A 57,671-nucleotide genomic window follows, 5' to 3' on the forward strand; every position below is an offset into this window, starting at 1 on the left:
TCGAAATACTACCTTTGATTTTCTATCTCTCCAGATGTACGGAGTTTTTTCAGAAATCAAATACTAGTCCTATATACCTAAATAAATTGTAGAGAAAAGCATGTTTAAAACACAACTATCCAAACATAATAAAGATAATCTTAAGGTAAATCATCAACATTTTGAGACTGCACTGAAAAAGTATCGAATTGGACGTGTTAAACCGATAGAATTGGTTTTAAGTAAATATGGAGACTCTTTTACTCATCCCCTATATACAAAAATCGAAAGTCGTCTGTCACATCCAGAATGGTCACATTTACAACAAACAGCCCATGTTCGCGAAAATGCATTGATGGCTGTTCGTCGTGGAGAATTTGGCATAGCTGAACGATTATTTGCAGAAGCACGTACACCCCTTAAAGCTAATTCACTTTCATGTGAAGGTAAGCTGTTACATGAAACTTTTCTAGAACAAGCACAAGCCTATTTAGACTATCGCCGAGGTAATTTCGAACAGGTTTATATCCGCATGTTTAATGCTTTACGAATAGATCTAGTTTTAGAAGAAGAATATGATTACGAGATTATGGTTATTCATCGTATTCAGTTATTACATAATCTCGTGCGTACCGAAGCCTGTCGTGGAGACTTTAGGCGAGCTATGGAGATCGCTTCGACTTTACTAGGTTATTTATCAGGAACATTAGAAGTTTTACCTTTTTCTGGTTCGTGGGGTAGAGAACGCTTGAAATCTCAATCAGAAAAAGTGCTAGCCGCGACATTTTCCCAAATAACTAGCGAAATTGCTCTGATTTTGGCGGGAAAGGAAACTCAAACTATTAACGATCTGTTGGCGATAACTTTGCATCATCTACAGTTATCAGCTAGCAATAAAAATTGTCTTCACCAGAGATCTTATCAATGGTTTCGATTAAAACAAGCGATCGCAAATAATAATCCTGCATCATTTTTGGAAAAGACTTCTTGCTTTCTGGCTTCAGGGCGTGTCGATACACCTTTTCTTTGGTATGCAACTGTTGTGGATTTGGTTAGTTTATGCAAAAAGTTCGATTTTCCTTGTGCAGAATTAATAATTCGAGAAGTTGCACAGGATGTACCAGAATGGAAACTTTTTCCAAAAAGATTGTTAGCCCTGATTGATTTAAAATAACACCAAATAAAAAGCAGCGAATCAAAAAGTTTTTTCCAAAAAAGTAAATATTCATAACTTCTGAATATTTACTTTAGTCGTTTTATACCAGGAATATTAGATATGGATAATTCAATACAATTTAGTGTTGGCTTAGTTGTAGTTTCTTTAATGTTATTAATACTTTTGTGGTTACCAGATATTATTAGTGGTGATTAAGCTGTAATTTATAACTGACTTAAGTTTCTCTTTCTATACTTCATATCTCCTTAAACCGATTATCTGTTTATCCAGATGTCGGTTTAATATTTTTGGTAGTCCAGTAGAAGTAGTGATGTGAGTTGGTGTAGGCTGTTGTGTATAAGTAGAAATAGCCCAAAAATCACTACTCGTTTACTACTACCATATTTTCTTTCCTCAAATTTTGTTATTTTTCTGAAAAGGTATTAACAGAAATTGCAGTAGTTTCTTAACTCACTTTTACAGACATTTAAAGGTCTTTAGGATAATGTCGCCGCAGGTGATACAAATGGCATGGAGTATAGCACCATCATTCATTGCGGAAATATCCCTAAAAGTTTATAGCAGACTAGAAAGTAAGCTTAATGCAAGGTTTCAGTCTGCTATACAATTATATAATGCTTGCTCAAATGAAGCATTTATCTATATAGAGTTAATGCGTAAGTCAGAATAGAGTTAATGCGTAAGTCAGAGCGAAACATATCAACAAGAAAAAAATAAACCCCAGAAAGCAGAAAAAGCAGCACAAAGATTTATTCAAACAAGCCACAGAGTAAAACAGGAGTTTAGGTTATTTATGGAAGAGAGTAACGAATTACGAATTGCCAATGTACATTGGTTGGCACTACCAATGCTTATAAACTTCTCTCTACTCTATCTGGCGTGCTGCAAGTCGAGCAAATAATCCTCCTTGTTCAAGTAGTTCTTCAAAAGTACCCGATTCCACCAAGCGACCAGCTTCAATCACGTATATTCGATCAGCATTGCGAACGGTACTCAAACGATGAGCAATAACTACCCGGGTAGCATTTAATTTATCTAAACTCTCAGTTACTATTGCTTGTGTACGGTTATCGAGGGCGCTGGTAGCTTCATCCATGAGAATAATTTTTGGCTTTAGTACTATTGAGCGAGCAATCAGTAACCTTTGTCGTTGTCCCCCAGAAAGATTTGTACCACCTTCACTAACAACCGTATGCATTCCCATTGGCATTTGCTCAACATCTTCTGCAAATCCAGCCATACGCGCTGCTTCCCAGGCTTCATCTAAAGTTATTAAAGCTCCACTGGTAATGTTGTCAAATATTGAACCAGAATTGATCCGACCATTTTGCAACACTACCCCTAACTGTCGCCTTATAGCTTGAACATCTAACCCCGACAAGTCCTGACCATCGTAATAAACTGTACCGCTTAAAGGTGTCTCAAATCCTAACAGCAATCTAAATATAGTTGATTTCCCACTACCACTAGGACCAACAAAAGCAACAAATTCTCCCGGTTCTATTCTAATGCTGACGTCATCAAGGGTCATTGGTCCATCTTCACGGTAACGGAAAGTGAGGTGGTCCAAGTAAATTCTCCCTGTTAAGCGACCGGGATCTGCACTTGAAGAATCAGCTTCTACGACTCCTTGTACAATTGGTTTGGCTCGTTCCCATAATGGCACAATATCTAAAATGTCAGTTAATGTGTTACTTAAGTCAGTAACACCACCTATAAAAGTTCCAAAAGCTGAATTAAAAGCTAGAAATGTACCCATATTCAACCCATTTCCACTACCTTGAGCAATTTGGATAAACATAATAGCGAACCAATACAGCAGCATCGAACTGACTAAAGGTAGGGCTTCGTTAAATACTGATACGCTGTCATTAATCCTTGCAATACCTGCCGTGAGTTTGACTCGTTTACTATAACTTTTTGCCCAAGCAGCAAATGCACGCTCCTCTGCTGCTGCTACTCTTAATTTTGATACACCGTTGATTAATTCCACTACTAGTCCGCTGATCTGACCATCTGCGGCTTCTACCTTACGATTTTTACGGATAAGCAAAAAGCTTGATGAAACAGTAACTATTACTGCAATAAGGGTTAAGCCAATACCCACTAAAGCTAGTTGTAGGCTGTAAACAAACATTAGTGCCAAATTTAACAGCGAGAAAACTCCACTTAAAAGGCTACGTTGTGTAGCTCCACTGAGCTTACTGCGAATGTTATTAACTGCTAACAAGCGACTTAGCAGATCGCCAGAAGAGAAACTGCGGAAAAAAGCTGGCTTGAGATTAAGCAATCTATCCCAAACAGCCGGTTGTAAGCTTGCATCGGCTGAATTTTCTACCCGCAGAGACAAAATACCTTGAGCAATCTGAAATGCAGATTTTCCGATGGCTGCTGCAAATAGACCCAAACCAATTTGTAATAACTGGGTTCGATTGCCATCAGGAATCGCATCATTAACCAACATTGCAGTTGCTTGGGGGGTAATCATACCCATTAAAGTTCCTAGCACGCCAAGCGCCACAACCCCTATAATCGACTTTGTATTTCCCCAGGTACCAAACTTAAATAGCTCTAGAGCATTACGAACTATTAGAGGGAGAGGTCTATAGAACATTTGCGCTTCCGGTGACAGGGTTTGCGCGATCGCTCTAGTTACTAATCTACGAGTCTGGGTTTCTGGGTCAAATAAAAAATAATGATTTCCCTTGTGCGGCAGCAATGCTACAGGGTTTTTGTCAGTTTGAGTATAAGCCAGTAATGGTCCTTGTTCTTGTTGCCACCAATTTCCTTGCAGCAAAATGCGACGAGTACGAAATCGTGATGCCCGAGCAATTGCTTCTAAAGGGTCGCTAACTCTACCCATATCTTCCGACTGAGCAGGAGGGTTAACATTTATTCCCATCGCTCGACCCACTGCTCCTGCAGCAATCAATAATGCTGTCCCTTCTTGGAAGAAGCCAGATTTTTGAGGATTTAATACATCTGTTAACTGACCTAAAGCTACTTGTGCTACCTGACGATTAAGTTTTCGTCGTTGTTGAAAACGTTGAAAATCCTCCTCTATTTTTTGATCGATTCTTAGATCTAGGTAGTTCAAAAAATAGCGATGTAACTTCATTAAACTGCTGGACAACTGCTCAAAATCATCCAACTCTGAGGTGCGAAAAATTTTTACCTCCAGCAAATCTTCTGCCTCTATCCACATTGGGTAGGCTAACGGAAAAATCCCGGAACTATCTTTTAATTCCAAGTTATCAATACTCATCCATTTAGCGTTATTATCTGCTAAATACACCCAAAGAACTTGATTGGTCGGAGGAGAAAGCATCTGTTGATTTTGTAATGATAAGTAGCGCGACTTATCAGGTTGTACCAAATTCATAGGCAACTGTAGCAAATTGTCATTGATAGCATCTGCCAAATGTTTAATCCAATCTTCTAAAGAAGTTAATGCTCGTGGGTCAGCCTTTGCTACTTCAGCAAAAAAATCGCTGATTGGTAATGGTAAAAATTCGGTTTCTTCGATAGCTACTGCTAAAATACCCCATTCATTAAATAATTGGGTACCAAATAAAACTTCGCCTTCAGCAACGCTAAATAAGTAATGGCGGTTACCTCTTGCTTCTCCATCAGTAACTTTTGTGGCGAATAGAGCTAATGTACCTGATTTGACTAACCATATTTTTTGGGGGTCATCTAATAGTAAAGGTTGATTGCCTTTAAGTTGTTGAGTTAATTTACAGTAATTTAATTCAACCATGAGTTATTAATTTTAAGCTTAACTTTTAAGTTTTATGAAAGCAAAACATCAATAATGATTCTCAAATTTTCTGGATAGAAGCGAATACTTTTAGTAAGGAGAAAATTAAGCTTCTTCACTGCGGATCAAGCGAGCATATCCTCCACCTTGATGACGTAGTTCTTCGTGGGTGCCTCTTTGTATAACTTTGCCACGTTCTAGAACAATAATTTCATCGCAGTCGCGAATGGTACTTAGACGGTGGGCAACGACAATACAGGAACAACCCCGTCGTCTTAGGTTGCGGTCAATGATTAATTCTGTTTCTGCGTCGAGGGCACTTGTAGCTTCATCTAGTACTAGGATTGCTGGATTTCTCACTAGAGCTCTGGCAATCTCTAATCGTTGACGTTGTCCCCCACTCATATTTGCACCACCTTCTGCTAGTTGAGTGTCATAGCCTCCAGGCATATTTAATATAAGGTCATGAATTACTGCATCTTGACAAGCGCGCATTATGTCTTCTTCTGGTACTGTTGGGTCCCAAAGTGTAAGATTCTCTCGGACTGTTCCCGCAAATACAAAGATATCTTGTTCTACCATTGCCAGTGAATTTGCCAGAATTGAACGAGGAATTTGGTTTCTAGGTGTACCATCTAAGAGAATTTTTCCATCCCAAACTGGATAAAGACCGGTAACGAGTTTGGCAACGGTGGACTTCCCAGAACCACTACCTCCAACAAATGCAACTCGTTGACCCGGTCTAATAGTTAAGTTTAAATTTTCGATTAGTGGTGGTTCCAAACTACTATAACCAAAGTTGACATTTTGTAGTTCTACATAACCTTGTAGCTGAAATGAATCTTTTTGAATAATAAAACCTTGATTATCAATCTCTTTGCTAACAGTACGTTCTGACTCTGGATCGAGAGGATTTTCCAGCACGTCGTCAAGTCTGTTTAGATCTGCTTCTAGTTCTTGAAGTGTGCTACCGAAATTTACTAAATTATTAACTGGTGTGAGAAATTCTTGGGTAAGGGTTTGGTAAGCAACTAACATCCCAATACTCAAACCACCACCCATTACCTTGAAACCACCAACGACTAAAATAGAAGTTGTTGCTAATGATGTTAAAAAGACTGGTAAATTTGAAAGAATTTGGCTAGGTAGGCCTAATTCTTGTTGAGCGTTCAACATTTTCGCGTAATAGCCACCAAACTTAGCAAACAAGTCCGACTCCAAACCACTGGCTTTGATTGTTTCTATTGATTGGATACCACCAATGGCAACACCTGCAACTTTTCCAGTTTCTTGAGCAACCCTCATGTTGGCATCAACACGACTGCGTGATAATGTTTGCAGTGCAAAAAAGTTTAAGGCTGCAAAAAAAATAGCCAATAATGTCAATTGCCAATCATAAACGCTCATAATCAGAGCGTAAAAAATTATCATTAAAGAATCAATAATAGTAGTTGCCAAACTTCCTGAAAGTACCTCAGCAACTTTATCGTTGAGTTCATTTCGACTGCTGATTTCCCCCGTAAAGCGCTGTGCGTAAAATCCAATAGGTAATCGCAAGGTGTGCCAAAGAAAATTACCAGACATTGCAACCGATAGCTTAACCATTAATCGCCGCAAGTAAACAAACCGCATACGTGCGAGCAATCCTTGGGTTAAAGCTGTAAACAACATTGCCCAAAGCATTGGTCGTAACCATTCTTGACGATTTGCTACAAGAATTTCGTCGACAAACACTTGAGAAAAAGCAGGTACAGCTAACCTTGGTATAGTCAATACAACCCCTGCAATTAAACAAAATATAATTGCAGTTTGGGAGGTTTGAAGACGAGAAGCCAAAGCAGCCATAATACTCTTTTTTCGACCACCTTTTTTAAACTGGGAACCTGGTTCCATGAAGAGAACAACACCCGTATAAGCTTGGTCAAATTCATTCCAAGTGATTTTACGACGACCAGTCGCTGGATCGCTAAGATAAACGTAATCTTGAGCAAAACCTTCTACAACCAAAAAGTGGTTAAAGTTCCAAAAAACAATGTAGGGTGGCTTATAATTTTTCAAGTCTTGCAAAGACTTTTTAAATCCTTTAGCCTCTAAGCCATAAAATCTTGCGGCCTTAAGCACCTTTGAGGCTTTACTACCATCCCGTGAAACACCGCACTCGCTCCGTAGTTCGGCTAAGGGAACAATGCGACCGTAATAAGCCAGTATAATTGCTAATGAAGCAGCACCACATTCCACTGCTTCCATTTGGAGGATAGCAGGAGTACGAACGCGATTCGGTTGATTTTTAAAAAAAGATTTAACAGATTCGAAAGCACTACTAATATTCATAAGAATTATATATTCATGCAATATTAAAGTATGTTTTTGTGAGTTTGGTGCTACTGAAGACCAGTTAAAGAACGGAAGATAGGAATTACATAAGAAATAGGAGCAACTTCTCCAATTTGCACCCGTACTTGTGCGGTGGTACCAGGTGATATATTTAATTCAGGTCCTTCAGAAGAAGACCATTGAAAACGACTAGGGTTGCTGGAATCCCTCTCCAGTTCTGCAAAAATTTGTACAGCAGAACCACCACTATTAGAAAGGGTTTGGGCAATATTGTTAGCAATATTTTCATTTCCTATGACTGCTGTCATGTCTTGATTTGTAACGGGAAACGGAGTTACTTCTTTTACTTTGCCAAGTATTCCACCATAACGCTCGCGTTTAACTGTACTGGGAGTAACTTGTACATTCATCCCGCGTTTAACTTGTTTACCATCTTTGTCAGCAAAATACATAACGCTCATCAGTTTAGCGTTGGGATCAACAATTTCGATGGATGCAAGACGTGAACCAGGAGCAATTGCTTGACCCGAAGCAATGGGAACTTCTAAAACTCGACCATCGTATCCGCTAACAATTTTGCTTTTCTTTTTGAGTTCTAAACGCAGTTGTTCTATTTTTTGTCTAGTTTCTTTAACTTGGTTTTTTCTTTGAATACTTTTTTCTAATTGTTGTTGATTTAATTGAGCTTGTTGGACGTCAAGCTGGTCAATTTGAGTATTAATTTGTCGAATAGAGTTGAGATTTTGTAAGTTTTGAGATTCTGCATCAGTTTCTTGACGATCGTTCTCTTTAATTTGAGCTTTTAACTCAGCGATTTTAGTAAGATTTTCGTCCAATTGTTGCTCTGCTTGCAATAATATATCTTCACTAATTGCTTTTTCTTTTCTGAGAGCTTGACGAATCTCGATGCGTCGCTTGAGTTTGGGTGTTAATTTTCTCGCTTGTTTTAAAGTCAATTGGAGACTTGAACGTCTTTGAGCTATAGATTCAAGACTTTTCTCTCGTAGGATAGGTCTGAATTTTTGAGTAGCTTCCAAGTTGTTCATTAAATCTTGTCGCTGTTTCAGTAAGTTATTACGTTGTAAAACAAGTTTTTGTTTATCCAGTTCGGCAGTTTGTTTATTTTGAGTAAGCAGTTCACTCAGCTTAAACTCTTCTTGACGTAGTTGTTGTCTGATTCGTGGTACGTCAATTGTGCCGATAACATCTCCTTTTTTAATTCTATCTCCCGGCTTAATATTCAACGTTAAAATTCGACCTTCATTTATGACTTTAAAAGGTACTACATTCCGGGGTCGAATTAGTACAGCTTGACCATTAACATTCATCGGGATACGACCAACAACACTCCAGATAGAAGCAGAAGTAACTAAAAATCCCATTGTCGTTAGTGGTAGCCAGGCTTTGGGACTAACCACTTGCATCATTTGGTCAAGTTTCTCTGGAGAAGATAAGCGTTCGAGTGATTCCTGACGAAAAAGTTGTTTGCTTTGAGATACCATGACTATTAATTATGTATTTTTATGTTTTAACTAAGATAAAACTTTTAAGCGTTTGAGCATCCAGTCAAATCTTGCACCTCCTGTAAAAAGGTTATCCATTAAGTTCACATCAATTTCATCGTCATATTGCAAGTTTTCTGATAGTCTGTGCCCTACTCCGTAAGAACTTCTACCGTATCCAAGACGATTAATTAAGCTTTGTAACCTAACAGAAATTAGTATTGAAATTAGTCGGTAAAAACGAGCGCCAATCGCCGAATTTTGCTGAAGTTTTACAAATAATAGTTGTTTTTTAATTACTAAAACTTTGGAAGTTTCGAGGGCTGTAAACGTATAATTTGGTAACCGATTGTCAACAAGGGTCGTTTCGCCAATAATCTCGCTAACAGAAGATGTGGCTATTTCATATCCTGGTGACTCTTCTTCAGGAGAGGTTTCTAATAATGAAAAAACATTAGTAAGGGTTCGCGTATTTTCTTCTTTAAAATATACAGACATACTCCCTTGTATTAATATGTATATATTTTCCACTGCTCTACCCGCACGAATTAAAACAGTACCAGGAGATATAGTCTCTAAGTAACTGTGTTCGATAATCCAATCTACATCACTGTCGCTGAGTTCCCCGAAAAGCATCGGACCATCTTGCAGTGCTGGAATTTTGACGTTACGACGACTTGTAAATTTTTTAACCAAGCGTTCAAAGCGCTCTAAAAGTAAAATGGCAATTGCTTGGTAAAAGCGAGAAGCAAAACCAATATCTTGCCGTAGTTTTGCTCGTAAGTCACGACTAGATATGGATAAAACAACAGAATCTTCTATAGCTTTAACCGTAGTTGCTGAGGGGCTAAAATTTAGCAAAGAAGCCTCACCTAAAACCTCGCCAGCAAAAAAACGCCCTATTTCTTCTTCTAACTCGTCGTTACTTTCCAGAGTAGCGAAAACTCCAGCTAAAGTACTGTTAGGATTCCTATTGATAATAGCGCTAAAAGTACCTTCTAAAACTATGTATAAACATTCAGCTTGGTGTCGCTGATGGATGAGTATATCATCAGGACTAAGTCTTTGTTTCCGACTATTAGAGATTATCCAATTAATATCACTATCATTTAATTTTTTCAGTAGAGTTTCTATCATATGCCTTTCTTTTTAAGATATTGTTTTGATAGACTTCGAGCAAAACCCTCATCATAGAAGGGTGTGGGTGATTTGTGAACTTGCTAATTCTTCTAGTGTTAATTTTGATAATGTTAATAGCATAGAAAGTTCGTTGGCTAATGTTCTTGACTGAGCAAAAAACTGTTTATCAAAATTCTCCAAATTTTTTGCTGCACATACGACTAAAGTTTGAAGAATTTTGAACGCACCTTCACTGAGTGGAGGTTCTCCCCGGTAATTTTGTAATCTACCTCCTTCGCGATAATTGGGGAATGATTCTAAACCAATGAAATGGAGAAACCAGTCAGAACGATAGCTACCAATAGCAGCTACAATACCTCGATAATCAGCTATTAATTCATCTAATAAGTTATTACGCATAGATCCAAAAAAGCGGCGAGTAAAGTAATGGGTGCATTCATGCTCTAAGCGAATTTTTAAAGACATTTGCTGCCATTGCATTTTGGTTAATCCTAATTTGTTCGCTGGTACATTGCTGTAGGGACCAGTGCTAAGAATAATAAATTTATCTTGATATAATTCTTTGCGTGGGATCAAACGTTTAAATTCATTCGACCACTCCGATTCAGAGTCATTATTTTGTTGTGCTTTCCATTGTTTTTGATATTGGTAAATACGATTCCAGTTATTGTAGCCACTAACAATACAAGCCCCCATTGAGTCAGGTACCGGTTGCGGTTCATTCTGTTTGGTAATTGCTTGCACTAAAGTTACAAAATCTTGACGGTTTCCAGCAATTATTACGGGAATAAAGCCTGCAAGGGTTTCGTGTATTTTTATTTGTAATTTTTCTGGTTCTTTAAAAACTATATTTACAACGTTTTTACTAATACTCGCAAATCCTCCTTGACGAGTTGCAGCACGATATTCTTCTGTTTTGCTAATACCCGATAGTATGGGAAATTGTAATTGTACAAAAGTATTTTTTAAGACTTCGTGTGACCCTATTTCTTCAGCCTCTATCACATATTTTTCCCAAGCTGCAATATGAGCTTCTGGTACTGGAGGAAAAGTTTGGGGAAGTTTACATTTATGACTTTCAAAAATATTTTCGTTGTAATTCAATAGTTCTGTAACTTCTGAATCACTTGCACCAAATTCAGCTAAAATACGAGCGCGTAATTGTTGCCTATTCATAAATCTATAATGCTGTATATTATTTAATTTATCTACGATTGGAATCATCTTTTCGACGATTTCCTAAACGATATTCTTCTAATCTTTCAAGAGCCATTACTAAGCTAACTTTCATTCTTGTAAAAGCTTCTACAAGAATACCAACTTCATTGTTCGATGCACTTTTGAACTCAGCATCCATATTACCTATACTCACAGCTTCTGCAACTTCAACAACCTCCCTAACAGGGTTAACAACATATCTTTTTAGCCAAAAATTAGCTGCAAAAATAGTAATTGCAAAAATAAGGGCTATGCTTCCTAATACCCATAACAATGCTTGAATAGCCTTTCGCATAACAATATTAGCTGGAATATAAACTATTTGAGTTCCTAAAACTTCATTTAATTTCCAGCCAAAACCATTATTAGCCCCATATAAGCGAATCATTTCTTCTGGAGCTTCAGCAGGAATACTATGGCATTTAAGACAGCTAGAGTCTTTAATAATTATAGGAGAAGCAGTATAAAAAAATTTTTCTCCAGATTTAAGAAAAGTAAAATCTTCAATCTGTGGAATATCTGGTTTGAGAGTAAAATGCTTAATTATTTTCCTTTCAAATTCATTTGCCTTATCCTCAGGATTAGTGGGATTGAGCATTGCTTCTTTATATTTATATTCTGCATAGGATGAATGGTTTTGATGTAGAATTTTAAAAATACTTTTTGCGTTATAAGAAGGAATTACTTGAGGTACAAATTCATTAGCTTTTATACGTTCTTGAAGTTGAGAAGCAAGTTCATTGTTTGTATAATCACGAGCAGAACTCAAAATATCCATAACTACATTTGCAGTCGAAGCAACTTCATGTTGTGCTTTTGAATTTAAAACACGAGCTAAAGTTATACCACTCAAACTAATTCCAACAACAAAAATTAGCAACATCAATAAAGTGAAACTTTTAGATAAAGTGGTTTTTTTACCAGTTACTATTCGTGTATAAGGCATAAATTAATTAAACTTAGCTGTGAATGAATTTTTTTATGAAATAATATGTTTAACTATTCCATCTATGGCTTGAGAAATTGGATGATTTGGATAGGTTAGGCAAAATATACTGCTACTACCAAGTCGCAAGATATCTTTTGATTCAGGAATTATCCCTGCGACTGGAGCTTCATAAGTTGATTCAACTTTCTTTTTCAAATCGTTAAAGTCGTAATCAGTTAAGACTTTATTAATCGTAAGTAATAGTAGTGGTGTTTTTAGCCTGCGAGCAACATCAACTGTGACTGCAGTACCTTGAAAATCTTGTTGATCTGGTCGAAGTATTAACATAACAATATCTGAAGTTGTAAGTGAAATCAGGGTTTCTTGGGTCAGACCAGGATGGGTGTCTACAAATAAATAGTCAAGCTTGATGTCTTTAATTAAGTCTTTAAAACCTTCTAGCAGCAGTTCAACATCAAACCTTTCGCGTAATACACGGGAAATATCGTTCAATTTTGTGCTACAAGGAACCAAATAAATACTGCCGTGATTGTTTACTTTCTCTTGAAGAACAGATGTAACATCGTAAACTGCATCGCGGATAGGACATTGACCCCAGAGATAGTTATTCAGGGTGTGTTTTATAGTGTTGTCATTTAAACCGAAGAGAATATGAATCCCAGGTGACTGAATATCCGTATCTATGACACCAACTCGATATCCTTTACGAGCAACTATTGCAGCTATATTTGCTGTTAAATTCGACTTACCTGTACCACCTCTGTATGAATGAATAGAAATTATTCTAGGCATAATTTAAACAACCTCTTCAATATTTGTAGTTAATTTTGTGTCCCTAGGATTTAAATAATTTTGAAAGTTATTGTCTATTTATCAGCAATCCTGAGTGAATTATTTGAGTTTGAACCAGCTTAAAGTCAAGTAGACCTACTGTACTACTAACTAGCTTCTTTGTCATTGAGAAATTTGTAATTATAAAGTGAACTTCCAATTAAATTATTTGGTATGTGACAAATTAAATTGAAAATATTTTCATATAAATATCCACATTTATCCTCATAATATTTCTCAATTTCTAAGTGAAGATTTTTTAGATTTTTTCCTAAATCACTTTGGTTTTTAAATATAGTAATTAGTTTTTCTATTACTGTTTTAGTTATAAGATTAATATGAGCTTTTTTGGTTGAACAATGAATTTCAATTTTCAACAAAACGTGGGTTTTGAGTAAATCTAATTCCCCTGTTACAACTTCTTCACAAACTCTATCAATTAACGAGTTTATAACATATTCCATAACGATCTGTTTTAATGTAAATTTATTACCCCTATTTTCAACTAAGGAAGATTGAACCAAATATTTCAGTGTCTCCATTACCTTTTGTCGCGGAACTGAGGGATAGATTTCTAATAATAATTGAGCTATGGATACTGGTTCGCGATGAATTGCTAACCAGTATAAAATAGATTTTGCCAAGCTAGATATTCTATAAAAATGCTGTCCTAAAAGGTTACAAATTTCATCAAGTAACAAGGTTTTATATTGAATAAATTCTTTTATATCTCCTTGGAATAATTCTTTAATTGCAACTGCTGCTATTTTGAGCGCTAAAGGATTTCCTGAATACTGCTCTACCAGGTATTCATATCCATCTTCGCCAGAAGAATAGCAACCTTTAAATTGCAATAGCTTTTGTCCTGCTGAAGTACTCAAACCACTTAAATGTATACATTGAACTGATGAATTTTCCCCTTCCATCAGAGCAAGTTCTTTTGGTTTTTCACGACCAGTGATGATCAAGTGACTAGTGTGATGACATTCTCCTAAAAGTTTGAAGAAGTTACCATAATCTTCAAAACCTGGCTTGTAGCAACCTGTATTTTCTCCATTACACAGAATAGTTTCTATATTATCCAATATCAACAAACAACGATGTTTACGTAAAAATTCAAGTAGAAGAGATATTTTCCCATCTACACTTTCAGGTAATTCTACTCTCTCTTTTTTACGAATAGATTGCAGTAAACTGTTTAAAATATCTTCTAAAGAGGGTTCATTTTGTAACGAACGCCAAATGAGAAAATCAAATTGATTCTGCATCCTTTTTGCTAATTTTACGGATAAATGGGTCTTACCAATTCCACCCATTCCCACAATACCGATGATTCGAGAATTATAGGTATTTATCCATTCTTCAAGAGTATTTTGCTCCTTATTACGCCCATAAAATACAGAAACATCAGGAGCTTCTCCCCAATCATGGCAATAATTATTTACCAAGTTTTTATGAACATCTAAAGTTAATGTATCTTGATTGAGTGAACTAGCAAAATTTGTTTGTTTTGAAGTCTCTTGCTGTTCTCTTATATTTGTGTTCGCTGGGTCAGGAGATGAAGAAGAAAAGCGATTTACAATACCTAACTGTCTCTCAATCGCACTTTTAAAAGTGTTCTTTTTAACTTTTTCCCCAAAGACACTAGAAAGAAGTTGCCATAATTTCGGTCCAACATCTTGCTTCAAGTAATTTGGTGAATAGCCATGTGTTTTGGCTATCTGTTCGTAACCTTGACGAGAACCAGAGCAAGTAGATTCAATTATAAGTCTCTGTAAGTCATTCAAATGTACTCCTAGCTTGGTAAAAACTAAGGTATCAGTAAATTGAAGCACTTCTTTTGGATTCATAGAAGAACTTTCTGCCTCTAATATTCTCATATATCGCACCTATGCCTATAGGGTAATTTTGTAGATGAGTTAAACTGACTAACAGAACTTAGACATTTTTTAATTCAAAAAATAGCTTCAAAGCTTTATAAGTCAATACTTTTACATAGAATTGGTTGTTTTATTTATAAATACATCTAGGTTATGGCTAACGCCACACAACGCTAAGAGCGATTTTTAGCACTTTGAAGTTAACCCCTTGTCATGATTGGCTTTAAGGCTGTTTCCCACTCCTTTTTTGTCCGAGTCCCGTTAGCCAGTATTGAGAAAATAAGGTTATAAGTCTAAAAGCTAAAAAGCTTTTCTTGCTTTCTATAAATTAATTATGATTGACTATCCAACTTAATAGTTCAGGGTGAATTCAGTAATATTGACTTAAGTTCAGCCTGATATTACTGAATTTAAATTCAGGTAATTCAAATAAATTCAGGTAAAAATACCGTCTTTTTTACTGCTACAATGCTAACTTTACTAAGTTTTCGACTTATATTTGATCGCAGCAAATCTAAAGGTTTTTGAAATTTTATATCCCCTCAGATATATATTTTTATAGTAAAAGTGATTATATTAATCAATAATTGACTCATTGTTGACAAGTAAACATTTATCTTGAAAAAGTAATTTATTCAATTTTTTTATTTTGCTAATCTGATGATCGGCGAAATAATTAAGATAAATATAGCTAATGTAGTAAGCTCGAACTTCAAAATCCCACCCTCATAGAGGGATATGGTATAAAACATTAATTATGAAAACTTCACTCAATGCCCCCTATCAATATCAAGTCGGAGGAAGTTTACCTCCTGATGCTCATACCTACGTCGTACGCCAAGCAGATAATGAACTCTACAATGCTTTGTTAGCAAGGGAATATTGTTATGTTCTTAATTCCCGACAGATGGGCAAGTCTAGCTTACGGATACAGACTATGCATAAGTTACAATCTCAAGGTATTACTTGTACAGAGATTGAATTGACCGGAATTGGTTTTCGGAAAATTACGCCACAACAATGGTATGGCGGTATCATTCAGGAATTAATCAGTGGTTTTAACTTAAAGGTAAATCGCCGTAGTTGGTTGCGCGAACAAGAAGACTTATCACCTATCCAGCAGTTGGGGAAATTTATTGAAACAGTATTGTTGGTGCAGATTAGTCAAGATATTGTTGTATTCATTGATGAAACTGATAGTGTTCTGAGCTTAAGTTTTCCTACTGATGATTTTTTTGCCTTAATTCGTAATTGCTACGATAAGCGAGCAACTAAACCAGAATATAGAAGACTTACTTTTGCATTGTTAGGTGTTGTCGCACCTAACAATCTGATTCAAGATAAATATTCTACTCCCTTTAATATCGGTCGAGGAATTGAACTCAAGGGTTTTCAATTAAATGAAAGCAGTGTTTTAGCTCAAGGATTGACACACAAAGTTGAAAATCCCCAAGTTATCTTAAAAGAAATTTTGTATTGGACACAAGGACAACCATTTTTGACTCAGAAACTTTGTTCCTTAGTTCAAAACAGTCAAACTGTTATCCCTGCTGGTGCTGAGAAAGAATGGATCAAGCAGTTAGTACAACAAAGAATAGTTACAGATTGGGAATTTCAAGATGAACCAGAACATCTTAGAACAATTCGCGATCGGCTTTGTCACAACAGAGGCGATACCCGTAAAGTTGATGGGATTTTAACACATAGGAATAATTGTTCCAGTGAAAAATTGCTGCAACTATATAGAAAAATACTTACAGAGAAGAAAATCACTGACAAAAAATCTCAAGAGTATGTGAAATTGTGTCTATCTGGTTTAGTTAGTCAAGAGAGGGGAAGCTTAGTCGTTAAAAACCAGATCTATGCAACTATCTTTAATCTTGATTGGGTTAGGGAAAACCTCAAAGCTTCAGAAAAATCCCGACCTACTTCAGTATCACCTTGGACTGCAGTTGCTGCAAGTATGGTAACTGCTAGCTTAGTGGTAGGTATGCGATTTCTGGGTTTATTGCAAGCATGGGAATTAAATGCTTTCGATCATCTAATGCAACTTAGACCCATCGAAGAATCGGATCAAAGGCTTTTATTAGTTACTATCACAGAAGAGGATGTTAAATCCCAACTTAAAGATGACGATAGAGAAGGCTCATTATCTAACCGTTCTTTAGAGCAACTATTGACAAAATTAGAAAACTATGGAGCGAAAGTTATTGGCTTAGATATTTTCCGCGATCGTCCTGTAAAAGGGAACTACCAGGAATTAATTAAAAGAATGCGAAATAGTAATAAATTATTTTCTATTTGCAAATACGGAAGTCCTGGTGTTCCCCCTCCTCCAGAAGTCCCTGGAGAACGTCAAGGATTTAACAACATTTTATTGGATTCCGATGATGTAATTCGTCGCCATTTATTAGCTGTAAATGAAGCATCACCTTGTCAAAGTAAATACGCTTTTAGTTGGCAATTAGCAATGAAGTACTTGAATGATAAGGGGATACAACTTGAATTTACTCCAGATAATTATTTGAAGTTAGGTAATACTGTCTTCAAAGTTTTGGAAACAAATACGGGAGGTTACCACAAGATTGATAACCAGGGTCACCAAGTATTACTTAATTACCGAGCGAATTCAAGAATTGCTGAGAAACTTAACCTACAACAAGTCCTCAATAATCAGTTTGATACCAATTTAGTAAAAAATCGTATAGTCCTTATTGGTACAGTCGCTCAGAGTTTCAATGACCATAATTGGCGCACACCCTATAGTGGTGGGTGGTCGGTCAAAACAATGAGTGGTGTAGAAAATCAGGCGCATATGGTGAGTCATATTCTCAGTGCAGTACTGGATAATCGACCTTTGATTTGGTCTTTATCAGAAGCAGGTGAAATCATCTGGATTTACTCCTGGTCATTTATAGGAGGTTTACTGGTTTGGAGTTTGCGAACGCCACTGAAAATTAGATTTGCTGGGTGTGTGGCTCTAGGGATTTTATATGGTAGCTGTTGGGTGTTGTTGGTAGTAAATGCTGCTTGGTTACCTTTAGTTCCCTCAGCTTTAGTGTTGGTGGGTAGCGTTGCCAGTGTAATGATTTGTAATAACTATTTTAAAAGTTTTTGATGATATTATTACCAGTCTGCTTTGTGACTGCATTAGATAATTGAATATATATAATTGAAATTCATATTGATTAAAAAAACAATTACTAAATCATAATTTTGAATACATTTAGAAAATCAAATATTTTTTATCCAGTCTTATAGATCCATAACATTATTAAGGATTATGGAGAAACCTTAAAAGGTACTGTTGGGCAAGCAAGAGCTAATGTTCGGGGAGTTGCAACCTATACTCTGTTTGGTGAGACAGCGCGGTCTTGGGGGTCTCCCCCATGAGCGACTTGCCGAACCCGTAAGGGTGCAAGTCTGGTGGAGCAAGTGGCGATAGTGAATCGTTAGTACCCATCTATGGTGAATAGCTTGCTGCGTTCAAATATCCCTCGACTTACTTGATAAACCAAGAATTAGCGAGGTTTAAAGAGTCAGGGAAGTGTCAATCCCAACTACTTGACATGATATAAATTCACTGAGTTTTCAAACTACCCCTATTTTTGTATGAAACGCTTGATTAAATTTACATTTATTGCTGTTTTAGGATTTGTTCTTAATTTCAGTATCCAATTCTTTCCTCAAATTACGGCACTACCAGCGACTCCAACTCAGAATTCTCTACTGGCTTCAGTGCAAACAGGCAAAAAATATTATGATGCAGGACAATTTTCTCAAGCTGCAAAGGTATTGCAAAAAGTTGCCAAAGTTTACAAGGCAAGAAGAAATGTACTTGGGGAAGCACAAACCTTGGGCTTCATATCTTTAGTTTATCAGGAGTTAGGACGCACTCAAGAAGCTAAGACAGCAATCAACACAAGTTTATCTTTGTTAGATCAACTAGACATTCAAGGTAAAGATTTTAAGCGGGTTCGTGCTCAGGTTCTCAACAGTCAAGGACGTTTACAGTGGAAGATTGGCGATCCTCAAAAGGCTCTAGAAAGTTTTCAAGTAGCTGAATTGCTTTATACTTCTGCGAGTGACTCTGAAGGCGCGATCGGCAGTCAAATTAATCAAGCTCAAGCTTTACAAACTTTAGGATTTTACCGGCGCAGTTATAACTTATTAAATTCGATACAAGAAAAGCTGCAAGCATTACCAGAATCTCCAGTAAAGGTAGCTGGTTTGCATAATCTCAGTAATATTTTCAGACAAAAGGGAGAATTAGATTCTTCTCAAAAACTTTTAGAAGAAAGTTTAGAAATAATAAGAAAAATAGATGATACCAAGGAATCATCATTACAAAATTCACCACAAAATGAAAGTAAAATTTTGCTTAGTTTAGGCAATACAAATTTAGCCTTGGCAATGAAAGAAAAAGAATTAAAAAATCCACAAGGTGCAGAAAAATATATTCAATCAGCTTTAAGTTTATATCAACAAGCAGCTATAAAAACTAATTTGCCAACTATTGAAGTTCAAGCAAAGTTAAATCAGTTAAGTCTGCTAGTTAAAACGAAGAAAAATGAACTAGCTTGGAGTTTATTACCCGAAATATTTAAATCACTCAAGCAGTTACCTGTGAGTCGCTCTTCAATATATGCATGTGTAAATTTAGCAGAAAATCTAATGAAGCTGGACAATGAGCAAAAAAAATCAATTGATAATTATTTTAATACTTATCAAAGTATTTCTCAAATATTAGATACTGCCATCCATCATGCAAAAAAATTAAATGACCAAAGAGCAGAATCCTATGCTACTGGAACTCTAGGAAGTTTATATGAAAAAAATCATGAATGGTCAAAGGCGAAGAAAATGACTGAGCGTGGGATACTTATTGCTCAAGGGATTAGTGCATGGGATATAGCCTATCAGTGGCAATGGCAAATGGGAAGAATTTTGAAATTTGAACATGCGATTCCCGAAGCAATTAAATATTATACTCAAGCTTTTAATATCATCACAGATTTACGAAGTGATTTGGCTGTTCTGACCCCAGATATTCAGTTTTCTTTTCGTGATAACGTAGAACCAATATATAGAGAATTAGTTAATCTGTTATTAGATTCTCCTGATCCTAAGAAGGAAAATTTAATCAAAGCTCGTGATGTTATTGAAAAACTTCAGTTAGCAGAATTAGATAACTTTTTTGGAGATGCTTGTGCTAAACCGGAGGTAGTAAATATTGATAATTTGGATCCTAATACAGCAGTAATATATCCAATGTTTCTCAAAAATCGCTTAGAGGTGATATTAAAACTACCCGGTGAAGATAACCTCCGTAATTTTACAAATAAAAATATATCTCTAAGTCAAATTGATGAAGTCATCACAGAATTACAAGAACTTGTGAGAATTAGAAGCACCCATCCCAGCAAAATTAAACAATTATCTAAAACAGTTTACGATTGGCTAATTAAACCCTTCGAAACCGAACTCGAAAAGTCTATTGTTCGAGATAAAAGTAAAATCAAAACTTTAGTTTTTGTCTTGGATGGTTCATTACAAAATATTCCTATATCAATACTATTTGATGGAGAAAAGTATCTGATAGAGAGATATGCTGTTGCTGTAACCCCTGGTTTACAATTATTAGCTCCCAAACCTTTATTAAAAAAACAGCTAAATTTATTAGCTGCTGGAGCAAATAACGCTCCGAGCTTTGAACAAAAGGGCTTCTCTCCCTTAAAAAATATTGACGATGAATTATTGGGAATTAGCCGTGAGGTTAATCAGAGTCGAAAGCTGGAAAATCAAGATTTTCTTCAAGAGAAGATCCAAAATCAGCTTGAAAAAGAAAAATTTAATGTCCTCCACATTGCTACCCACGGTCAATTTAGTTCTAACCCCAAGCAAACTTTTATTCTAGACTGGAATAAGCCGATCAAAGTCAAAGATTTTGATACTTTGGTACAGGTAAAAAACCAGAGTATAATAAGTCCGATTGAACTATTAGTTCTGAGTGCTTGTGAAACAGCCACTGGCGACAAACGAGCAGCTTTAGGATTGGCTGGAATTGCAATTCGTGCAGGAGCAAAAAGTACTTTGGGTAGTCTTTGGCAGGTTAATGATGCTTCCACAGCTGAATTTATGGTTAAATTATACAAACAGTTTAAGAATCCCCAAATAACAAAAGCGGAAGCACTACGAAATATTCAGCTTGCTTTTCTCAAAAACTATCCGGATACAGACTACAATCGTCCTTATCATTGGGCAGCTTTTATTTTAGTCGGAAATTGGTTATAGAATTAGATTTTACGTTTCCCAAAATTGGCTCTGAAGCGATTTTTTCTAAGCCAACTTGAGGTTGACTTAATAGTTCAAACCATATTTTATTTAAAGCACTGTTGTGTGGTTTATTTTGCTTTATTTGAGCTATTTCTGTTAACGTTTCATACCAGATGCCATAATTTGCGTAAATCTTCATGCGTTCTAATGATGTTTTAGCATTTTTTAACTTGCTTTGAAAAGCAGAAGATTTTGCAACCCGTTTGACTACTCCTGTTAAAGAAATAGGAATCGACGACTTCTCGGATACCTCTGAAACAGAACATTTGATATCAAAATACCAGCGATATTGTTTCCCTACTGCGATTGAGGCTGTAGATGGGAGATTGATACTGACAATTCCTGGTTTTTCAGGTAGTTCGAAATCTGTCCGATACACTTCCGAATCTTCATTTTGTAAGGTAAATACTGCCTCAGAGACTTCTTCACGTGTATAAGGTACATATATCCAAAAAGTTGGATATTGACTGACAGTTAAGTTTAGATTTCTACTACCGACCAAACGAGTTAGTGGTGGTTTATTGTGTTTGTGTAGACAATCACCTCTACTTCCTGTCCCATCATTAGTTATAGGGGTTCCTCTATTGGGTGGTTCTTTCTGCTTTGAGGCTGCTTCTTTTAATTTACTATTGATTGGATTATTAGATTTCGCCCGTACGAGTGTAGGATAGTTAATTAAAATACCAATGCTTAAGCCAATGAAAAATATACTTTTGATTTGAAGTAGCAGTTCTGGTATTTTTTCAACTGCATCTTCAGTTTCTCCTCTAAGCCTTCGTGTTGTTCCCATCCGCTGCCAAATCCTTTGAAATTTTATAATTTATTGCATTTTTGTGCTACTGGTTATATAACCATAAACTATTAGCTTGAGGTCCAATCGTGAGTGATTTTACCTTAGATGAAGCAATCAAAATAGTAAATAAATTATTATATGTCAACCTCCAAAGATATTTGACAAAAGTTGAGATTATTATTATTGAAGGAGCATGGAACAAAGAAGAGTATGACACAATCGCGGCACAGCATCAATATGCTACAAGCTATATCAGTCAAGATGTAGCTCCAAAACTTTGGAAATCTCTGACAGAGTCTCTAGATGAAAAGGTTAAAAAAAGTAATTTTAAACAAGTTTTAGAAAAATATTGGTCACAACAATCTACTTGTAGAGAAACTTCAAGTTTTATAGAAAGTATTGCTAATAAAAATCAAAATCATACAGTCTCGCAAATAAATCTAGATTTGGATTCTATAAATTCAGATTCAGTAAAACATAACTTAGGAGAAAAACAGCTTTTAGTTGAGAAAAAAACAACAAATTTTACTTCCAAATTGGATATATATGTAGAGCGCCCTCCCATCGAATCAATTTGTTATGAAACAATCAAGCAACCTGGCTCTCTAATCAGGATAAAAGCTCCTAGCTTTATGGGGAAAACATATCTTGTTACAAGAATACTGAATCAGTTGTCACAGGAGAATTATTCCACTGTTAACTTAAGCTTGGAACTAGCAGATATTCGCACTCATTTTACAGATATTAATAAATTTTTGCGTTGGTTTTGTATTAACTTAGGTCGAGAACTGAGATTAGGCAATAAATTAGATGAATACTGGGATGAAGAAGGAATGGGGGCGAAGGTTAGTAGCACCACTTATTTTGAAGAATATTTATTAGCTCAGTCAGAAAATCCTCTGGTTTTATGTTTGGATAATTTAGATTTGCTCTTTCCTCATCCACAAATTTACGAAGACTTTTTTGGCTTATTACGCTCTTGGTATGAAAAAGCAAGAAGTCGTAAAATTTGGAAAAAGTTGCGATTAATTATCGTTCATTCTACAGACGTTTACATCCGGCTCAATATTGAACAATCTCCATTTAATGTTGGTTTACCTATTGAGTTAATGGAGTTTAACCGGGAGCAGGTAATAAATTTTGCTAGACAACATGAAGTTCTACTGGATCTAGATAAGCTAGAAAAACTAATGGAACTTGTAGGAGGTCATCCCTATCTATTGGAGTTAGCCTTCGCTCACCTGAAAATTTATCCAGATATTTCCCTGGAACAAATTTTAACGGAAGCGACTACAGAAGCCGGGATTTATGGTCATCATTTACGAAAACACTGGTTAAACATACAACAAAATCTGGATTTAGCAAAGGCTCTTAAGCAGATTGTTACAGCTCAAAATCCAGTGCAATTGAAAATGATGTTAGCTTATCAGTTGCACAGTATGGGATTAGTCAACATTTCTGGTAATAAGGTGACATTACGATGTAACTTGTATAGAGAGTTTTTTGGGGCATCTTTCTCTGATAGTGATGTATGGAAATGGTAAGTTAACAAATCATAATCTCGATGGCGTTGCTGAGGCGTTGCTGAATATAATATTGTTTACTAATTATTTGTTTGGGGTTGCTGCTTAAAAAAGAAATTTTGAGCAAGGAATTTTATACTCCTCAATATTTGAATCCTATTTTTGCAACATAACTGGTTGAAAAGATACCAAGCGTTTTTCAATTTCGGCGTTAAGAGAAGCAATCTCTTTTTTAGAACGCTTCGCCGCATAATTTCTGAAGATGAGCCAATAGTATAACTAGAGGTTTTAATAAATTCATCATCCTGCGAAATTATGACAATTCAAAGCATTTAAGCCAGAATTTAATGGTTCAGAACTATTAGGAGTTGCCGTTAAGACTACCTCACCATTGGAGTTAAATGTCACACCTTGAGCTTGAACAATTTTTTTGGGTCGTTCTTCCTTGATTTTTACTTCAGATTTATTTACTTTCTGTATTATTTCTGCTGTGGTTTTTTCTTTGAAAGGGATTAGCCGCCAATCTTCCCAACCTGCATCAGTTTCCAGAGTCTCTTTGGGAGATTGAGGTATACCACCACGCCCTGTAATAACAAATTCACTGTTTTGACTGGCTTGACAGAGGTTTTGCTCAATTAGCCGCGACACATCAACAATATCTGTTTGTAATTCTTCCTGTTCTTGAGTAGGGTTTTCTGGTACATCTATTTCAATAGTGCCGCTCAAGTTGGGGTTTTGTTGAGAAACTGCTGTGATATCGTTTGTTGGTAATTCGCCTGGTTCTAAATCCTCTGGACGTAAACTGGAGAGTTGTTTTAAACTTAGTGGAGCGATGCCAAAAATACCAGTAGCGTTGATATTAACTCTTCCACCATTACCCTCAGATGCATTAGCAGTAATGTCACTATTTTGATTTGGAGTAGCAATAATAAAGCCATCGGGAATATTGATTGTGATGTTACCTCCGTTTCCCTTTGTTTCAGTTACACCCGCATTTGTAGAAATCCGGCTACCATTGCTCATCAGCAATAAATCTGCAATGTCGAGTTTAATATTGCCAACCTTCTTGTTAGAATTGGTGTCAGCTTCAATCTTGCCATTGTCAAGTTGTACGGAACTAGCGTTGATATTAATATCACCTGGTGCCCCTGTTCCATCGTTAGTAACTGAAATGGTTGCTCCATTGGAAATTAATAACCTATCGGTGGTAATGAACAGATTTTTTGCATCTCCTGTTGTTCCGGATTCTGCCTTAGTAAACAAGCCAGTGAATCTATCATTTTTGCCTTCACCAATAAGTTGGATGTCTTTAGCATCAATAGTTAAATTACTTGCTTGACTAGCACCAAATGTGCTACCACTCACCTGTGCTCCATCTTTAACTAACAATGTATTAGTGTTTATGGTCAAATCTCCCCCAGTTCCTTTTAAGTCTTCAGAAAATGGTTCAGTATACAATCCACTACGAAAACTACCATCTTTGCTTGTACCAATAAGCTGAATATCTTTAGCATCAATGGTCAAATTACCTCCCTTACTTTCAAGAAATGCTCTAGTACTTACTTTTGCTCCACCTTTAACTAATAATGTATTAGTTTTTATGGTCAAATCTCCTCCATCTGTTTTTGAGTTTTCAGAAAATGGTTCGGCAAACAATCCACTAGGAGAATCACCATCTTTGCTCGTACCAATAAGCTGAATATCTTTGGCATCAATAGTCAAATTACCTCCCTGACTAGCACCAAACGTGTTAGTACTCACCTGTGCTCCATCTTTAACTAATAATGTATTAGTTTTTATGGTCAAGTCTCCTCCACCCCCTTTTGAGTCTTCAGAAAATGGTTCGGCAAACAATCCACTAAGAAAAACACCATCTTTGCTTGTACCAATAAGTTGAATATCTTTGGCATCAATGGTCAAATTACCTCCCTTACTTCCAGCAAATGTGCTAGTACTCACCTTTGCTCCATCTTTAACTACTAATGTATTGGTTTTTATTTTCAAATCTCCCCCATCTCCTTTTGGGTCAAAAACTGGCTCGGTAAACAATCCACTACGAAAATTACCATTTTTGCTTGTACCAATAATTTGAATGTCTTTAGCATCAACTGTCAAATCACCTGCTTGACCAGCACCAAATGTTCTAGTACTTACCTTTGCTCCATCTTGAACTAGCAATGTATTAGTTTTTATTTTCAAATTTCCCCCATCTCCTTTTAAGTCAGAATCTGTTTGAGCGAACAATCCACTAGGAGAGTCACCATCTCCGCTTGTACCAATAAGTTGAATATCTTTAGCATCAATATTCAAATTACCTCCCTTACCCCCACCAAAAATCAAAGTACTCACCTTTGCATCTTTAACTAATAAATTGCCAGTTTTGATGTTAATATCCCCTCCCTGTGCTGTTGCACCAAGTCCTATTGAGTCGCTGATTATACCTCCTCCCTCCAAATCGATCGCTTCAGTTGCATTAATATCAATATTTCCAGCTTTAGTATCAATTGAGTCTAGTTCTTCTTTTATACCTGCCTCCAAAGAACTTTTTTCTATAATTTGAACATTACGGCTATTAATAGCTATTTCCCCACCGCGATTCCCAGCCACATCGACTTGCGAACCATTACTTAAAGAAACATCACTTCTTTCTATCCCCTGAGGAAAATTAAAACTGAGATTACTTCCATCCCGACTCAATCCAACTGTTCCTTCATCCTTGAGCCCTCCTAACTCCACTCTTCCATCAGGAGCATCTACTGTTCCATTGTCAAAGCTGACATCACCACCTATTAACCCCAATGTTTTTCCTGGTTTTACTCGCAAACCAACAACTTCACCTTCACTGTCTGTTACTTGAGATTGATTGCTAATTTTTCCTGAATTGGAAGCATATTGCAATCCCGAAGGAACATTTATACTCAATAAACCTGTTGTTTGTGTCTCAGCAGCACTAAATTCTTTGCCATCAGCAAACTTAAAACTATTAGCTGTGCTCCCCACAAAGGAACCACCAATATCCAACGAAGCATTTTTACCGAATACTATTCCATTGGGATTAATTAAAAATAAGTTTGCATTACCATTTGCTTTTATTAAACCATCAATATTAGAAATTGATTTACCTGTGACTCGACTGATAATGTTACTGACATCAGCACCATTACTGAAGTAAGCTTCTCCACCTGTTGGAACAGAAAATTCTTCAAAGCTGTGAAATAAATTACTTCCTGCTCTTGTTCCTCCTTTAATAATGCTTCTATTACCTTCTAATTTAATCTCAGAGTTCTTCGGTAGAGTTTTGTCCGGAATTATTTGAGCATGAACTGGCGTACTAATTAATGTAAGAAAACTACATGTGAAGAGTTTTCGGAGACGATTTTGTTTGTAATTCATCGTTATATAGAACCCCATTTGGTATCTTTACAAAAGATGTATGATTAGGGAAAAATTTTATATTCAAGGAGTTTAACAGATAAGCAGTGGGAAATTGTTGAATCCCTCTTAGCAAAGAAGAAAAGAACTAGAACCCTAACATGGACTAAGAGAGAAATTTGGCGTTGCAGAATTGAGGGATGAATCTTTAAAATTTATAGTCGCCAGTGTAGCTCCCTAAATTCCCCAATTATGGGGGACGCCGGAGATTTTATTCTCCTCAAATTATGGCTCTCTGACTAAAAATCGACAATCGATCACCAATAAGTTTAATAATTAATTGTGGAAGTATTGAAACTCAACAAACTAACATGATGAAATACTGGCGGGTGTTTTTTGCTTTTGTTTTAGCTTTGGCTGTTTTGTTCCATCCTTTATCAGCAGAAGCTGCAAATAAGCGTGTAGCGGGTAAACGTGCAGTAGTAAATAAAGATTTCTCAAATAAAACTTTAATCGCTTCTGAATTCACCAAGTTGAATTTAGAGAATAGTAATTTTAGTAATTCCGATTTACGGGGTGCTGTTTTCAACGGTTCAACACTAGCAGGAGCAAATCTTCATGGTGCAGATTTGAGTGATGGTATCGCTTACTTAGTAGATTTTAAAGGTGCGGATCTCAGCGATGCAAACTTAACAGAAGCAATGATGTTATATTCCACCTTTGATGATGTAGATATCACAGGTGCTGATTTCACAAATGCTGTTTTAGATGGTTTTCAAATTAAAAAACTCTGCGCGGTTGCAAGTGGAGTTAATTCTAAAACAGGTGTTTCAACTCGCAAGTCTCTGGAATGTGACTAAGTTCGCGGCTAATATTTAACTGTAAGTGGGTTACTTTTAATCGCGAATACAGTTATTACTCTTAATTCTCCACTATGGGGAAGGTAAATCATTCCTTTCCCTTTTATCAGTTACCAATTACCAATTACCGATTACCAATTATCAATTACCAATTATCAATTATTATTTCAAACCTTTACAGGAACGTTCAATTGCATCTCTAATAAAGTTATATGCATCAACAAAAGTTCTAAAGGATTGACGTGAGAAAATTCGTTCTTGAAGTAAGGTATCTGCAGCTTCATTACGAATTTGATCTAATTCAATTAAAAGTAAATCAGGTTTTTCTCCACTATCCAATCGATTTAGTAATTCTTTAAGCTGATTTACATAACTCGAAACAACTTTTCGTTGACGTTCCTCAACAGCTTGCTCGATAGTCTCCCGAGCAGATTTATAAGCTTCACTAAATACCCGGAAACCCGACTGGGATATCTCTTCAATATCAAGGGAATGACTAGCTCTTTGAAATTCCTGATTGAGTTTTTCTTGACGTCCGAATAAGTCCTCTAGGGATCGGGTTATCTCAACAACTGTAGAATAAATTGCTTGATTTTTGGCATTAAGCTTCATTAACTGAACAACGTTTTCAATGTAGCGATCGACTTTTTCATTTGCTTCACATTCTATCCGTCGATCGCGCCACACTTTTATCCTTAACAACCACGAACCAACCAACAAAACAATGGTTAATAACAATCCCAAAAAATCAGCATTTTCTTGAATAAAGGAAGGGTCGTTACGGTCATAATAAATGAGTGCACCTTTATGAATTTGCACATTGCTATTATCTTCTGGTCGTTCGAAGCGATTAACTAAAGGATAAATGGTTTCTGGATCGAAAATTTGGGGGGAACCATAACGCTCTTGAGCGATCGCTTGAATTTCTTTTTTTATCTCCTGACGATACTCACTCAAAATAGTTACTATCTTTTCAACAACCCAGTCAGGTACATCTCTTCTGGACAATAAAGTTCTTTGCACCGCAATTGTTTCTAAGTCCACTTCTGGAGCAGCAGGTGAACCTCGATAAACTCCCTCAGGAATTGTAGAAGGTGAATAAGCAGGATATTTTGTTTGCTGAATAGCATTCACTTGTCCGATCGGTACTAATCTCCAACCAGTAGCGATCAGCTTACGAATTTGCTCGTTACCAAGAACGCGGACGCGAAAGACAGCATCTGCTTTTTCTGGATTGGAATCTATAAAGTTAAAATTAATTTTGTAGTGCTTATTTGCAATGTTTTCAAAAGATTTACGTTGTCCTCCTCCTTGAGGTGTTTCAACTGTTTTACTTCTGAGGGTACCAATCTGAAAATTTTCTATTTGTTGAGGTAAGGGAACTTTTTGAGGATTAACAAGTAAATGAAAATGGTCTTGATAAAGATTAGTTAAAACCCGTGCATCCGAACCAGGATAAATATCAGCTTGAGCAGTTCCTAAGTGGGCTTTGAGATATTTTGTTGATACTCCTGATAAGCATGTAGATTTTGTTGTTAACCTCTCACCTCTAAGGCTTTTAATGTTATCCCCTGTTCCGTCTGTTTCACAAACATCAATTTTGATATTGCTATTTTGTCGAGCAACTCTCGCGATCGCCGAGCTGAGAATATAACTTTCTCCTGTTTTTTTCCCTGCAGTTAAAATAATTTTGTAAGGTAAAAGGTTGCGTTGAACCTCTACAAAACCAACTATAACGATAGAAAGAAAAATAAAGACTCCAAATCCACTCAGAATATATTTTTCTATTCTGTACCGCGTGAAATTTTGCAAGCTTCCTTGAATATTTTTAATAATTGACATACCTGCTGTTGCTGAGTGAAGTATCAATCAATATGCACGCTAATAGTGAATACAATCTAAGAAATTGCATTCCTAAATTTCAAGGTAAAATCTTACAAATTGCGAATGCTTAGTTTATAAAAGGGATCTACGAGTAACAAGGAATGCTAAGGATGTAATCCAATCCCTAATCCCCAATCCCCAATCCCCAATCCCTAATCCCTAATCCCCAATCCCTAATCCCTAATCCCCGATCTCCAATCCCCAACTCAATGCTCAAACAAATCTTTAAACTGTAATAAATCTAAAGTAACTATGGTAGGTAAACATTCAAAACATTTTTGAGCAAGCTCCAATCTTTCCTCTCTTTGCAACCTAGTTATAAGTTTTTGGCGCAGACTAACCAAATAGCGGACATCATTCGCAGCATAACTTAACTGTGCTTCCGATAGATTATCAGCATTACCCCAATCAGAACTTTGGGAACTTTTATCCAATTCAACTTGTTCCAATTCCATTACTAACTCTTTTAGCCCATGACGTGGTGTGTAGGTACGGACTAATTTACTTGCAATCTTGGTGCAAAATACGGGTTGCACCTGAATATTCAAATAATGACGCAATGTTGCAAGATCAAAACGAGCAAAGTGGAATATCTTAACTATATTTGTTGCTTCTAAAAGTTTTTTGAGGTTGGGAGCTGTAGTTTGTCCTTTTGCAATCCGAACTACACTAACTTTTCCTTGTTCGTTGCATAGTTGCACTAAACATAAGCGATCGCGGTGGGGTAAAAGTCCCATTGTTTCCGTATCTACAGCTAAAGCTTCACTCTGTAAATAATTCGATAAAGTCGCTTCATCAAGATCGCGTTCGCAAACCTGAAAGTCCTGCAAATCCATAAATCTGAAAGTAATAAAAATATTATTCTATAGGAATCACGCAAACTAAGTATAAGTAATTAATAGCTGCGCAGAAAAATCTGTGTTAAGTACACTTCACCATCATCATTTACAGCAACACCAATACCGGTAAGGTCATAATTTCCCACTATATTCTTCAAATGTGAAGGACTCTTTATCCAACCATCCATAGCTTCCACTGCGGGATCGTCATACCCTTGGTTAAAGGCAAGATTTTCTGCTGCGCTAGTGTAAGTAAGGGGAATAGCTTTAACTCGCTTTTCAAATCCACTATGACTAAAGGGTACTTTCCACTTAGCCATATTCTGACTATGAATTCTTGCTTGTTGAGATATCTTGTTATCTAACTTCAGTGTTGGTAAACCCTTTGAAGCTCGATATTGATTTATTTTTTGAAAAACTGACTTTTCTAGGACACTTAAGTTGAAATTATTATAGCTGTGTTCCTGCGATGAAAGCGACAAAGACTTATGTTTGTGAGTCCCGATTTGTGTAGAACTATGACTTGGCAAAGGCTCTGATGCTAATCCACTGGCAAATATCACCGAACCTATGGCTAACCCTACAGCAGTTTGTCGAATCATGGAAAATTATGTGAGTAATATTAACAATGAAGGAATGAATATCTAGGATTTTATTTAAGAATTTATATTGCGAATAGTAATTTATGATACAACTATACTGTTAGTATTTAATAGTATGAAAAAATATTTGCACATCTATGTATTCCAGTCAAGACAAGCCTGTTTCCGAACTTTAGGTGTGAAATAATTGAAAAATAAAAGTAAAAAATATATAAAGTTAATTATTTACAACAGCGATATTTCTGAATTAAGACTTAGTAAAAATATTACTTTAATTAGAAATCAAAGAAGATAGTATCTGTGAGAAAAAGGCATATTGGTGAGAAAAATAATTTAGAGTTTAGATTTTATTGGGACAGCTTTTGATAAACAGATTGATCGCGGGTATACCTGGGTGGTTATGATATATAGTCGCGAGAACTTTCGATTTCTTGCCAAACATCTACCCACAAGAAAGCAAACTTATGGCGCAACAATACCGCATTACTCTTTTACCTGGCGATGGGATTGGACCTGAAATCATGACCGTAGCGGTAGAAGTGCTTAAGGTCGTTGGGAAAAAATTCGATCTGCAATTTGAATTCCAAGAAGCATTAATTGGTGGTGCTGCAATTGATGAAGCAGGTGAACCCCTACCAAGTACAACTTTAGATATGTGTCGCAATAGTGATGCTGTTTTACTAGCTGCAATTGGCGGTTACAAATGGGATTCTTTACCTTCTAATCTACGTCCAGAAGCTGGTTTATTAGGTCTGCGAGCTGGCTTAGAACTCTTTGCAAACTTGCGTCCGGCGAAGATTTTGCCCGAATTAATCGATTCTTCCACACTCAAACGAGAAATTGTTGAAGGTGTAGATATCATGGTAGTTCGGGAACTAACTGGTGGAATTTACTTTGGTAAACCCAAAGGTATTTTTTCTAGCGAAACCAATGAAAAACGCGGTATTAACACAATGGTTTATGCCGAATCAGAAATTGAACGTATTGGTAAAGTTGCTTTTGAAGCCGCTCGCAAACGCCAAAGTAGACTATGCTCTGTAGATAAGGCCAATGTTTTAGAAGTTTCCCAGGTATGGCGCAATCGTATAACCGATCTAGCCAATGATTATCCTGATGTAGAACTTTCTCATATGTATGTTGACAATGCTGCGATGCAGCTAGTGCGCGCACCAAAACAATTTGACACTATTGTTACTGGTAATTTATTTGGTGATATTCTTTCTGATGCTGCAGCGATGCTTACAGGAAGTATAGGTATGTTACCTTCTGCAAGCTTGGGTGCTTCAGGACCAGGAGTATTCGAACCCGTTCATGGCTCTGCTCCTGACATTGCAGGACAAGATAAAGCTAATCCCTTAGCTCAAGTTTTAAGTGCTGCAATGATGCTACGTTATGGTTTAAATCAACCACAGGCTGCAGATGCAGTCGAAAATACTGTGTCTTCAATCCTACAACAAGATATGCGTACAGGGGATATAATGTCTCCAGGAATGAAGCTTTTAGGGTGCAGTGCGATGGGTGAAGTGCTGATCGAAACTCTAGAAAAATTATGATGACGTAGCTTAATAATTAAAGCTTCATAATTAAAGCTTTATGTCGAAGCTTTGTTTTGAAGTTTTATTTCGAAAATTTTACAAATAACGTCATGAATTTTGGATAGACTAAGAGAAACTCAAAATACAAAACCCAAACAGTTGTGTATAACTTTCAGCAAAACCAGACTATTTATCCGGAGCAGAACCCCCCATCAACTTTAATCGACGCTGCTCTGATTAAAGCTGCTGGTAATATTTATCACACTCACTGTGAGGTTCATCCAGAAATCACTGGATATGCTTCTGGAGTCGCGATTCACCGCGAGAATCATCGGGGTAAAGTAATTTTTAAAAACCAACCCGTGCTGTTACCAGAAGAACGTTTTATACCTCTTGAGCAAATAGAATCTTGCGTGTATTAGTTGTTTTGGTGATTTGTCATATCAATCTTCTTTTTGGTTATAACAGGTTCCTAAGGTAGAGATTTAGCGGTGCTAGGTCTCTACAATTTTTTGGTGTTTGCAATGGATAATGGGTAATGAGTAATGAGTAATATTAGCGTAGCGGGGCGCGTTAGCGCACAGTAATAAGTAATGAGTAATGAGTAATAAGTAATGAGTAATGAGTAATGAGTAATGAGTCTTCCCAGACTTCCCAGACTTCCCAGACTCCCCAAACTCCCCACACTCCCCACACTCCAAACATCTCGCCAATTTCCATTCGCCAATGTTATAACCCTGTAAATAATACTTTTGGCAGATGGACTAATAAGCGGGAATATGAATGAAATTTTAGTTATAATTCCGGCAAATATAATTATCTTTGCCTTGGGAGCATCCATTGGTAGTTTTATTAATGTTGTAGTTTATCGAATACCTGCTGGACTATCTTTACTTTTTCCACCTTCTCGCTGTCCCAAGTGTTTGAATCAGCTAAAACCCTATGACAATGTTCCCGTAATTGGTTGGATCACCCTAAAAGGACGTTGTCGTTATTGTCGAACGAAGATTTCTGCTCGTTATCCTGTAGTCGAAACTGTTACAGGATTAATGTTTTTACTCGTGTTTTCCATATTTGAATTTTCTCCCTTAACAATTGGTTATTGGATTTTTTGTAGTTGGTTATTAGCTTTGTCACTGATCGATCTTGATACTATGACCCTACCCAATCCTTTAACTACCTCTGGTTTAGTCCTAGGAGTAATATTTCATGTATGTATCGGTTGGTTAACGGGAAACTCTACCGAAATTATTAATCAAATTATGTTCTCAGTTGTAGGAGCAATTTTGGGTTTGTGGTTATTTGATGCGATCGCAAACCTTGGTTCAGCTATTTTAGGTAAAACTGCAATGGGAGCGGGAGATGCAAAGCTAGCAGCAATGATGGGAGCTTGGTTAGGATGGAAATATTTATTGTTAGCTTGCTTTCTTGCTTGTTGTTCGGGAGTCACTATTTATGGTGGGGGGAAGATTTTTTCTGTTTCGTCAACAAAGCAAAAAACAAGTAAAGCTTTTCCATTTGGTCCACACTTAGCAATTGGTGCAACTATTTCTTTAATCGCTGGTGAGGTAATTTTATCAAGCTATTTGCAACTCTTTGTTCGCTGAGGATAATCAAAGCTACCGATACAATAAGTTAGAAAATAAAATATCGAGAGAAGTAAAGAATTAAAAAAATTTGTCACAAGCAATAAAAAATGATTTTTTTGAGAAAAATTACTATATTTCCCATATTAAACCTGCAGTAGAAAATTTTGATATTGTTTATTTAATACTCGTAGCACTTATTTACTTTTTTCACAAAACTAGTAACACTGGATAGACATACAAAAGTATTCATAATTATTCGGTGTTTGTATGAGCCTCTGCATCAACCCACGCTGCTTTGCTCCTGATAACAATCTTAATATGCAGTTTTGTCAGGCTTGCGGTTCGGAATTATTACTAAAAGGACGCTTCCGAGTTGTGCGCGAGTTAGGGGGTGGTGGCTTTGGTAAAACTTACGAACTGATAGATAATACTGGTAAAATCAAGGTACTGAAAGTTTTAATTGATAACGGTCCTAAAGCAGTAGAGTTATTTGAACGAGAAGCAGAAGTACTAAGCCTTTTAGATCATCCAGGTATCCCTAAAGTGGAGAAAGATGGTTACTTTCTTTATGTACCAAGAAATAGCAAGAGAAATTTACACTGCTTGGTAATGGAGAAAATTGAAGGTTTAACTTTGCATAAATATTTAAAGCAGCAGGGGAATAGACCTATCGATCCAGAATTAGCTATCAAATGGTTACGAGAATTAACAATCATTTTGCAGCAGCTACATAACCAACACTTTTTCCATCGCGATATTAAGCCTACTAATATAATGTTGCGGACTGATGGACATTTAACACTGATTGACTTTGGTACAGTTCGACAAGTTACCAGAACTTACGTTGCAAAAAAAGCTGTTGGTGATGTTACTGGTATTATTTCTTCTGGTTATACCCCGTTAGAACAAATTAACGGTCAAGCAGTACAGCAATCAGATTTTTTTGCTCTGGGACGCACATTTATTTATTTATTAACTGGTAAAGATCCCAATAAATTTTATAACCCATATACAAATATATTAGAGTGGCGTGATGTTGTACCTGGTATATCACTTAAGTTTGCAGATCTTCTCGATTGGATGATGGCTGTTTCAGCAGTTAAACGTCCACAAAATACTCAGGTAATTTTGCAGACACTGGGAGAAATTGATGGAGTTTTTCCCCCAGAAGTTAATGTTAAACCCTCAACAAATAGCCTCATACATCAATTTAGTCCAGTAATAGTAAATGTTAAATATGCTAGTTTATTGGAACGCTTTTGGGCATTTACAATTGATTTAATTATTCTATTTTTCATTGGTAATGTTATTGGCGTTCTATCACCCTTTGTTTTATCTTTCATTGGTATTCCTGTCAGAGATGATGACATTCATACTTCCCTATGGATGGGTTCAGTTGGATGGTTTTCTGGAACAATTGGTTTATTAATCGATAATGAACTAGAAAAGACAATTGCCACTATCTTTGGAATCGTTATCAATTGGCTTTATTTTACGTTGTTTGAAAGCTCTACGAAACAAGCTACTCCCGGCAAACAAATCCTAAATATTAATGTCACGAACTCAAGTCAAGAAAAAATTTCTTTACTCCAAGCAAATATTCGATATTTTGCGAACATTATATCTACAGCTACGCTGATGTTAGGATATGTTCTTGCTGCATTCAGCCTTCAAAAACAAGCTTTACATGATAAGATATCTAGTACTTTTATTATAAAAAAAAGATAAGTTTACGATCAAAGAGTTTTTTTATACTTGTTATGTTGTTAATTTAATACTTTAAGTTACTGATTTACTTTTGACACAAAGGTCGTAACACTATAGACACACAAAAAATTAGCAATATCAAGTATCCTTATGAGCATCTGCATTAATCCGCATTGCTCCGAGCGTAATAATCATCGTGACATGCTATTTTGTCGAACCTGTGGTTCGGAATTGTTGTTACAGGGATCCTATCGGGTCAAAACTAAGCTAGGGGGTGGTGGTTTTGGCGAAACCTATGAATTGGCAGACAAAAATGGTAAACGTAAAGTATTAAAAGTCTTAATAGATGAGCGTCCCAAAGCAATAGAGTTATTTAAACGGGAGGCTGAGGTACTAAAGGTTTTAAATCATCCGGGTATTCCCAAAGTTGAAGAAAACGGATATTTTCTCTATCTTCCCCGCAACACTCAAAAACATTTGCACTGTTTGATTATGGAGAAGATTGAGGGCTTGAATTTATCTAAGTATATTCAACAACAGGAAAACAAGCCAATACATCCCAAGTTAGCTCTTACATGGCTAAGAGAATTAACACTTATTTTACAAGAAGTACACAGCCAACACTTTTTTCATCGCGATATTAAACCTTCCAACATTATGTTGCGAGCTGATGGACGTTTGGCGCTAATTGATTTTGGTACGGTGCGAGAAGTAACTAAAACTTATGTTGCAAAAAAGGCTGCTGGAGATATTACAGGAATTATTTCATCTGGTTATACTCCAATAGAACAAATTAATGGTCAAGCGGTACAACAATCAGACTTTTTTGCTTTGGGACGTACATTTATTTATTTATTAACAGGTAAGTCTCCAAGTCAATTATACGAACCATGTACGAACGTATTAGAGTGGCGCTATCTAACGCCTGAAATTTCACCGGAATTTGCAGATATCCTTGATGAAATGATGGCGCATTCTGCATATCAACGCCCGAAAAACACCCAGATAATTTTACAAAAATTGGATGCAATAGATACAGCTTTACCTTCAGCAATAAATGTTAAGCGTTTAACTAAAAAAGCAGTTAAGCAAGAATCTCAAATTAAAAAAGGTATTAGATATGCTAACGCTTGGATGCGGTTTTTAGCTTATTTAACCGATCTAATTATATTATTTTTTATTGGTATATTTTTCGGTGGTTGTGCGGCATATTTAGCATATTCAACAGGATTTATAACTGAGTCGGAGAATTTATTTGATATCGGAGGAATCGTATGGATAAGTTCAGTCTGTGGATTTTTTCCTATTCTTTTTAGTTTAATAACATCTCCTGAGGAAATAGGTACAATAGATATCGTTGCCAGTTTATTTGGAATCATAATTAATTGGCTTTATTTTATTTCATTTGAAATGTCTGCTAAAAAAGCCACTCCGGGAAAGCAATCTTTAGACATTCATATAACTGACTTAAGTCAAAATAAAATTTCATTTGTCCAAGCTAATATTCGGTATTGGACTAAATCATTATCTATATCTTTATTGATGATTGGATTTTTGATAACTGCTTTCACACGAAAAAGACAAGGTTTACATGATATTTTTGCAAAAACTATTATCACAAAAAAATTTAATTAACTCGTTTATTTATTTTGAGAAATATTTAGCTAAAATAGTAAAAATTATTCTCTAAAAAAACAAATAATAATCAATATTCAAGAAGTATATTTTAGATAAAATAACAATATATCTGATAATCATTAATTTGATAATATTGGTGTTAATTAAACAGATTAAATAATTACTGTTAAATCTATAGATACAAAAATTAATACAAATCTAATTAAGTTCATAAAAATTACACTTTTGATAATACTTTCTATTTTGAATAAATCTCGTAAAAAAAAGCAAATCTCAAAATATTTAGTGTAAGAATATATATGTTTAAGAAGTTAAGACGGTCGGTGTAGGAATGAAGGAAAATCATGCGATTGTTATAGGTGGTAGTATAGCTGGAATGCTAGCAGCAAGAGTGCTTGCCGATAGTTTCAGTTCGGTTACAATCCTGGAAACAGACAAATTACCCGACAAACCCGATCGTCGTAACGGGGTCACACAGTCTTTGCAACCACACATTTTATTTGCTAAAGGTTTCAGAATTCTAGATACTTTATTTCCTGGAATTGGCAAAGACCTTGCAGATGTTGGCGCATTACCGATAGACTGGCCAAGAGAATTTCATCTGTTAATGAAGAATGGAGAATGGGGCACAACAGTAGATTCTCCAACTGATATAACTTCCGTCACTTGTTCTCGCCCATTATTAGAATGGACAATTAGACGCAGGTTGGCAAAATTTTCCCAAATAAAGTTTGTAGAAGAATCTCGCGTCACTGGGTTGCTCGCAAATCCTTGTAAAACTCAAATTTGTGGTGTAACAGTTTTACAATCAGTTAATGGAGCTAAACAAGAGCAGCGTTTAATGGCAAAACTAGTAGTAGATGCTAGCGGACGTCATTCTCAAACACCTTCTTGGTTGGAAAGTTTAGGCTTTAACCCCCCAACAGAAACTGTAATCAACCCATTTTTGGGTTATGCAACGCGTCGTTACAAACAACCTGAAAATTTTGCAGATGACTGGAAATTAATCTTAATTTCCCATTCTCCTCCTAATGCAACTCGCTTAGGGTATTTAGCAAAAATCGAGAATGGCGAATGGATTGCAACTTTGGGAGGTTATGGAAAAGATTTCCCTCCTGCAGATGAACCTGGTTTTCTAGATTTTGCTCGCAGTCTACCTTCAGACAAATTTTATCAAGCGATCGCACATGCGGAACCTACATCACCTATTCATGGTTATCGTGACACTGCTAACCGGTTACGTCACTATGAAAAAATAAAAATGCCTAAAGGCTTTGTATGTTTGGGTGATGCAGTTTGCGCTTTGTGTCCAGTTCACGGTCAAGGGATGACAGTTAGTGCATTATCAGCATTGGTATTGCAAAAATGGTTGCAAAATCCAAAATCGAATTTCCAAAAAAGTTTAGCTCAAAGTAACTCGCAACATTGGAATTCTGCAACAAATAAAGATTTGCTTTTTCCCACTACAGTTACAACCATGGGTTACGGTAAACAAACTAAGTTACCAAAAGTACTAAAATGGTATTCTGATAGCTTAGTGAAACTTGCACATTCAGATCCTGATATTCTGTGTTTATTTGTAGAAGTATCTCAGTTGTTGAAATCCCCCTTTGCTTTATATCACCCGAAAATTATGTGGCGCGTACTGAGTCAGGGTTTGGTTTGAGTTGGGGACTGGGGACTAGGGACTAGCGATTGGTGATTTGGTTCAAACTAATGTTATTAGTTATTTTCATTAGTTTTGACATGTTGTAGAGACGTTGCATGCAACGTCTCTACAGGGTTTTGTGGAAAAAAGCTACCAAAATGAATGGAACAAAGCACTAGTTAGGGCTTGCTGTTCGCATAGCGTAGCGTTAGCTAAAAAAGTAGAGTTTCGCGAATCCAGAAGCCACACAGCTTGCAAAATATTAGTTTCATCCCGCTTGTTTCTAATTTACCCAGGGATATCAAGGACTAAAGTGCAAGGTTTTTGAGACTATAAACGTTATTTTCTTGCACTTGTTTAGTACAAAAAACCTTAAAACCCTTGCCTGTTATGGCTTTCAATTTTATTCAGCAAGCCCTAGTTAACTTTTGAGTTTTGTGTTTTGTGTTTTGATTTTTGTGTAATACTGTGTTACTCGTTAGCATATGCCTAAAGAGTTTAACTGAAACGTATTACCCCTAAATCCTTGGAAAGGGGGACTTTGAAACAAACTCCAAATTCCTAATTCCCACTCCCCAATCCCCAACCCCAAATCCCCAGTCAAATTATGAAACGCCCTATCTACCTCGACTGTCACGCAACTACCCCAGTTGATGAACGGGTAGTTGCTGCGATGTTACCGTATTTTACGGAGCATTTTGGTAATCCTTCTAGTATCAATCATATCTATGGTTGGGAGACGGAAGCTGCTGTCAAGAAAGCACGGGAAGTCTTAGCAGGAGCTATTAATGCTACACCAGAGGAGATTGTTTTTACCAGTGGTGCAACGGAAGCAAATAATTTAGCTATTAAAGGTGTAGCAGAAACATATTTTCAAAAGGGTCAGCATATTATTACTGTCTCCACAGAACATAGTGCAGTAATTGATCCCTGTAATTACCTTAAATCTCTGGGATTTGAAATCACTTTTCTTCCTGTTCAAACAGATGGATTAATTAATCTCAAGCAGTTAGAAGAAGCTTTCCGCGATGATACCGTTTTGGTGTCCGTTATGGCGGCAAATAATGAGATTGGAGTATTACAAGCATTAGCAGAAATTGGGAAAATCTGCAGGGAACGTAACGTATTATTTCACACTGACGCCGCCCAAGCCCTTGGTAAAATAGCTTTGGATGTCGAGTCAATGAATATTGATCTGATGTCAATGACAGCCCATAAGTTATATGGACCTAAAGGTATTGGTGCGCTGTATGTTCGTCGTCGTAACCCCAGAGTTAAGGTTGCACCACAATTACATGGTGGAGGACACGAACGGGGAATGCGATCAGGTACTTTATATACACCCCAAATAGTTGGTTTTGCGAAAGCTGTAGAGATTGCTTTACAAGAACAAACTACAGAATGCGAACGTTTAACTCACCTCAGAGAAAGTTTATGGAAAAAGCTTTCCCAACTCGAAGGAATTCATCTGAATGGACATCCCACCCAAAGACTTCCAGGAAATCTAAATGTCAGCGTTGAGGGAGTGGACGGAGCCGCATTACTATTAGGATTACAACCAGTGATGGCGGTATCTGCCGGTGCTGCTTGTTCTTCAACTAATACTGCACCTTCCCATGTCTTGATGGCTTTGGGTCATTCAGAAAAACTGGCTTATGCTTCCATCAGGTTTGGGATTGGAAGATTCAATACCACTGAAGAAATCAACCAAGTAGGAGAACACTTTGTCTCTACAGTTCAAAGTTTGCGCAAGCAAGCAAGTTTAGTTTGAGATCATAAGTAGGTGGACAAAAATATTTACCGTCATTGCGAACAACGTGTTCGCGGAGCGCGTCCTCAGCAATCCCAAGCTCCTGCGATTGCGTCATTTCGCTTTGCTCCATATGCGCTTTGCGCACGCTACGCTAACGCAATGACATTGTGTAATTAATTCAGTCCAACTACTTAGTTACCTTGAAGTCACGATTCGATCGCAAGATATATAACTATACATCAATATAATTCAAAATAACCGGATTGCACTGCCTTGAATCAGTAAAATGCTCTGAGGAGAATTTTACACGACCAAACGACAAATTAACGCAAGTGTAACCAAACCTGTACTCGTATGAGTGTGGGTTTTTTTATTTCAAAAGTGGTAGATATGTAGCAGAGGCTGAGCCGCACCTGCGGTGAACACCGACACCGTAGGCTCTGCTACGTCTTTAAAGGAATTAGGAATGGAAATTTAACTTTTTACTTTTACACAGTCAAGCTAATAAATGGGTAAATCCGATATATTCTGAATAGATTTATTGTTATATGTACTAATGACTACAGAAGAACTGCTACAAGTAATTGAAAGAGCAGCAAAAGAGGGGTGGACAGAATTAGACCTCTCCGGCAACAAATTGACAGAATTACCGCCTGAAATTGGTAAGCTAACTCAACTCAAAAAGCTGATTATTGGTAAATATGAGTATGACTTTCAAGAATTTATAGTTGTAGTTACTACCATCAGTAACAAGTTGACTACCTTACCAACAGAAATTGGATTGCTAAATCAACTTGAATATCTTCAGATAGTCAGTAATCAACTCAGTAGTTTACCAGCAGAATTTGGACAACTCACCAACTTGCAAACCCTCAACCTCATCGGAAATCAACTCAGTAGTTTACCAGCAGAATTTGGACAACTCACCAACTTGCAAACCCTCGATCTGAGCAATAATCAACTCAGTAGTTTACCAGCAGAATTTGGACAACTCACCAACTTGCAATCTCTCGATCTGAGCAGTAATCAACTCAGTAGCTTACCAGCACAAATTGGACAACTCACCAACTTGCAATCTCTCGATCTGAGCAGTAATCAACTCAATAGCTTACCAGCACAAATTGAACAACTCACCAACTTACAGACCCTCAATCTGAGCAATAATCAACTCAGTACTTTACCAGCACAAATAAAAAAACTCACCAACTTGCAATCCCTTGACCTCGGGGGTAATCAACTCAGTACTTTACCAGCACAAATTGGACAACTTACCAACTTGCAATCCCTTGACTTCAGGGGTAATCAACTCAGTACTTTACCAGCACAAATAAAAAAACTCACCAAACTTAAAAGACTCGATTTACGTGGGAATCCAGTTCCCGTTCCACCGGAAATTTTAGGACCAAAGGGACCATGGGGAGATCCGGGTGATGTTAAAGAAATCCTTGATTTCTATTTCCGGGTACAAGACCCCAATGAAACAGAACCCCTCTATGAAGCAAAATTACTGATTATTGGGGAAGGAGGAGCAGGTAAAACTTCTTTAGCTAAAAAAATTGAAGATGAAAACTACAAACTTGACTCTGATGAAAAATCAACAGAAGGAATTGACGTCATCCAATGGAAATTCCCACTCGACAACGGTAAAGAATTTCGGGTTAATATCTGGGATTTTGGGGGTCAAGAGATCTACCATCAAACCCATCAGTTTTTTCTGAGCAAACGTTCCCTTTATGTTTTAGTTGCTGATACCCGCAGAGAAAACACTAATTTTTACTGGTGGATGAAGGTCGCAGAACTTTTGAGCGATAAAAGTCCGATTTTGATTATTAAAAATGAAAAACAAGACCGCGATTGTGAAATAAATGCAGGGGAGTTACGGAAAGAGTTTAGTAATCTAAAAGAAGTTTTAGCAACGAACTTACAGACAAATCGTGGTTTAGCAGAAATAAAAGCAGAAATTCAAAACTACATTACCAGACTTCCCCATGTTGGGGACAAATCACCTTTACCAAAAATCTGGGTAAGAATCCGTTCCGCTTTAGATAACGATTCTCGCAATTACATTAGTATTTACGAATATTACCAACTTTGCGAAATTAATAAATTAACTGACCGTCAAGACATGCTACGACTGAGTAGTTATTTACATGACCTCGGTGTTTGTTTGCATTTCCAAGACGATCCAACCCTCAAACACTATGTAATACTCAAACCAGAATGGGGTACAACAGCAGTTTACAAAGTTCTAGATAATAAAACCGTCAAGCAAAATCTGGGATGTTTTACTCAAGAACAACTCGCAGATATTTGGAAAGATAGCGAATACGCTGATATGCAAGATGAATTGCTGCAATTGATGATGCGGTTTAAACTTTGCTACCCAATTCCAAATCGTCCTGGTAATTACATCGCACCACAATTACTCGATAATGAGAACTTACCTAATTACACTTGGGATAAATCTTATAATCTGATCTTGCGCTACAAATATGAGTTTATCCCTAAAGGTATTATTACCCGCTTTATTGTAGAAACACACCCTTGGATTGAAGAACAAAAACTGGTTTGGAGAAGTGGTGTTGTTCTTAATAAAGACAAAACTCGTGCGGAAATCATAGAAAACTATAATCAAGGAAAAATTAAAATCAGCGTATCTGGAAACCGGAAAAAAGAATTACTCGCAGTCGTCACCCACGAGTTAGAAAAAATCCATAATTCTTTTGAACGCTTGAAATATCAAACTTTGGTTCCCTGTAACTGTAGAGAATGTGCGGGAAGTGAAAATCCTTATGCTTATCCTTTAGAAAATTTGCGTAAACGTTTAAATAGGGGTAGATATGAAATTGAGTGTGAAAACAGCTTTGAAATGGTTGATGTCCGGAGATTAATTGATGACGTGAATTTGTCAACTCAGCCAGAATATCGAGAATCTCAAGTCCAAAGTACACCATTGCAACGAGAACTAGAAACCGAGAGAAACCAATCTTTGAAGACAAGTCAACTCATTATAAAGCATCAAGATTTTCAATATCAAGATTTTGAAATAATAGTCGATCGCAACAAGAATATTCGCGCGTCCTCAGACCAGGGTGAGGTATCAGGTCAATTACTCTTGAAAATGGACGACATTGAATTGGAGTTAGAACTGATTGAGTACAACAATAAAAATGACAAATTACTTAAAAAATTAGGAAAGAAACTTTACCAAGCACTTTTTCCCAACGATGTTAACGCTCAATTCCGAGCTATAATTACAGGCGCACAAGCAAATAATTACAGCGTCCGCTTGCGTTTAATCTTTCAATCTCCCGACTTAGCCGCTCTTCCTTGGGAGTTTCTCTACTACGAAGGAACAAATACTTTTTTAGCAAACGACAAACAAACCGTAGTCTCCCGTTATATCGATCTTCCCCTACAGAAAGGCGAAATCAAAGCCGCTAATCTACCCCTCAAAATTCTGTTAGTCATCTCCACTCCCAGTGACTTAGCAAATTTAGACGCAACTGCTGAAGAAAACCTGATTCGAGAAGCACTGAAAAAATATATAGAAGCAGGTCTAATCGAATTAGACGTATTAGCAGAAGCTACAACGCGCAATATTAGACGTAAGCTTGATGAAAAAGCTTATAACGTATTTCACTTTATCGGTCATGGTGATTTTAAAAGTGATAAAGGTTATATCTACCTTGTTGATGAAGATGGTAAAGCTAAATCATTTAATGATGAAAACTTCGCTAATTTCTTTTTAGGCAATAGAAACCTCGGATTAATAGTCCTAAATTGCTGTAGAGGTGGGACAGTATCCACAAATCAAGCATTTGCAGGTACAGTACTAAACTTAGTACAGAGAGGAATACCCGCAGTCATCGCCATGCAATATGAGATACTTGATGATACTGCCAAATTGTTCGCAGACGAATTTTATAGTCACTTAGCACAGGGTAATCCCGTAGATACAGCTATCCAGAAAACCCGCAATGCTATCTCTCAAGAATTCGGCTTAGATCGACGCGATTTTGCGACACCAACACTTTATATGCGGGCTAAAGATGGAGTAATTTTAGATTTGTGAAGGGAACAGAGAACGGGGAATAGTAATAAATAATCCGTTGTGTGACTTATCCTTACCTACTTACCCGGTAGAAAAAATTATCAAGACGCGACGTATCACGTCTCTACGAAATACATTGAATTAAAAAGCGGGCGCGGCAGGACTCGAACCTGCGACCGACTGCTTAGAAGGCAGTTGCTCTATCCGGCTGAGCTACGCGCCCAATTAGTGCAGAAAAAATATTCTACTTAGTTATTCAGACAATGAGATGCTGACAATAATTTCAGCATTTGGATTATATATCTATTTCTAACAAAAAGCAATATTCAGAAATTTACGTATGGATCCTATACCCGAGCGCAGTTAGTATGATGAGTGACAGTCAATAAAATTTATACATTATAAGCTTTCTATTCATAAGGAAATTTATGTATATTGTGATATCAAACAAAATGTAATTAATCACCTTAAAACAAAAGACTAACTGCAAATAACAACCCTGCAACTTAAATATGGTGTTTTGAATTTTTACTCCTGTACAGACGCGTTAGTACAGCGTGACCGCAAGGTCATCATGTCGCGTCTCTACAACTTCTTACTCATTACTTATTACTGTGCGCTGTCGCGCCCCGCTACGCTAACATTACTCATTACTTAATTTCCTCAAGCCATGTTTATTCTTAAACGGGAGGATGTTGAAATCTCCACGGTTCTACACCCCAAACGAGACCAGCAAGTACCAATCCTGTACTATCAAGAACAAACTTTTCGCCTAATTAAAGTATTTCCAGCTTCCCAAGAAGAAGAAGCAAAATCTTTATGGCGAGAATTAACTGATAACCGGGGTAAAGCATGCGTATTATTAGAAGAAATCGAACGCTATAGTATTTGGGGTAAAGTCCGTATCGAAAATTTAGGTAATGATTCCGAGGAACGCCAAAATATTGCGGTCTTGGTTCAAGGTAGTATTTTGCTATTACAAGCAATTTACCTCGATATTGAAGAATTCTTAGGTTCCAAGCAAGCCTCATTATTCGAGAAAGATATTGCTGCATTTTTCGGCGAACATAAATTTCCTCAGGTAACTGCACCTCAAGGAGTGAAATTATTACTAAATTTCGATCCATTCCAAACAGTACAGGTTCCCATATGGCAGGAAACACATATCGTGACATTCTTACAGGAATTACATCGATTGGGAAAATCTTACTTTGGTAACACTAACTTTGCACATCCCGTAGCAGAAAAATTACAAGACATGCCACAAGAAGAGCGATCGCAGTTTACCCAATGGTTGAATGAATCTTCTTTAAAGAAACTTTGGCATTAACTTTAGCATCAAAATCAGGTATTATCTCTGAGGTCAGAATTGTGTGTTTATCCCAAAAACATTCACTTTAAACCAATGCATTCAGAAAGGGTGCGAACCAGCTCAAATATAAGCTAAAACACGGAATAGAGGATGTTTCGCACAATAAGATCTGATGATTAACGTTTACAAAAATTCATATAGAGAAAAATCTATTTTTAATACACAAAACATTGTATTAGCCAATATTGCTTGGGCAGTGCTAGCAATTTTATATTTTTTACTATTCAGTGCTAAAGTTCCAAATACAGAAGGAATTCTTAGACGTGCCGAATGGTATGTACTAGGAACAAATGTTCTTGAAGCCTTCGCTTATTTATTCGCAGGAATTTTATGCTTGCGCAATTGGCGAAGTAGTAAAATTGTCAGCAGTCGAAATGTTTGGCTTGCGATTGGGATGGGAATGCTTTCTTATTTCCTAGGAGGAATCTTCTTTGGATTTCAGGAGATAGTCTTAAAAAAAGAACCCACTCTTTCCCTAGGCGATATATTTTTTGTGCTGACTTATATTTTACTGGGTGTAGGTATGATTGTGGCAGTAGCTTCTCGACGAATTAATCTAGAAGCATGGCAATGGATTATTGTTTTAGCCATTGGCGCTTTTGGTAGCGCCTTAGTTTGGCTACTTTCTAATTTGCCAGAAAACCAACAACTAGCAGCCCAATTAAGTCCATGGGAGCAAAATGTCTTTCAATTTGTAAATTGGTTTTATGTGGTGAGTGATGTTTTACTAATTATGATTGCTACTACTTTGTTACTGGCATTTTGGGGTGGAAGAATAGCCATGTCTTGGCGAATGATTGCATTTGCATCGTTTTTTCTCTACATTGCAGATATGTGGTTTAAATATGCTGGTAACAGACCAGATTATCAAAGTGGTGACATATTAGAAGTATTTTGGGTCTTGAGTGGAGTTTTATTTGGGATGGGTGCAGCTTTAGAGTATGACGCATCATTAAGTCGTTCCCGACGGGAGCGCGGGCGCAAAAGAGCTTAACGTAACAAGCAGGTGTCTACAGGTGAGAAAACTAACTGATTCAGACAAAAAAGAGATCCTTAAGTTATACCGGGAGAGTGCTGAAACAACTTCAACTCTGGCGGAGCGTTATGGTGTGAGTAATTCGACCATTAGTCGATTGCTCAAAAGTACTCTTCCTGAAGACGAGTACGAATATCTCGTTTCTTTAAAGCGAGCGGCTAGAACTCCGGAAGGAAGAGCACAGGTAAATTATGAGAATATACCTGTATTCGCCAAAGAAGAAATAGAAGAGCAAGAGCCGAAGAAATCAGAAAAACCAAAGAAACGGGAAAAACCCGCACCGGTAAAGAAAAAAGCTGTTACGAGTGGGGAAAGAAGAGTAAAGCGGCGTTCTTCTGCGACGACTGCTGCTCCGACTCCTACCCCCAGTCCGGTAGCATACTCACAACAGTTAGAAATATTTGGCGATAATGAACCAGAAGCAGAAATTGCTAATATTCCCTCACCGTTGTTGGAAGAAGAAGATGATGATGATGATGATGAGCGTCGCACTCCGAAAATCATCGCTGAAATGCTCGGTGAAGATTTGCTCGATGAGTCTGAAGAATTAGATGATTTAGACGACGATCTCGAAGATGATTTCGACGATGACTTTGATGATGAAGATGACTGGAATCGTCCCTTTGTTACCAGGACTCGTTCTAGCGGAGATCCATTAATCAAAGTTTTGCCACTTTCTGCGGCTAGTTTACCTAGAACCTGCTATATCGTTATAGATCGTTCTGCGGAATTAATTACCCGCCCCTTAGAGGAATTTGGCGACCTGGGTGAAATTCCTAACCTGGAAAACCAACAAAGAACCTTACCTATATTTGATAATCACAGAATCGCCAAGCGGTTTTCTACCAAGCGCGATCGCGTGATTAAGGTCCCCGACAGCAAAATGCTGCATAAAGCCCGCTATCACTTGCAGGCTAAAGGTATTACTCGGTTGTTAATTGATGGTCAAGTTTATTCCTTAGCTGTCAGCGTTTAGTGGTAGGGTGTATATCTATGCTCCTATGATTTAGGCGCATTAACCATTAGTTGTAGAGACGCGATAGCACTTAGTACAAATACACTACATGTGTTGAGTGACCGCAAGGTTGCTTCGCGTCTCAAATTGGTAGATGTAGCATTACCCAGAATTAGGCAAGTGTCACAATAAAAATTAAATTTAAGGTTGTACCAGGTTTTTTAATACCCCAGTTAAGGAATGAATCACTAACTACGAACTGTTTAGTTGCTGCAAATTTTAAGGATGGAATAATGGATGGGGATAATAATTGCACAGTAGTACTGGTAACCGCAGGTTCTCAAGAGGAAGCAGAAAATATTCCTACTGCGTTGGTAGAACTCAAACTTGCTACTTGCGTTAACATCCTACCAATTCACTGTTCTATTTATATTTGGGAAGGTAAGGTAAGTAAGGATCGAGAATGGCAGCTTATTATTAAGACAAAGCTCAGTCAATTTCCAGCATTAGAAGCAAAAATCCAAGAGCTTCATTCCTATGATGTACCGGAGATTATTGCTATACCCATAGTTGATGGGTCTCAAGCTTATTTGCAGTGGATGTTAAATCAAATAGCTCAATAACGCTTCACATTTTTGAGAAAGACCTGTTGACCAATCCTTTTGACACCGATCTTGAGAGCGACCGTGAGGGCTAATTCACGGATAGCTTGACAAGGGACTAATTATCAGTGGTGAATTAAACTCATTGCCAATCTACATTAACCTAATTCACCTCAACTTAAAAATAACCTGTTATCAATCAGCTAGTTTTGGTAATATAGCAATTCTTTCCTTATTGCAAAATAAAGCTTCTCAAACTTGAACTATTAAAAAAATAGCGCACATTTGTAGTATTACCGAAAAATTTCCCGATATTTTTGCTCCAAATTACCTCCTCTATTAGGAGTAAAACATCAAGCTTTAAACTACATTTCTATTGCAAGAATAGGACAAATATATATCTTATTTCATGATTATAGATTTTTATCAAATTCATCATGATTTTTTTGATATCACACCATTGTGCAAGTATAAAAAATGTCTACAGACTGAGGGCAAATCAAGATATTTGAAGTAAGGAATCATAAAAAATCTAAAACCTAGTAAATTCACTATAAAAACCGCATAAATATTATCAATCAAAAATCAGAAAATCATCGGACACTTGTGGAACCTTCTGGTCTATTTTTCGACATGGTACTTAAAGGCAACTCCTACAAAAAATATTTTGAATTATGCATAAATTATTCAAGTCTTTTGTCGTAATTTCTGCTTTGTCAGCCGTTTCCATTACCGCAGGATTTATGTCAGCAGAACAAGCATCTGCTCAACCCAAAAAAGGTACTGATGCAAGTTATGTTGGTGCGGGTTTTGCAGCAGGAGTAACTAATGGTGGGCAAAGTGGAGGCGCAGCAACTTTTGGTGGTAACATAACAGGTCGGGTAAAGCTAGGCGAATCTCCATTTTCTGCTCGAACTCAAATTCTATTTAGTGATGACACAACTGCCATCGTGCCTCAAGTTTCCGTAGATGCAGGAATTGCTAAAAACACCAATGCTTACGTTGCTGCAGGCTATTCTTTTGTTGAAAAAAATGGTCAGCCAACACCCTTAGGAAATAAAGATTCCGTAGCAGTTACTGCTGGTGTAGAAACCGAAGTTGGCAAAAATTTCCTCATTTACTCTAATGCAACTGTAGGTGTTGATGCTTATGAAAATAGTCCCGCTTCTGCTATTAATGTTGGTGGTGGTTTAGGTTATCGCTTCAAATAAATCATTCCTGAGTTTTTATCTGACTTCAAAAGATACCTAATAATCACATTATTCCCATCACAAGACATTAGAAATATCTGAATAACTATCAATTTATTTATGCTCGGAAATTAGTTGACTCTAAGTTGCCGTTTGGTCTTTTCATTGTTTATTTTTGGCCTTGAGATAAACTTTTTCTACTACTCCTCTTAGATATGTTCAATGTCTTGAAGTATTATTTGTTCTCGCTTACTCATAAATCTTAATGGGTAAGTAAAAGTTATTGCTGGGTTTGTTAAGTGTTGCATCACTGAAAAACCCAGCTTTTTCGCATGTTAAGATAAGAATATTATCTAATTTGCTATTGCTATTAGATTACAAGAAATTATTAAACCGAAATGGTTCTTATTCTCAGTTCCTAAATTCGGTTACTGTGGTGCTTAATTTAAGAAGACGATAAAACAGCAATGGTTAAATCCGCTCCTCCCGAGATTGCAAATCGTAAACCTTCCAAAATCGAAGGTATCAAAGAAAATAGTAATTTTTTACGCGAACCTGTAGCAACTGAATTACTTGAAGATACAAACCGTTTTAGCGAAAAGGCAATTCAAATCCTCAAGTTTCACGGTTCTTATCAGCAGGATAACCGCGATAACCGAGTTAAGGGGCAGGAGAAAGATTACCAGTTTATGTTACGGACGCGCAGTCCGGGAGGATTTATTCCACCACAGCTATATTTGACTTTAGATAAATTATCTAATGAATATGGCAACAATACGATGCGGGTCACAACTCGCCAAGGTTTTCAGCTACATGGAATCTTAAAGAAGAACCTGAAAGCAACAATCGCTGCCATTGTTAAAAGTATGGGTTCTACCTTAGGTGCTTGCGGCGACCTTAACCGTAATGTTATGGCACCACCTGCTCCATTTAAAAACCAACCCGAGTATCAGTACGCTTGGGAATATGCAAATAATATTGCTGACTTGTTGACACCCCAAACAGGAGCTTATTACGAAATTTGGTTGGATGGGGAAAAAGCAATTAGTGGGGAAGAAGATCCAGAAATCAAAGCAGCAAGAGAACGTAACGGTAATGGTACTGTATTCCATGACAATCCGGAACCAATTTACGGCACCCACTACATGCCACGCAAATTTAAAATTTGTGTTACCGTCCCCGGTGATAATTCCGTAGATTTGTATACCCAAGATTTAACCTTGGTCGTCATAACCAACGATAAGGATGAATTAGAAGGTTTTGACATCTTTGCAGGTGGTGGCTTAGGAAGAACTCATAATAAAGAAGAAACATTTGCTAGAGCCGCAGATCCTATCGGTTATGTTGCGAAAGAAGATGTATACGATTTAGTTAAAGCCGTTGTTGCAACCCAAAGAGATTATGGCGATCGCGTTAATCGCCGTCATGCCAGACTAAAATATCTAATTAATGACTGGGGTGTAGAGAAATTCCAGTCTATGGTAGAAAAATATCTTGGCAAGCCATTAGAAGCATTTAAGCCCTTACCGGAATGGAAATACAAAGATTTTCTTGGTTGGAACGAACAAGGTGATGGTAAGTTATTTGTTGGAATTTCCATTGATAACGGACGGGTGAAAGACGAAGGTAGTTTTCAATTAAAAACAGCCGTACGAGAAATTGTTGAGCAGTTCAACTTACCGATTCGCCTCACACCAAATCATAACTTAATTTTCTACGACATCGATCCAGAAAATCAAATCGCAATTGAGAAAATACTCAAAGATAATGGTGTTAATAGCAACCCAGAAAAAGTTAATTCTTTAGTACGCTACGCAATGGCTTGTCCTGCATTACCAACCTGTGGTTTAGCTATTACCGAATCAGAAAGAGCAATACCCAGTATTTTGCAACGCATTGAAAAATTGCTGAATAAAGTTGGTTTAAAGAACGAGCATTTTGTGATTAGGATGACAGGCTGTCCTAACGGTTGTGCCCGTCCTTACATGGCTGAACTTGGTTTTGTGGGTAGCGCTCCCGAAGCTTATCAAATTTGGTTGGGAGGTTCGCCGAATCAAACTCGTCTTGCAGAACCATACGTTAATAAACTCCCTATTAATGAATTAGAAAGTTTCCTCGAACCAATTTTTGTCTACTTTAGAAACTCTCGGGAACAAGAAGAAAGTTTTGGTGATTTTTGTGCTCGAGTAGGCTTTGATGAAATTCGCAAGTTCTCAGAAAATTACAAGCCTGAGACAAGTAATAATAAACGCAAGCCCAGTCACAGAATAACTGTACGCAATGAGATTTACACCCATCTCAAAGAGATTGCTAATTCTCAGGGTAAGTCAATGACTGATTTAGTCAATGAAGCAGTCGTAGAATATTTGAACATTAAATGTTGATATATCTCCCTTGAAAGCTCTTTGCTAACAGCTTTTTGCTAACAACTTTCTGCTAAAATTTTTAACTAGATTTTTTGGCAAAAAATATTACTATCTAGGGGCGCACTGCGGTGTGCCCCTAAAATTAAACCTAAAATTGAAAATCATACGCTTAAAAATCACAAATCCTCTTTCCACACTCCTAAACTACCCACACTTCCCTCTCTTGAAATACCCTCCCAAGACTGCATGAGACAACTGCAAAGGATTGCGATCGCACCATTCCAAAAACAACAAGAACAGATTGTACTGACAGCAAAACAAAAACATTATCTCTATCGCGTGCTGCGCTTAGGAGAGGGTAGTAAATTCATCGCCATGGATGGTGAGGGTCAATGGTGGTTAACACAACTTAGAGGCGAAGAAGCACGGGTATTAGAAAAACTAGAGGTCGAAAATCAAGAATTATCTATTTCAGTTACACTCATCTCAGCTTTACCAAAAAATGGATTTGACGAGATAGTACGTTGTTGTACTGAATTGGGAGTAAGCTGTATTGCTCCAGTAATCAGTAAGAGAACTTTACTTAAACCCAGCCCTCAAAAATTTCAACGCTGGCAAAAAATAGCTCAGGAAGCTTCTGAACAGTCAGAACGAACTTTTGTTCCTAATATTCTTGAGCCAGTAAACTTTGACCAAAGCTTATCATTGTTCCCAGATTCAGAAAACTCTGCCGCTCAACATAAAAAATATATTTGTACAGCCCGCAGTGATTCTCCTCACTTGCTAGCTTATATTTCCGGTCAAAAATATGCCATTGAGCAAGAAAAACCTTGTCAAATCTGGCTTGCAACTGGACCAGAAGGGGGATGGACAGAAAAAGAAATAGAATTAGCAACTGAAGCTGGCTTTCAAACAGTTTCTTTGGGAAAAAGAATTTTAAGATCTGTGACTGCACCAATTTTTGCTTTATCTGTAGTAGCTGCTGCATTAGAATCTATTGCAATAGAAAATGTTGATGTTAAATTTTAGGCATATCATCTAATATCTATCTATAAACCAGCTATTTTGGTGCTAAGAGTATGATAAAGCAAGTTACTGACGCATTCAAAACCAAAGATTATCGTACCGCAGCTAAATTAATCAAAAAACTTCTCAAAGAGTCACCAGAAGATCCTTGGGTACTTTTTCACTTGGGACAACTGTATGAAGTCACAGAGAAATACCAAGAAGCAGAAAAGGTTTATCGACAATTACTCAGACATACAGTGGGTGCGAAAATAGTTATTGCTGCTCGTGAAGCCTTACAAAGGCTAGAAAAAATTCGGGAACAAAAAAGAAAAGAAGCCATAGCTGAAGCTACATCTAAGCCAGATAACACCGAACAAGGAGTATTAGTCTTAGAAGCTCTCAGCAACGAAATAAAAACTCAAGCAGCGCAAAAATTTGCTCAAATCATGCAAATAGATGCTTATAGTGCCAGATTATTATTACCGAGTCGTGGATGGCGCTTATACCGTAGCGGGATGGTGGGAGAATTAAAATTTTATGGTCAACAATTATTGAATGCCACAATACCTTGTTTTTGGGCAAAACTAACAGATATTCAGAAAATACAAGTTTTTCAAGTTAATTATTTTACTCAATTAGATTCAAAAGCTACTGTTGTTTGTCGTGATCGAGAAAATCAACTTGGTTCCCTTAGTTTTGATTGGTCAGAAGTCAAACAATGTGTTAAGGGGCTATTACCAGTCTTTGAAGAGGTTGTAGATCGAGATGTGCGGGGTAAATTGGAACGCAAAACTCAAACTCAGGATTATTTTCAATTTTATGATTTACACCTTCCCAACCGAAATTGTATTTTGCGACTTTATGATAATGGCTATGAATATCAACAAGGCATAAATATAGCTCCTCAAAACAGCCAAAATACAATTAGAATCAACTGGAATAATTTACTTACATCTCTGGAAAAAAAATTACAGAAGATTCAAATTTGTTCAGATTTTAATACCTTTGCAGAAAATATACTTGACCGAGCAGAATTACTAAATAAAATTCAGCCCCACATAAATTTAATCAGGCGGGAAAAAACTAATTGGGATGCAGCATTTCAGTTATATAGTGGATTAGCTTTTGTTAAAAACTCTCAGTAATATAAATGTTGCTGAAGAAATATTTTACTAAATAAGTAAGTAGGCGAAAAAAAAGTAAACTATGTAAATAAATATAAAATATCTGTATTTGGTTAGTAGTCGCGCTTTAGCGCTAAAGCGCTATTACAAACAAGTTATGATTTTTCTTACTAACGTACTTAAATAATTTTCAAAGGTTAGCCTTGAATATTCAATTTAATTTAATTTAATTTAATTTAATTTAAGGATTTAATGTCAGCAGGAGCATCAACTATTTCAAATTAGTTATTAAATCCTTTGAAAGCACTTGCTATGATTAATAAATATTCTCCGCCGAGTTAATCTGACTATAACAACAGTACCGAAAACCAGTATTAATAAAAATGAAATTATTTTTCCTATAAATTTATAGTTAGTTAATATTTACTATATTTTTCTTATTCCCAATATGCTTCCCAATCGTGCTTGAATGCTTGTTGCAATCTCCGCATATAATCATTAGTTTTGACTTTTACCATCCATAAATTATCTGGGTCGCTACCTCCCTTACACACAACACCTTCATTAACACTATATTTTCCTTGGCGAACATCATCAATAAACTTGCCAGTGAGCTTACCACGATAAATAACTCGTGGAATCTTTAGCTCACTAAAGTCCTGGACAAATCGGTCGGGCATAATAATATTTTTATCAACTTGTACATCAAAGAGAATGATTTGTTTTGGATCCTCCTTTCTGTGCATTCCCGCAAATGAGTTAGAACCAAAAAACTCTGTAAATACGGTAATTTCAGGATAGCGATATTGCTGATTTTGTCGAAATATATCTTCTAACTGGCTCGCAAAGTCTTTTTTGAATATGTCAGGAGCTTCTTCTAAACCTGGATGGGCATTATTGAATTCTGCAATACCCATATCATCTAAGTCAAACCTGTTACGACGGGTACCAAAAGCATACCACCCAAGTTCAGTTTCCCATACCCAATGGAGATTAGTACCATCATATTTCTCAAAAGCTATACATTTCTTTAGAGGACAGTTTTTACTGTCTGGAATTTTGGGATAGGCAAGCTCTATTCGTGTCATCTCAATACCAACAGAGTTACAATCAGCTTTTGAATTACGATTGTAACACATTGTATGACTTGATATTTCTAAGTTTTATAAAAAACCATCAGAGTATTGGGAAAAAGATTTATTTGGCTAAACATAAAAACCCGGTCACTTAAGTAACCAGGCTTCCCTCATCATAAATTTTGTTTTTAATGATGGTTTCAGCTCTAAATCTATGAAATACAGATTTTTTACCATCAATATTTAAGTTTTTAAAGCTGAATTAAATATACTCAGTTCTACAAACAATAAACCCAACTATTTAACAATAGGAGTTTTGACGGTACGCGCCATTTCCAAAAAGGAATTCATATTTGCCCCAGGACGTCGTCGACCATTTGTACTATTTGGCATCAAATATTTTGTTGAAAAGTTAGTTTCCACAGGTTCCTGTGGCTTAACAGTTCGAGCAGGTGCAGTAGAAGTAGTCTGTGGCGAATTTTCTGACTGAGATTTTTTCGCCTTTTCTGCTTTTCTCCGCTCTTTAATTGATACTTTCTTAGATTTTGGCTCAGCTTCTTTCTTTTCTGCAGTGTTGCCATTAGATGCAGATGTGTCTGGAGCTACACTAGTTTCTGCAGTTGGTTTTACAGGTGCTACACCATTTGATGACTCTGGCTGTGACTTAGCTACCTTTGAAGTTGCTGGAGACTTTACTTCATCTTCCTTCAATTCTAAGTAGTAACCATTATCTTTATTTTTTCCTGGAAGAATTCCAGTAACTAAATCTAAAATTTTACTCATCAGAGATTCTCCTACCCTCTAAACCTAAAGAACCCACCATAATTATGAAAAAAATTATGGAACAATGTTACCTTTTATCAAGAATCCACCCACTAACCCATTTTCTACGACACCCAGCTTGGATGACAACTGTTGACTAATTAAAAAATAGTCAGAGTTCATCTGTAGATAGCGATCTAAGTATGGAGTAAAAATTGCTAAACTTCCCAGTCTAGGAATTTATAACCCGTACATATACAGATTTAATTATTAAATTTCCTAGTGGCTCTGAGCAAGATTATGAAAGGTTCCTTAACAAAAGTTAACTGTTACTTTTGTTATCTCCGTATTGATATTTATTCAGTTGTCTAAAAGTAGTCATTCAGTTGTCAATGAAAATTTAATCGAACTGCTTCAGAGTTACAGCTGCAGAAGTACAATTCAAATAGAAAAATATTAAATTCTTGGATTAACATCAATTTCGTCTAAAACTGCTTAAGTATTAAGATGTTAAGCAGTTAACTTTAACTCTGTTTAAGTAAGTGTAATTATCTAAATGAATACTGGACAAAAGCAACGCAATCCTGTATTGCTTGTGCATGGAATTTGGGACACGGGTAAAGTTTTCCGCAAAATGAGTTCTTACTTAAAGCAACAGGGTCGTGATGTATACGATGTTGACCTAGTACCAAATAATGGTGATGCTGCTTTAGAAGAATTAGCACAACAGCTAGCCAATCATATCAAAACTAATTTTAATTCAGATCGAGCTTTAGACTTAGTCGGCTTTAGCATGGGGGGAATAGTTAGCCGATATTACGTACAAAGGTTAGGGGGGATTAAACGCGTACAAAAATTTATTACTATTTCATCGCCACATTATGGTACGCGGGTTGCTTATCTATCACAACGTCCGGGTGCTAAACAAATGCGTCCTGAAAGTACATTTTTGAATGACTTAAACCAGGATATGTCGATATTAAAACAAGTAGATTACACCTCAATCTGGACCCCCCTGGATATGATGATTGTTCCTGCAAATAGCTCCAAAATGCCTGTAGGGAAAGAAATTGTCATACCAGTATTACTTCATGCTTGGATGTTAATTGATTCCAGAAGTTTAGCCGCAGTTGCAGAGGTTTTGAGTGGGGTTAGGAATTGGCGACTGGGGATTGGGGATTAGCGACTGGGGATTAGCGACTGGGGATTGGGATAATACTGAAAATTAAGCTGTCGTGCATTTTTAATGCACAACAGCAAGTTATTAGCGCCTAGCG

General features: G+C 36.8%; 37 protein-coding genes, 1 tRNA gene and 2 pseudogenes. 24 read left to right on the forward strand and 16 right to left on the reverse strand.

Annotation, left to right across the window (positions count from 1 at the left end):
• The first annotated feature begins 100 nt into the window (after nucleotides 1-100).
• Nucleotides 101-1,153, forward strand: a complete 1,053-nt coding sequence (locus BC008_RS39295; RefSeq protein WP_058184544.1) for a hypothetical protein — start codon at nucleotides 101-103, stop codon at nucleotides 1,151-1,153.
• Nucleotides 1,154-2,021: 868 nt separating this feature from the next.
• Here BC008_RS39295 and BC008_RS39300 read toward each other — a convergent pair.
• The 8 genes from BC008_RS39300 to BC008_RS39335 all read right to left on the reverse strand — a co-directional run bounded on the left by BC008_RS39300 (nucleotide 2,022) and on the right by BC008_RS39335 (nucleotide 14,770).
• Nucleotides 2,022-4,916 (reverse strand): NHLP bacteriocin export ABC transporter permease/ATPase subunit, encoded by a 2,895-nt coding sequence (locus BC008_RS39300; RefSeq protein WP_027843180.1) that lies wholly within the window; start codon nucleotides 4,914-4,916, stop codon nucleotides 2,022-2,024.
• Nucleotides 4,917-5,021: 105 nt separating this feature from the next.
• Nucleotides 5,022-7,247 carry an NHLP family bacteriocin export ABC transporter peptidase/permease/ATPase subunit gene (locus BC008_RS39305; protein ID WP_027843181.1) on the reverse strand — a complete coding sequence of 742 codons (2,226 nt, stop codon included), beginning with the start codon at nucleotides 7,245-7,247 and terminating at the stop codon, nucleotides 5,022-5,024.
• 50 nt (nucleotides 7,248-7,297) lie between these two features.
• Nucleotides 7,298-8,752: an NHLP bacteriocin system secretion protein gene (locus BC008_RS39310; RefSeq protein WP_027843182.1), complete on the reverse strand. Its 1,455-nt coding sequence runs from the start codon at nucleotides 8,750-8,752 to the stop codon at nucleotides 7,298-7,300.
• 30 nt (nucleotides 8,753-8,782) lie between these two features.
• Nucleotides 8,783-9,889, reverse strand: a complete 1,107-nt coding sequence (locus BC008_RS39315; protein ID WP_027843183.1) for a cyclic nucleotide-binding domain-containing protein — start codon at nucleotides 9,887-9,889, stop codon at nucleotides 8,783-8,785.
• 51 nt (nucleotides 9,890-9,940) lie between these two features.
• The gene (locus BC008_RS39320) at nucleotides 9,941-11,068 is read right to left on the reverse strand and encodes a DUF7005 family protein (RefSeq protein ID WP_027843184.1); all 1,128 of its coding nucleotides are present in this window, start codon (nucleotides 11,066-11,068) and stop codon (nucleotides 9,941-9,943) included.
• Between the two features lie 28 nt (nucleotides 11,069-11,096).
• A complete protein-coding gene (locus tag BC008_RS39325; protein WP_058184547.1) occupies nucleotides 11,097-12,056 on the reverse strand; it encodes a Tll0287-like domain-containing protein in 960 nt (319 codons plus the stop codon).
• 33 nt (nucleotides 12,057-12,089) lie between these two features.
• Entirely contained in the window at nucleotides 12,090-12,851 is a 762-nt protein-coding gene (locus tag BC008_RS39330; RefSeq protein WP_027843186.1) for a MinD/ParA family ATP-binding protein, read from the reverse strand.
• A gap of 146 nt (nucleotides 12,852-12,997) precedes the next feature.
• The gene (locus BC008_RS39335; RefSeq protein ID WP_058184549.1) at nucleotides 12,998-14,770 is read right to left on the reverse strand and encodes an NB-ARC domain-containing protein; all 1,773 of its coding nucleotides are present in this window, start codon (nucleotides 14,768-14,770) and stop codon (nucleotides 12,998-13,000) included.
• A 757-nt stretch (nucleotides 14,771-15,527) separates the two neighbouring features.
• Between BC008_RS39335 and BC008_RS39340 the strand changes: the two genes are divergently transcribed.
• Both BC008_RS39340 and BC008_RS39345 read left to right on the forward strand, forming a co-directional pair.
• Complete coding sequence (locus BC008_RS39340) at nucleotides 15,528-17,888, forward strand: CHASE2 domain-containing protein (protein WP_027843187.1); 2,361 nt, start codon at nucleotides 15,528-15,530, stop codon at nucleotides 17,886-17,888.
• Between the two features lie 494 nt (nucleotides 17,889-18,382).
• Nucleotides 18,383-21,064 carry a CHAT domain-containing protein gene (locus tag BC008_RS39345; protein WP_027843188.1) on the forward strand — a complete coding sequence of 894 codons (2,682 nt, stop codon included), beginning with the start codon at nucleotides 18,383-18,385 and terminating at the stop codon, nucleotides 21,062-21,064.
• Here the strand turns inward: BC008_RS39345 and BC008_RS39350 are convergent.
• A complete protein-coding gene (locus tag BC008_RS39350; RefSeq protein WP_058184550.1) occupies nucleotides 21,039-21,896 on the reverse strand; it encodes a DUF928 domain-containing protein in 858 nt (285 codons plus the stop codon). The genes BC008_RS39345 and BC008_RS39350 overlap by 26 nt on opposite strands.
• A gap of 89 nt (nucleotides 21,897-21,985) precedes the next feature.
• Between BC008_RS39350 and BC008_RS39355 the strand changes: the two genes are divergently transcribed.
• A complete protein-coding gene (locus BC008_RS39355) occupies nucleotides 21,986-23,443 on the forward strand; it encodes an AAA-like domain-containing protein (RefSeq protein WP_063800852.1) in 1,458 nt (485 codons plus the stop codon).
• Nucleotides 23,444-23,722: 279 nt separating this feature from the next.
• On the opposite strand, the gene BC008_RS39360 is transcribed toward BC008_RS39355, so the two are convergent.
• A complete protein-coding gene (locus BC008_RS39360) occupies nucleotides 23,723-26,815 on the reverse strand; it encodes a two-partner secretion domain-containing protein (protein ID WP_058184552.1) in 3,093 nt (1,030 codons plus the stop codon).
• A gap of 353 nt (nucleotides 26,816-27,168) precedes the next feature.
• On the opposite strand from BC008_RS39360, the gene BC008_RS39365 reads away from it, so the two are divergent.
• Nucleotides 27,169-27,654, forward strand: a complete 486-nt coding sequence (locus BC008_RS39365; protein WP_027845916.1) for a pentapeptide repeat-containing protein — start codon at nucleotides 27,169-27,171, stop codon at nucleotides 27,652-27,654.
• 162 nt (nucleotides 27,655-27,816) lie between these two features.
• Here BC008_RS39365 and BC008_RS39370 read toward each other — a convergent pair whose 3' ends face one another.
• From BC008_RS39370 to BC008_RS39380, 3 genes are all read right to left on the reverse strand, one after another.
• Nucleotides 27,817-29,496, reverse strand: coding sequence for a TAXI family TRAP transporter solute-binding subunit (locus BC008_RS39370; protein ID WP_027845917.1), 1,680 nt, complete (start codon nucleotides 29,494-29,496; stop codon nucleotides 27,817-27,819).
• Nucleotides 29,497-29,744: 248 nt separating this feature from the next.
• Nucleotides 29,745-30,374, reverse strand: a complete 630-nt coding sequence (locus BC008_RS39375; protein WP_027845918.1) for a ribonuclease H-like domain-containing protein — start codon at nucleotides 30,372-30,374, stop codon at nucleotides 29,745-29,747.
• A gap of 59 nt (nucleotides 30,375-30,433) precedes the next feature.
• A complete protein-coding gene (locus tag BC008_RS39380) occupies nucleotides 30,434-30,979 on the reverse strand; it encodes a CAP domain-containing protein (RefSeq protein WP_027845919.1) in 546 nt (181 codons plus the stop codon).
• 464 nt (nucleotides 30,980-31,443) lie between these two features.
• On the opposite strand from BC008_RS39380, the gene leuB reads away from it, so the two are divergent.
• From leuB to BC008_RS52950, 10 genes and pseudogenes are all read left to right on the forward strand, one after another.
• On the forward strand, nucleotides 31,444-32,532 hold the full coding sequence (gene leuB, locus BC008_RS39385; RefSeq protein ID WP_027845920.1) for a 3-isopropylmalate dehydrogenase: 1,089 nt from the start codon (nucleotides 31,444-31,446) through the stop codon (nucleotides 32,530-32,532).
• A gap of 143 nt (nucleotides 32,533-32,675) precedes the next feature.
• Entirely contained in the window at nucleotides 32,676-32,936 is a 261-nt protein-coding gene (locus BC008_RS39390) for a hypothetical protein (RefSeq protein ID WP_058184554.1), read from the forward strand.
• Between the two features lie 206 nt (nucleotides 32,937-33,142).
• A complete protein-coding gene (locus tag BC008_RS50060) occupies nucleotides 33,143-33,301 on the forward strand; it encodes a hypothetical protein (RefSeq protein WP_161938215.1) in 159 nt (52 codons plus the stop codon).
• A complete protein-coding gene (locus BC008_RS39395; protein WP_027845756.1) occupies nucleotides 33,294-34,121 on the forward strand; it encodes a prepilin peptidase in 828 nt (275 codons plus the stop codon). The genes BC008_RS50060 and BC008_RS39395 overlap by 8 nt, the downstream gene beginning before the upstream one ends.
• A gap of 249 nt (nucleotides 34,122-34,370) precedes the next feature.
• Nucleotides 34,371-35,831: a protein kinase domain-containing protein gene (locus BC008_RS39400; RefSeq protein ID WP_027845755.1), complete on the forward strand. Its 1,461-nt coding sequence runs from the start codon at nucleotides 34,371-34,373 to the stop codon at nucleotides 35,829-35,831.
• 129 nt (nucleotides 35,832-35,960) lie between these two features.
• Nucleotides 35,961-37,445, forward strand: a complete 1,485-nt coding sequence (locus BC008_RS39405) for a protein kinase domain-containing protein (protein WP_027845754.1) — start codon at nucleotides 35,961-35,963, stop codon at nucleotides 37,443-37,445.
• A 334-nt stretch (nucleotides 37,446-37,779) separates the two neighbouring features.
• The gene (locus BC008_RS39410) at nucleotides 37,780-39,114 is read left to right on the forward strand and encodes an FAD-dependent oxidoreductase (protein ID WP_027845753.1); all 1,335 of its coding nucleotides are present in this window, start codon (nucleotides 37,780-37,782) and stop codon (nucleotides 39,112-39,114) included.
• Between the two features lie 586 nt (nucleotides 39,115-39,700).
• A complete protein-coding gene (locus BC008_RS39415) occupies nucleotides 39,701-40,867 on the forward strand; it encodes a cysteine desulfurase family protein (protein ID WP_027845752.1) in 1,167 nt (388 codons plus the stop codon).
• 538 nt (nucleotides 40,868-41,405) lie between these two features.
• Nucleotides 41,406-43,853 (forward strand): annotated as a pseudogene (locus tag BC008_RS39420) (COR domain-containing protein); the annotation flags it as partial.
• A gap of 195 nt (nucleotides 43,854-44,048) precedes the next feature.
• Nucleotides 44,049-44,924: pseudogene (locus BC008_RS52950) on the forward strand (CHAT domain-containing protein); the annotation flags it as partial.
• Nucleotides 44,925-45,052: 128 nt separating this feature from the next.
• Here BC008_RS52950 and BC008_RS39425 read toward each other — a convergent pair.
• Nucleotides 45,053-45,126 (reverse strand) — tRNA-Arg (locus BC008_RS39425).
• Nucleotides 45,127-45,573: 447 nt separating this feature from the next.
• Between BC008_RS39425 and BC008_RS39430 the strand changes: the two genes are divergently transcribed.
• The 8 genes from BC008_RS39430 (at nucleotide 45,574) to BC008_RS39465 (ending at nucleotide 54,577) form a co-directional block, all read left to right on the forward strand.
• On the forward strand, nucleotides 45,574-46,233 hold the full coding sequence (locus BC008_RS39430) for an Npun_F0813 family protein (protein WP_027845506.1): 660 nt from the start codon (nucleotides 45,574-45,576) through the stop codon (nucleotides 46,231-46,233).
• Nucleotides 46,234-46,387: 154 nt separating this feature from the next.
• Nucleotides 46,388-47,269: a hypothetical protein gene (locus tag BC008_RS39435; RefSeq protein WP_027845507.1), complete on the forward strand. Its 882-nt coding sequence runs from the start codon at nucleotides 46,388-46,390 to the stop codon at nucleotides 47,267-47,269.
• Between the two features lie 22 nt (nucleotides 47,270-47,291).
• Nucleotides 47,292-48,287 (forward strand): helix-turn-helix domain-containing protein, encoded by a 996-nt coding sequence (locus BC008_RS39440; protein WP_027845508.1) that lies wholly within the window; start codon nucleotides 47,292-47,294, stop codon nucleotides 48,285-48,287.
• Nucleotides 48,288-48,559: 272 nt separating this feature from the next.
• Nucleotides 48,560-48,889 (forward strand): divalent-cation tolerance protein CutA, encoded by a 330-nt coding sequence (gene cutA, locus BC008_RS39445; RefSeq protein WP_027845509.1) that lies wholly within the window; start codon nucleotides 48,560-48,562, stop codon nucleotides 48,887-48,889.
• A gap of 653 nt (nucleotides 48,890-49,542) precedes the next feature.
• Nucleotides 49,543-50,079 (forward strand): histidine kinase, encoded by a 537-nt coding sequence (locus BC008_RS39450; RefSeq protein ID WP_027845510.1) that lies wholly within the window; start codon nucleotides 49,543-49,545, stop codon nucleotides 50,077-50,079.
• Between the two features lie 446 nt (nucleotides 50,080-50,525).
• On the forward strand, nucleotides 50,526-52,442 hold the full coding sequence (sir, locus tag BC008_RS39455; RefSeq protein ID WP_027845511.1) for a sulfite reductase, ferredoxin dependent: 1,917 nt from the start codon (nucleotides 50,526-50,528) through the stop codon (nucleotides 52,440-52,442).
• Nucleotides 52,443-52,670: 228 nt separating this feature from the next.
• A complete protein-coding gene (locus BC008_RS39460) occupies nucleotides 52,671-53,453 on the forward strand; it encodes a 16S rRNA (uracil(1498)-N(3))-methyltransferase (protein WP_027845512.1) in 783 nt (260 codons plus the stop codon).
• Nucleotides 53,454-53,503: 50 nt separating this feature from the next.
• On the forward strand, nucleotides 53,504-54,577 hold the full coding sequence (locus BC008_RS39465; protein WP_027845513.1) for a tetratricopeptide repeat protein: 1,074 nt from the start codon (nucleotides 53,504-53,506) through the stop codon (nucleotides 54,575-54,577).
• A gap of 416 nt (nucleotides 54,578-54,993) precedes the next feature.
• On the opposite strand, the gene BC008_RS39470 is transcribed toward BC008_RS39465, so the two are convergent.
• Complete coding sequence (locus BC008_RS39470) at nucleotides 54,994-55,644, reverse strand: RNA ligase family protein (protein ID WP_027846797.1); 651 nt, start codon at nucleotides 55,642-55,644, stop codon at nucleotides 54,994-54,996.
• A gap of 285 nt (nucleotides 55,645-55,929) precedes the next feature.
• The gene (locus tag BC008_RS39475; protein ID WP_036268914.1) at nucleotides 55,930-56,415 is read right to left on the reverse strand and encodes a hypothetical protein; all 486 of its coding nucleotides are present in this window, start codon (nucleotides 56,413-56,415) and stop codon (nucleotides 55,930-55,932) included.
• A 535-nt stretch (nucleotides 56,416-56,950) separates the two neighbouring features.
• Between BC008_RS39475 and BC008_RS39480 the strand changes: the two genes are divergently transcribed.
• Nucleotides 56,951-57,577 carry an esterase/lipase family protein gene (locus BC008_RS39480; protein ID WP_058184556.1) on the forward strand — a complete coding sequence of 209 codons (627 nt, stop codon included), beginning with the start codon at nucleotides 56,951-56,953 and terminating at the stop codon, nucleotides 57,575-57,577.
• Nucleotides 57,578-57,671: the final 94 nt, after the last annotated feature.

The organism is Mastigocoleus testarum BC008 (assembly GCF_001456025.1).
Classification (GTDB): Bacteria; Cyanobacteriota; Cyanobacteriia; order Cyanobacteriales; family Nostocaceae; genus Mastigocoleus; species Mastigocoleus testarum.

Bases quoted from the DNA above. Each gene is read 5' to 3' on its own strand.
- BC008_RS39330 (WP_027843186.1), bottom strand. From the start codon at position 12,851: ATGCCTAGAATAATTTCTATTCATTCATACAGAGGTGGTACAGGTAAG.
- BC008_RS39335 (WP_058184549.1), bottom strand. From the start codon at position 14,770: ATGAGAATATTAGAGGCAGAAAGTTCTTCTATGAATCCAAAAGAAGTG.
- BC008_RS39350 (WP_058184550.1), bottom strand. From the start codon at position 21,896: ATGGGAACAACACGAAGGCTTAGAGGAGAAACTGAAGATGCAGTTGAA.
- BC008_RS39300 (WP_027843180.1), bottom strand. From the start codon at position 4,916: ATGGTTGAATTAAATTACTGTAAATTAACTCAACAACTTAAAGGCAAT.
- BC008_RS39435 (WP_027845507.1), top strand. From the start codon at position 46,388: ATGATTAACGTTTACAAAAATTCATATAGAGAAAAATCTATTTTTAAT.
- BC008_RS39475 (WP_036268914.1), bottom strand. From the start codon at position 56,415: ATGAGTAAAATTTTAGATTTAGTTACTGGAATTCTTCCAGGAAAAAAT.
- BC008_RS39345 (WP_027843188.1), top strand. From the start codon at position 18,383: ATGAAACGCTTGATTAAATTTACATTTATTGCTGTTTTAGGATTTGTT.
- BC008_RS39340 (WP_027843187.1), top strand. From the start codon at position 15,528: ATGAAAACTTCACTCAATGCCCCCTATCAATATCAAGTCGGAGGAAGT.
- BC008_RS39380 (WP_027845919.1), bottom strand. From the start codon at position 30,979: ATGATTCGACAAACTGCTGTAGGGTTAGCCATAGGTTCGGTGATATTT.
- BC008_RS39375 (WP_027845918.1), bottom strand. From the start codon at position 30,374: ATGGATTTGCAGGACTTTCAGGTTTGCGAACGCGATCTTGATGAAGCG.
- BC008_RS39460 (WP_027845512.1), top strand. From the start codon at position 52,671: ATGAGACAACTGCAAAGGATTGCGATCGCACCATTCCAAAAACAACAA.
- BC008_RS39310 (WP_027843182.1), bottom strand. From the start codon at position 8,752: ATGGTATCTCAAAGCAAACAACTTTTTCGTCAGGAATCACTCGAACGC.
- BC008_RS39470 (WP_027846797.1), bottom strand. From the start codon at position 55,644: ATGACACGAATAGAGCTTGCCTATCCCAAAATTCCAGACAGTAAAAAC.
- BC008_RS39405 (WP_027845754.1), top strand. From the start codon at position 35,961: ATGAGCATCTGCATTAATCCGCATTGCTCCGAGCGTAATAATCATCGT.
- BC008_RS39365 (WP_027845916.1), top strand. From the start codon at position 27,169: ATGAAATACTGGCGGGTGTTTTTTGCTTTTGTTTTAGCTTTGGCTGTT.
- BC008_RS39450 (WP_027845510.1), top strand. From the start codon at position 49,543: ATGCATAAATTATTCAAGTCTTTTGTCGTAATTTCTGCTTTGTCAGCC.
- sir (WP_027845511.1), top strand. From the start codon at position 50,526: ATGGTTAAATCCGCTCCTCCCGAGATTGCAAATCGTAAACCTTCCAAA.
- BC008_RS39395 (WP_027845756.1), top strand. From the start codon at position 33,294: ATGAATGAAATTTTAGTTATAATTCCGGCAAATATAATTATCTTTGCC.
- leuB (WP_027845920.1), top strand. From the start codon at position 31,444: ATGGCGCAACAATACCGCATTACTCTTTTACCTGGCGATGGGATTGGA.
- BC008_RS39430 (WP_027845506.1), top strand. From the start codon at position 45,574: ATGTTTATTCTTAAACGGGAGGATGTTGAAATCTCCACGGTTCTACAC.
- BC008_RS39325 (WP_058184547.1), bottom strand. From the start codon at position 12,056: ATGCCTTATACACGAATAGTAACTGGTAAAAAAACCACTTTATCTAAA.
- BC008_RS50060 (WP_161938215.1), top strand. From the start codon at position 33,143: ATGAGTAATGAGTCTTCCCAGACTTCCCAGACTTCCCAGACTCCCCAA.
- cutA (WP_027845509.1), top strand. From the start codon at position 48,560: ATGGATGGGGATAATAATTGCACAGTAGTACTGGTAACCGCAGGTTCT.
- BC008_RS39360 (WP_058184552.1), bottom strand. From the start codon at position 26,815: ATGAATTACAAACAAAATCGTCTCCGAAAACTCTTCACATGTAGTTTT.
- BC008_RS39305 (WP_027843181.1), bottom strand. From the start codon at position 7,247: ATGAATATTAGTAGTGCTTTCGAATCTGTTAAATCTTTTTTTAAAAAT.
- BC008_RS39480 (WP_058184556.1), top strand. From the start codon at position 56,951: ATGAATACTGGACAAAAGCAACGCAATCCTGTATTGCTTGTGCATGGA.
- BC008_RS39370 (WP_027845917.1), bottom strand. From the start codon at position 29,496: ATGTCAATTATTAAAAATATTCAAGGAAGCTTGCAAAATTTCACGCGG.
- BC008_RS39400 (WP_027845755.1), top strand. From the start codon at position 34,371: ATGAGCCTCTGCATCAACCCACGCTGCTTTGCTCCTGATAACAATCTT.
- BC008_RS39315 (WP_027843183.1), bottom strand. From the start codon at position 9,889: ATGATAGAAACTCTACTGAAAAAATTAAATGATAGTGATATTAATTGG.
- BC008_RS39295 (WP_058184544.1), top strand. From the start codon at position 101: ATGTTTAAAACACAACTATCCAAACATAATAAAGATAATCTTAAGGTA.
- BC008_RS39465 (WP_027845513.1), top strand. From the start codon at position 53,504: ATGATAAAGCAAGTTACTGACGCATTCAAAACCAAAGATTATCGTACC.
- BC008_RS39320 (WP_027843184.1), bottom strand. From the start codon at position 11,068: ATGAATAGGCAACAATTACGCGCTCGTATTTTAGCTGAATTTGGTGCA.
- BC008_RS39410 (WP_027845753.1), top strand. From the start codon at position 37,780: ATGAAGGAAAATCATGCGATTGTTATAGGTGGTAGTATAGCTGGAATG.